Source organism: Flavobacterium frigidum, assembly GCF_048286735.1.
Classification (GTDB): Bacteria; Bacteroidota; Bacteroidia; order Flavobacteriales; family Flavobacteriaceae; genus Flavobacterium.
The window spans coordinates 1-57,671 of sequence record NZ_JBLVPU010000020.1 but is presented as its reverse complement, the minus strand read 5'-3'; the positions used below and the strand labels follow the sequence as shown (position 1 = coordinate 57,671).

42 protein-coding genes and 2 pseudogenes (1 of these 44 running past the window's edge) are annotated in these 57,671 nt (G+C 34.1%); 18 read left to right on the top strand and 26 right to left on the bottom strand.

The window, feature by feature from the left end; genetic code table 11:
- Together ACNQGO_RS12215 and ACNQGO_RS12210 are read right to left on the bottom strand one after the other, a co-directional pair.
- On the bottom strand, window positions 1–1,895 hold the 5' portion of the coding sequence (locus ACNQGO_RS12215) for an ATP-dependent helicase (protein WP_417985416.1). Its footprint begins 442 nt before the window's first position; only the first 1,895 of its 2,337 coding nucleotides appear in the window; it begins with the start codon at window positions 1,893–1,895; its stop codon lies off the left edge, out of view.
- A 125-nt stretch (window positions 1,896–2,020) separates the two neighbouring features.
- Window positions 2,021–2,791, bottom strand: coding sequence for a sulfite exporter TauE/SafE family protein (locus ACNQGO_RS12210; RefSeq protein WP_417985424.1), 771 nt, complete (start codon window positions 2,789–2,791; stop codon window positions 2,021–2,023).
- A 131-nt stretch (window positions 2,792–2,922) separates the two neighbouring features.
- On the opposite strand from ACNQGO_RS12210, the gene ACNQGO_RS12205 reads away from it, so the two are divergent.
- Window positions 2,923–3,444, top strand: coding sequence for a DUF7935 family protein (locus tag ACNQGO_RS12205; protein WP_417985415.1), 522 nt, complete (start codon window positions 2,923–2,925; stop codon window positions 3,442–3,444).
- A 103-nt stretch (window positions 3,445–3,547) separates the two neighbouring features.
- On the opposite strand, the gene ACNQGO_RS12200 is transcribed toward ACNQGO_RS12205, so the two are convergent.
- Complete coding sequence (locus ACNQGO_RS12200) at window positions 3,548–5,611, bottom strand: M1 family metallopeptidase (protein ID WP_417985414.1); 2,064 nt, start codon at window positions 5,609–5,611, stop codon at window positions 3,548–3,550.
- A gap of 103 nt (window positions 5,612–5,714) precedes the next feature.
- On the opposite strand from ACNQGO_RS12200, the gene ACNQGO_RS12195 reads away from it, so the two are divergent.
- Entirely contained in the window at window positions 5,715–6,485 is a 771-nt protein-coding gene (locus ACNQGO_RS12195; RefSeq protein ID WP_417985423.1) for a Dph6-related ATP pyrophosphatase, read from the top strand.
- Window positions 6,486–6,498: 13 nt separating this feature from the next.
- On the opposite strand, the gene ACNQGO_RS12190 is transcribed toward ACNQGO_RS12195, so the two are convergent.
- The 4 genes from ACNQGO_RS12190 to ACNQGO_RS12175 all read right to left on the bottom strand — a co-directional run bounded on the left by ACNQGO_RS12190 (window position 6,499) and on the right by ACNQGO_RS12175 (window position 10,909).
- The gene (locus tag ACNQGO_RS12190) at window positions 6,499–7,701 is read right to left on the bottom strand and encodes a sensor histidine kinase (RefSeq protein ID WP_417969617.1); all 1,203 of its coding nucleotides are present in this window, start codon (window positions 7,699–7,701) and stop codon (window positions 6,499–6,501) included.
- A 292-nt stretch (window positions 7,702–7,993) separates the two neighbouring features.
- Window positions 7,994–9,478: an aminopeptidase P N-terminal domain-containing protein gene (locus ACNQGO_RS12185; RefSeq protein ID WP_417985413.1), complete on the bottom strand. Its 1,485-nt coding sequence runs from the start codon at window positions 9,476–9,478 to the stop codon at window positions 7,994–7,996.
- Between the two features lie 250 nt (window positions 9,479–9,728).
- Window positions 9,729–10,154 (bottom strand): hypothetical protein, encoded by a 426-nt coding sequence (locus ACNQGO_RS12180; RefSeq protein ID WP_417985412.1) that lies wholly within the window; start codon window positions 10,152–10,154, stop codon window positions 9,729–9,731.
- Window positions 10,155–10,363: 209 nt separating this feature from the next.
- Complete coding sequence (locus ACNQGO_RS12175) at window positions 10,364–10,909, bottom strand: DUF1697 domain-containing protein (protein ID WP_417977764.1); 546 nt, start codon at window positions 10,907–10,909, stop codon at window positions 10,364–10,366.
- Between the two features lie 171 nt (window positions 10,910–11,080).
- Here ACNQGO_RS12175 and ACNQGO_RS12170 point away from each other — a divergent pair.
- A pseudogene (locus tag ACNQGO_RS12170) lies at window positions 11,081–11,266 on the top strand (hypothetical protein); the annotation flags it as partial.
- A 351-nt stretch (window positions 11,267–11,617) separates the two neighbouring features.
- On the opposite strand, the gene ACNQGO_RS12165 reads toward ACNQGO_RS12170, so the two are convergent.
- The 3 genes from ACNQGO_RS12165 to ACNQGO_RS12155 are packed head-to-tail and all read right to left on the bottom strand — an operon-like array spanning window position 11,618 to window position 13,130.
- The gene (locus tag ACNQGO_RS12165; RefSeq protein WP_417985411.1) at window positions 11,618–12,253 is read right to left on the bottom strand and encodes a nitroreductase family protein; all 636 of its coding nucleotides are present in this window, start codon (window positions 12,251–12,253) and stop codon (window positions 11,618–11,620) included.
- Window positions 12,254–12,267: 14 nt separating this feature from the next.
- A complete protein-coding gene (locus ACNQGO_RS12160; RefSeq protein WP_417969605.1) occupies window positions 12,268–12,702 on the bottom strand; it encodes an organic hydroperoxide resistance protein in 435 nt (144 codons plus the stop codon).
- A complete protein-coding gene (locus tag ACNQGO_RS12155) occupies window positions 12,699–13,130 on the bottom strand; it encodes a MarR family winged helix-turn-helix transcriptional regulator (protein WP_309756573.1) in 432 nt (143 codons plus the stop codon). Before ACNQGO_RS12155 ends, ACNQGO_RS12160 begins: the two co-directional genes overlap by 4 nt.
- A gap of 516 nt (window positions 13,131–13,646) precedes the next feature.
- Between ACNQGO_RS12155 and recG the strand changes: the two genes are divergently transcribed.
- The 6 genes from recG to pheT all read left to right on the top strand — a co-directional run bounded on the left by recG (window position 13,647) and on the right by pheT (window position 25,103).
- Entirely contained in the window at window positions 13,647–15,779 is a 2,133-nt protein-coding gene (gene recG, locus ACNQGO_RS12150) for an ATP-dependent DNA helicase RecG (protein WP_417985410.1), read from the top strand.
- A 253-nt stretch (window positions 15,780–16,032) separates the two neighbouring features.
- Entirely contained in the window at window positions 16,033–17,091 is a 1,059-nt protein-coding gene (locus ACNQGO_RS12145) for an efflux RND transporter periplasmic adaptor subunit (protein WP_417943896.1), read from the top strand.
- 67 nt (window positions 17,092–17,158) lie between these two features.
- Window positions 17,159–20,254: an efflux RND transporter permease subunit gene (locus ACNQGO_RS12140; RefSeq protein ID WP_417969597.1), complete on the top strand. Its 3,096-nt coding sequence runs from the start codon at window positions 17,159–17,161 to the stop codon at window positions 20,252–20,254.
- A gap of 90 nt (window positions 20,255–20,344) precedes the next feature.
- A complete protein-coding gene (locus tag ACNQGO_RS12135; RefSeq protein ID WP_417985409.1) occupies window positions 20,345–21,658 on the top strand; it encodes a TolC family protein in 1,314 nt (437 codons plus the stop codon).
- A 27-nt stretch (window positions 21,659–21,685) separates the two neighbouring features.
- The gene (locus ACNQGO_RS12130; protein WP_417985408.1) at window positions 21,686–22,549 is read left to right on the top strand and encodes a bestrophin family protein; all 864 of its coding nucleotides are present in this window, start codon (window positions 21,686–21,688) and stop codon (window positions 22,547–22,549) included.
- Between the two features lie 133 nt (window positions 22,550–22,682).
- A complete protein-coding gene (gene pheT / locus ACNQGO_RS12125; RefSeq protein ID WP_417985407.1) occupies window positions 22,683–25,103 on the top strand; it encodes a phenylalanine--tRNA ligase subunit beta in 2,421 nt (806 codons plus the stop codon).
- Window positions 25,104–25,159: 56 nt separating this feature from the next.
- On the opposite strand, the gene ACNQGO_RS12120 is transcribed toward pheT, so the two are convergent.
- The 4 genes from ACNQGO_RS12120 to ACNQGO_RS12105 all read right to left on the bottom strand — a co-directional run bounded on the left by ACNQGO_RS12120 (window position 25,160) and on the right by ACNQGO_RS12105 (window position 31,626).
- The gene (locus tag ACNQGO_RS12120) at window positions 25,160–27,289 is read right to left on the bottom strand and encodes an OmpA family protein (protein WP_417985406.1); all 2,130 of its coding nucleotides are present in this window, start codon (window positions 27,287–27,289) and stop codon (window positions 25,160–25,162) included.
- Window positions 27,290–27,299: 10 nt separating this feature from the next.
- Window positions 27,300–28,235, bottom strand: coding sequence for a PorP/SprF family type IX secretion system membrane protein (locus ACNQGO_RS12115; protein ID WP_417985405.1), 936 nt, complete (start codon window positions 28,233–28,235; stop codon window positions 27,300–27,302).
- A gap of 27 nt (window positions 28,236–28,262) precedes the next feature.
- A complete protein-coding gene (locus tag ACNQGO_RS12110; protein ID WP_417985404.1) occupies window positions 28,263–30,890 on the bottom strand; it encodes a gliding motility-associated C-terminal domain-containing protein in 2,628 nt (875 codons plus the stop codon).
- Between the two features lie 181 nt (window positions 30,891–31,071).
- A complete protein-coding gene (locus ACNQGO_RS12105; RefSeq protein ID WP_417985403.1) occupies window positions 31,072–31,626 on the bottom strand; it encodes a fasciclin domain-containing protein in 555 nt (184 codons plus the stop codon).
- Between the two features lie 198 nt (window positions 31,627–31,824).
- Here ACNQGO_RS12105 and ACNQGO_RS12100 point away from each other — a divergent pair, with 198 nt between their 5' ends.
- On the top strand, window positions 31,825–32,022 hold the full coding sequence (locus ACNQGO_RS12100; protein WP_417985402.1) for an ExbD/TolR family protein: 198 nt from the start codon (window positions 31,825–31,827) through the stop codon (window positions 32,020–32,022).
- A 57-nt stretch (window positions 32,023–32,079) separates the two neighbouring features.
- Window positions 32,080–32,355 (top strand): hypothetical protein, encoded by a 276-nt coding sequence (locus ACNQGO_RS12095; protein WP_417985401.1) that lies wholly within the window; start codon window positions 32,080–32,082, stop codon window positions 32,353–32,355.
- Between the two features lie 244 nt (window positions 32,356–32,599).
- Here the strand turns inward: ACNQGO_RS12095 and rpsA are convergent, their stop codons facing one another.
- From rpsA to lon, 5 genes are all read right to left on the bottom strand, one after another.
- Window positions 32,600–34,378 (bottom strand): 30S ribosomal protein S1, encoded by a 1,779-nt coding sequence (gene rpsA / locus ACNQGO_RS12090; RefSeq protein WP_309755729.1) that lies wholly within the window; start codon window positions 34,376–34,378, stop codon window positions 32,600–32,602.
- 359 nt (window positions 34,379–34,737) lie between these two features.
- Complete coding sequence (locus ACNQGO_RS12085; protein ID WP_417985400.1) at window positions 34,738–36,114, bottom strand: nucleoside permease; 1,377 nt, start codon at window positions 36,112–36,114, stop codon at window positions 34,738–34,740.
- 75 nt (window positions 36,115–36,189) lie between these two features.
- Window positions 36,190–36,882: a (d)CMP kinase gene (cmk, locus tag ACNQGO_RS12080; RefSeq protein WP_417985399.1), complete on the bottom strand. Its 693-nt coding sequence runs from the start codon at window positions 36,880–36,882 to the stop codon at window positions 36,190–36,192.
- A 61-nt stretch (window positions 36,883–36,943) separates the two neighbouring features.
- On the bottom strand, window positions 36,944–37,966 hold the full coding sequence (gene porQ, locus ACNQGO_RS12075) for a type IX secretion system protein PorQ (protein WP_417985398.1): 1,023 nt from the start codon (window positions 37,964–37,966) through the stop codon (window positions 36,944–36,946).
- A 148-nt stretch (window positions 37,967–38,114) separates the two neighbouring features.
- Entirely contained in the window at window positions 38,115–40,565 is a 2,451-nt protein-coding gene (lon, locus tag ACNQGO_RS12070; RefSeq protein WP_417985397.1) for an endopeptidase La, read from the bottom strand.
- A 309-nt stretch (window positions 40,566–40,874) separates the two neighbouring features.
- Here lon and ACNQGO_RS12065 point away from each other — a divergent pair, with 309 nt between their 5' ends.
- The 4 genes from ACNQGO_RS12065 to ACNQGO_RS12050 are packed head-to-tail and all read left to right on the top strand — an operon-like array spanning window position 40,875 to window position 43,761.
- Window positions 40,875–41,429 (top strand): RNA polymerase sigma factor, encoded by a 555-nt coding sequence (locus tag ACNQGO_RS12065; protein ID WP_417985396.1) that lies wholly within the window; start codon window positions 40,875–40,877, stop codon window positions 41,427–41,429.
- A complete protein-coding gene (locus tag ACNQGO_RS12060; RefSeq protein ID WP_417969566.1) occupies window positions 41,426–41,962 on the top strand; it encodes an anti-sigma factor in 537 nt (178 codons plus the stop codon). Before ACNQGO_RS12065 ends, ACNQGO_RS12060 begins: the two co-directional genes overlap by 4 nt.
- Entirely contained in the window at window positions 41,946–43,010 is a 1,065-nt protein-coding gene (locus tag ACNQGO_RS12055; protein WP_417985395.1) for a hypothetical protein, read from the top strand. Before ACNQGO_RS12060 ends, ACNQGO_RS12055 begins: the two co-directional genes overlap by 17 nt.
- Window positions 43,011–43,026: 16 nt before the next feature.
- Window positions 43,027–43,761: a head GIN domain-containing protein gene (locus ACNQGO_RS12050; protein ID WP_417985394.1), complete on the top strand. Its 735-nt coding sequence runs from the start codon at window positions 43,027–43,029 to the stop codon at window positions 43,759–43,761.
- Between the two features lie 33 nt (window positions 43,762–43,794).
- Here ACNQGO_RS12050 and ACNQGO_RS12045 read toward each other — a convergent pair whose 3' ends face one another.
- The 6 genes from ACNQGO_RS12045 to ACNQGO_RS12020 form a co-directional block, all read right to left on the bottom strand.
- Window positions 43,795–45,183, bottom strand: a complete 1,389-nt coding sequence (locus tag ACNQGO_RS12045; protein ID WP_417947672.1) for an MFS transporter — start codon at window positions 45,181–45,183, stop codon at window positions 43,795–43,797.
- Window positions 45,184–45,299: 116 nt separating this feature from the next.
- Window positions 45,300–46,112, bottom strand: coding sequence for a M48 family metallopeptidase (locus tag ACNQGO_RS12040; RefSeq protein WP_417985393.1), 813 nt, complete (start codon window positions 46,110–46,112; stop codon window positions 45,300–45,302).
- A gap of 89 nt (window positions 46,113–46,201) precedes the next feature.
- Window positions 46,202–48,601, bottom strand: a complete 2,400-nt coding sequence (locus ACNQGO_RS12035; RefSeq protein ID WP_417985392.1) for a glycoside hydrolase family 31 protein — start codon at window positions 48,599–48,601, stop codon at window positions 46,202–46,204.
- Between the two features lie 190 nt (window positions 48,602–48,791).
- Window positions 48,792–50,699, bottom strand: coding sequence for a 1,4-alpha-glucan branching protein GlgB (glgB, locus tag ACNQGO_RS12030; RefSeq protein WP_417985391.1), 1,908 nt, complete (start codon window positions 50,697–50,699; stop codon window positions 48,792–48,794).
- Between the two features lie 62 nt (window positions 50,700–50,761).
- Complete coding sequence (locus tag ACNQGO_RS12025; RefSeq protein WP_417985390.1) at window positions 50,762–52,042, bottom strand: glucose-1-phosphate adenylyltransferase; 1,281 nt, start codon at window positions 52,040–52,042, stop codon at window positions 50,762–50,764.
- On the bottom strand, window positions 52,039–53,460 hold the full coding sequence (locus tag ACNQGO_RS12020; protein WP_417985389.1) for a glycogen synthase: 1,422 nt from the start codon (window positions 53,458–53,460) through the stop codon (window positions 52,039–52,041). The genes ACNQGO_RS12025 and ACNQGO_RS12020 overlap by 4 nt, the downstream gene beginning before the upstream one ends.
- Before the next feature lie 163 nt (window positions 53,461–53,623).
- Here ACNQGO_RS12020 and ACNQGO_RS12015 point away from each other — a divergent pair, with 163 nt between their 5' ends.
- The gene (locus ACNQGO_RS12015) at window positions 53,624–54,490 is read left to right on the top strand and encodes an alpha/beta hydrolase (RefSeq protein WP_417985388.1); all 867 of its coding nucleotides are present in this window, start codon (window positions 53,624–53,626) and stop codon (window positions 54,488–54,490) included.
- 23 nt (window positions 54,491–54,513) lie between these two features.
- Window positions 54,514–54,903: a peptide-methionine (R)-S-oxide reductase MsrB gene (gene msrB, locus ACNQGO_RS12010; protein ID WP_417985387.1), complete on the top strand. Its 390-nt coding sequence runs from the start codon at window positions 54,514–54,516 to the stop codon at window positions 54,901–54,903.
- A 280-nt stretch (window positions 54,904–55,183) separates the two neighbouring features.
- On the opposite strand, the gene ACNQGO_RS12005 is transcribed toward msrB, so the two are convergent.
- Window positions 55,184–56,809, bottom strand: a complete 1,626-nt coding sequence (locus ACNQGO_RS12005) for an amidase (RefSeq protein ID WP_417985386.1) — start codon at window positions 56,807–56,809, stop codon at window positions 55,184–55,186.
- A gap of 419 nt (window positions 56,810–57,228) precedes the next feature.
- On the opposite strand from ACNQGO_RS12005, the pseudogene ACNQGO_RS15405 reads away from it, so the two are divergent.
- A pseudogene (locus tag ACNQGO_RS15405) lies at window positions 57,229–57,501 on the top strand (ISAon1 family transposase N-terminal region protein); the annotation flags it as partial.
- Between the last annotated feature and the right edge of the window lie 170 nt (window positions 57,502–57,671).

The window sequence follows — 57,671 nt, the reverse complement described above, 5'->3', positions numbered from 1 at the left end:
TTCCCCCAACGGTAACGCGATTGTGCATACGTCAAATACGCCTGATGCTCCGCACGTGTCAAAGCCACATAGAACAAACGACGCTCTTCTTCGAGTTCACTTCTTGTACTCATACTCATTGCGCTGGGGAACAAATCTTCTTCCATTCCCACCACAAAAACATGAGGGAATTCCAATCCTTTTGCTAAGTGAATCGTCATTAAAGCCACGCGGTCTTCATCACTAGTGTCTTTATCTAAATCTGTTGCCAATGCCACATCTTCCATAAACTCAGACAAGGCGCCTCGAGCGCCATCGATTTCTTTTTGCCCTTCGGTAAAATCTTTGATCCCGTTCAATAATTCTTCTATATTTTGAATTTTAGCCATTCCTTCCGGAGTAGCATCCTTCTTTAATTCTTGAACCAATCCTGTTTTTTTTGCCACATGATCGGTGATAAAAAACGCATCTTGATTTTGATCAATAACCTGAAAACTCTGAATCATCGTTACAAAATCTTGCAATTTTTGTTTGGTTCCCGAATTCAGTTTTAGGTCAATTTTATCAATATTTTGCATTACTTCCCAGATGGAACGCTTGTAGTGATTGGCAGCAATCGTAAGTTTTTCGACTGTTGTATCCCCAATTCCACGAGCCGGATAATTGATGACACGCACCAAAGCTTCTTCATCTTTTGGGTTGATAACCAATCGCAAGTAACACAATACATCCTTGATTTCTTTCCTTTGATAAAAAGACAAACCACCATAAATGCGATACGGAATATCTCTTTTTCTAAGTGCATCTTCCATAGCACGGGATTGCGCATTGGTACGATATAAAATGGCAAAGGAGCCGTTACTAAGCTGGTTCTGCATTTTTTGTTCGAAAATCGTGCTGGCTACAAAACGCCCTTCTTCGGCATCGGTCATGCTACGGTGCACTTTTATTTTTGGGCCAAAATCATTAGCAGTCCAAACTATTTTATCCAGTTTTACCTTATTCTTATCGATAATCGTATTTGCTGCTTCTACTATATTTTTTGTCGAACGGTAATTTTGTTCCAGTCTAAAGGTTTTCACACCATCATAATCTTTCTGAAAATTTAAAATGTTGTTGATATTCGCACCACGAAAAGCGTAAATACTTTGCGCATCATCACCCACCACACAAATATTCTGAAATTTATCAGACAATGCACGAACAATCAAATATTGAGAGTGATTCGTATCTTGGTACTCATCGACCAATATATAACGAAAACGGTTTTGGTATTTAGCTAAAACTTCTGGAAAACGAGTCAATAATTCATTGGTTTTCAACAACAAATCATCAAAATCCATTGCGCCAGATTTGAAGCATTTATCAACATAATTTTGATAAATTTCTCCTAATCTTGGCTTTTTAGCCATTGCATCCGCTTCTTGTAATTCAGGATTATTAAAATAGGCTTTTACGGTAATCAAGCTGTTTTTGTAACTGGAAATTCTGCTTAAAACCTGTTTTGGTTTATAAACATCTCGATCGAGTTGCATTTCTTTGATAATGCCCGAGATACAACGCAAAGAATCTTGGGAGTCATAAATTGTAAAATTAGAAGGATAGCCCAAATGATCGGCTTCGGAACGTAAAATTCTAGCAAAAACCGAGTGAAATGTGCCCATCCAAAGGTTTTTGGCCTCACTTGCTCCTACAATTTGGGAGATTCGGGTTTTCATTTCCCGTGCCGCTTTATTGGTAAACGTAAGCGATAAAATATTGAAGGCATCAACGCCCTGATTCATCAAATAAGCAATTCTAATAGTCAACACACGCGTTTTCCCAGAGCCCGCACCAGCAATGATTATCATTGGCCCGTCTTTTTGAAGAACAGGTTCACGTTGGGCTTCGTTAAGTTGATCGATATATTTATGCATGGAAAAATTTAAAATTTATTATGCAAAAATAAGAATTTAAGATTTAGAAACAGGTTTAAATTACAATCATAATGAGTTCTGATTTAACCAAAAACTAACTTGAAAGAAAGCCATTAGCAAAGTTGCTAATCTTTAAAAAAGACATCGTATGCAAAACGAATTAAAGTCCCCACAACTAAGACCAAAAAGAAAATTCGGATAAAACTATTTCCTTTATTGATGGCCAGTTTAGCGCCAATCCAACCGCCAAGAGCATTACTGGCAGCCATTGGAATAGCAATCGCCCAAATGATTTTACCTTTCAATATAAAAAGGCAGATAGAGCCAAAATTAGTCGATAAGTTTACCATTTTGGCATTTGCGGAAGCATGTAAAAAATCGAATCCCATGATGGCTATAAAAGCAACTACCAAAAAACTTCCCGTTCCTGGACCTATAAACCCATCATACAAACCAACTACAAAACTGATTGCAATCGCATTCCAAATTTGAGTTCTTGGAGAATGATTCTTTTCAATGTGTTGCCCAAAATTTTTCTTGGCGTAGGTATAAATCACTAAAAAAGAAAGAACAACCAGTAATAACGGTTTCATGAAATCATTGCTCACATACGTCAATAAAGTAGAGCCTAAAAATGCCGAAGGAAATGCCAAAAGCATCATAATCGACAATAGTTTCCAGTTCATATCTACCTTTTTCAAATACTGATACGCTGCAAAAGATGTCCCACTAAAAGCAGGAACTTTCAAGGTTCCTATAACTGTTGAAACAGGCAAATTGGGTAATAAGATCAATCCCATGGGGGTTTGTATCAGTCCTCCACCGCCAACAATAGCATCAATAAATCCTGCCGCAAAGGCAGCCAAACAAAGTAAAACTAGAACATAAGTCTCCATTATGGTATTCAATTTTAAATAGTGCTATTACAAGGGACAAAAATACTATTCGGTTTGATTTATTGCTAGTAAATAGAAATTGATTTGTTCCTAAAAAAGTATATTTTTGCTCCAATAATTTTTATAATAAAATGGATTCAACAAAAATCATAGAAATACTCGCTTACACGCTTCCTTCAATAATTACTGGCGGCGTAGCCTACTATTTATTTAACTCTTATTTCAAAGATCAGCAAAATACAAGGCGCTGGTTGTTACAAAAAGAGGTTCAAAAAGAGGCTTTGCCACTGCGTTTACAGGCATATGAACGAATGTCTCTGTATTTGGAACGCATTAATCCCACTAAGTTATTAATTCGGATTTCTCCAATTTCTAACGATAAAAACGATTATGAAAATCTAATAATTGCGCATGTCGAACAAGAATTTGAACATAATTTGACACAACAAATCTATATGTCAGATGAATGTTGGACAATTATTGTTACAGCAAAAAATGCAACAATCCAAATGATTCGAAAAGCGAACATGAGTGATCGTGTTGACAATGCTGATAAATTGCGTGAAGTAGTTTTAAGCGATTTGATGGAAAAACAATCGCCTAGCAACGCTGCTTTAGCTTATATCAAAAATGAAGTGAGTTTGATGTGGTAAAACATTGTACAGCCATAAAAAATACTCAAATTCACTAATTTCTAAAAGAATTATCGATTGAAATTAGTGTATTTGCGTTTTTAAATCCCTCTCAATTTCCGACTTATTCTTTCAATAATCGATTCAATTGAAATTGTTCCGCCTCATTTAAATCAGTAACTATTCTTTCCAAAGAAACTCTCATTACCGGGTTTGTCAATAATTTTCTTAAGTTATCTCTACCAAATTTAGTGAATTGCCACATGTGATGCGTAGTAGCATTTACGAGATTTTTCAAAACAACGTCATTTATTATTTTGAAAGCGATTAATTTCTCTAAAGCATTTTGTCTGGTATTCGCTTCATAATTTATGGATGAATAGTGTATTAATTCGGTTTCCAAAGCTTGTCTTTCATCCGTATAATTTGGTGTCGAAAGTGCTAAAGTTAGCCACAAAGTCCTTAAATTATAATCATTAAAACCTATCCAATTTTTTGATTTATCTAAATATTGAATCCGCTGCTCCGGAAAATTATTCCATAAATTATACAGCGCCAGTTCTTGTGTTTGATATGATTTGTCGTCTAATAAAGTTTCATATTGCGTTCTGAAACTTTCCGGAATTTCATTCAATGTTGCTGCAACTGTTTGGCGCAATTGCACATTTTTAGTTTCTAAAGCTAAAATAAAAAGACTCATTTTATCTTCCCATTTTTCATTTTTCAATTGATTCAGAATCGCTTCTTTTACCGAAAAATAAACGTCAGATTGCATTATTTTTTCAAGAAAATCCTTTTTCTCTAATAACGGCTTGTTTTTTAAATTCTCTACTTCAAACAGTACTTGAGTTGATTTATTTTTAACCAATAACCTATTGGCTTGTTGCGTATTAAAAACACTAGATTCAAGCCATACTTTACTAAAATTATTCAAATCATAGTTCAATTTTTTTTCGATTTCAATAAAGAAATCCTCTGTATTCACATTCTGAAATGCATGTTTTTTCAAATAGTTTGATACCGCTTTTTTAAATGCCTTATCTCCTATTTCTTCGTGTAAAACAAAAAGTGCCCATGCGCCTTTTTGATAGAAAGTCAATGAACTGGCTTTGGCATTCAAAACTGGAATGGTATCCGTTCGAGAAGCAAATTTTAATTGTGAAGCCGACTCATATAATTTTGAATAAAAATGATCTTCACCATAGATTTCCTTTTCGGCCAGCAACGCATAATAGGTAGCGAAACCTTCCTGCAACCAATGGTGTTTTCCGCTTTCGGCAGTGACTAAATTCCCAAACCATTGATGGGCTAATTCATGCGCATTGACATTCGTATAACTTCTGTCTTCAAAACCTGTAGAATCGACCACATAACGGGTATTGAACAGCGTTGCCGATGTGTTTTCCATTCCGGCATACAAGAAATCTCGAACAGGCGCTTGTTTATAAATTCCCCAAGGAAACTTCACTCCTATTTCCTTTTCTAAAAAATCAAACATCCGTTTTGAATTTCTATACGTTGGTTCAAATTTAGTTGCGTCTTTTTTTTCCAAATACATTTCTAAGGAAATTCCTGATTTTGATTTTTGACTGGTTTTTTCAAATTTTCCGATGGCAAGCATCAATAAATACGAACTCATTGGTTTTTGCATTTGGTATTGCCAAACCGAAAGTCCATCAAGTGTTGATTTAAATTTCAAAATTCCATTCGAAATTACCTGATAGTCTTTATAATATACTACATTTAAATTGAAAACCACTTTCTCATTCACATCATCAAAACTCGGAAACCAATGACTGGTATATTTTCCTTGTCCTTGCGTCCAAATTTGAACATTGTCATTTGATTCTGAACCAATGAAATATAGGGTTTGTTTTGGCTTAGCCAAATAGTGAAAAGTCAGGTTATTTTTTCCCTGTTTAAACGGAAATATGATTTGTAATTGTTTTTGTGTATTGCTATAATTAACCGGTTTTCCATTCAGTTTAAAATCAGAAAACTCCATATTCTGTGCATCAATTTTAATAGTGTCAATAGATTTCAAAACATCAAAATCATAATTAACATCTCCAAAAACTATTTTTTCAATTGAATTTACGGTAATTTTTCCCTGAACCGTTTTAAAATCAACAAATTGGGTTTGTTGGGCAAATGTGAACGTGGAAATAAAAAAGAATAGGTATTTCATTATCATGGCATTTAATGCTGCAATTCCCAAAGTTACAAAGGTTTCCCAAACTAATCCGACTAATTTTGTAAGTTTACCTCCAGATAATCAGAAGATAATTACATTGAAAAAGAAAGCCTTATTTAATTGGAGCAGCGGAAAAGATTCGGCACTCGCCTTATACAAAACCCTACAAAATCCAGAAATTGAAATTGCTTGTTTACTGACCAGTGTAAACCAACAATATCAGCGTATTTCGATGCATGGCGTGCGAGTGGAATTATTGCAACAACAGGCCGAAAGCATTGGATTACCACTTGAAATCATGCAAATTCCAGAGATGCCCACGATGGAAGTCTATGAAAATGTAATGCGCGAAACATTGACTACATTAAAAAAACAAGGTGTAACCAATTCTATTTTTGGGGATATCTTCCTCGAAGATCTGCGTAAATACCGTGAAGATAAATTAACCGAAATAGGTTTTGAAGGCATTTTTCCGCTATGGAAAATACCAACTCACGAACTCATTCAAGAATTTATCAGTTTAGAATTTAAAACGATTGTGGTTTGTGTCAACGAACGATTTTTAGATCAAAGCTTCGTTGGTCGCGTTATCGACCAAGATTTCATCAATGATTTACCTGAAAATGTTGATGTTTGTGGCGAAAACGGCGAATTTCATACCTTCACTTTTGATGGTCCCATTTTCTCGAAACCAATTGATTTTGAAATTGGTGAAATTGTGTACCGTAAATATGAAAAACCCGAGAAAGAAGACGCCTCAGATACCGCTTGCGATACTAGTGCAACTGATGCTTTTGATTTTGGATTTTGGTATTGTGATTTACTACCACTTCCTGAACCTGAAATTTATGGAAGTCAACAACACTAATTGCGCATTTTTATTAGTGTGCAAGTGTCATAATAAATTTTGTTCCTAAACCCATTTCCGACTCAACTTTGATAGTGCCATGAAGCGCTTCAACTAACTTTTTAACAGTAGCTAAACCAATGCCAGTTCCGCGATCTCCAAATTTATCTGTTGCCGTTGCTACCTCAAATAGCTCAAAAATAGATTCTTGGTGTTCCTTTAATATCCCAGGTCCATTATCAATTACGGTGATGGTATAGAATTTCTCTTTGTCTAGAATTTCAATTTTTATATTCGTTTTTTCTTTATCGTTGTATTTTATTGCGTTTGAAACTAGATTAATTAACATCTGTTCAAAAGCTGTTTTGTTAATATTTAAAGCAGTACCATTCGAATTGATAACAATAGAAACATCAGTATTAAAAGCAAAAAGTTGTTTCAATTCATGCTCTAAAACTGAAATATTTAGTAGGCTAGTTTTTACTTTTTCAATTGTATTTGATTTACTGAAAGTTAGCAAACTATCGATCATTTCTTTCAACTTGTCTGAAGAACTCTTAATCAAGTTTAAAATTTCGTTTACTTCATGATTCATTGCATCACTATAATCAGAAATTAAAAGGTCACTTAATCCACTTATGTTCGCCAATGGTGATTTGAGATCATGAGCTGCTATGTACGCAAAACGTTCCAACTCTGTATTCGTTTTTTCTAACGATTCTAAAGTTTTTTCTAGATTTAATTTATTCAGTCGCAATTCTAATAACTTCATCGTTTGTTGAGACAATGCTTTTAAGGAAGCTATTTGGACATCTGTCAATGTTTTGGGCTTGTTATCTATTACGCACAAGGTTCCTAGCGGTATTCCCTTATCATTTACGAGTGGTACACCAGCGTAAAAAACCACGTTAGCTTCACCAGTAACTGCCGGATTGTCAAAAAACCGAACATCATTTCTAGTATCTGGTACAACCATAACATTTGAAGGATCATTTATGGCGTGGCCACACATAGATAAATCGCGCTCTAGTTCTGTCATATTTAAACCCATCAAGGATTTAAACCATTGTCTTTCAGTATCGATAAAACTAATAAAAGCAATGGGCGTGTTGCATATTTGTGAGGCAATCAAGGTTAAATTATCATACTCCTCTTCAGGCAAAGTGTCTAAAATTGCATACGATTCAAGTAGACTTAATCTTTCACCTTCATTTAGGGATTTTTCAGGTTTGATCATTTTTGGGGTATTTTTATGCTTTATTTCTGAAAATTTAATTTTAGATATTTTCTGTATTACATCATAAGGAATACTCGATTATAATAATGCGAAAAGAAAATAAGACTACAATAGTACAAATTTTAGTATCCATAAATTTTATACCCTTTTTATTTTATGGAAACTTTAATAATCGATAGGAAGCTGTCATTATTATTTTGTCATTCAACAAACAATATTATGGTGATTCAAATTATTATCAACAACATAAAAAAAATTCATAATTATTCATTGACAAAAACAATTAACACTCTTAGTCTAAAGAAGGTAACGTAAATCCATCCAACATACTTTTTTCTTGCATAAGCTGTTCAATAGCGTCTGATTTTCTGGGTGCTTCTGCCGACAAATTTACGGGGCCATTTGCACTAATCAGAATATCATCTTCGATTCGTACCGCAATTCCCCACCATTTTTTATCACAATCACTAGCAATTGGTATGTAAATTCCAGGCTCAACTGTCACAACCATATCGGCTTCAAAAGCATTATACAAACCTGAATCGTGAACATCTAACCCAATGTGATGCGAAGTTCCGTGCGGAAAATATTTTCTGGATTCTTGTTCCGTTTTAACAATTCCTAATTTCACTAAACCAGAACTGATTATTTTACGAGCCGCTGCATCAGGAGCATTAAAATTATTTCCGATTTTTGCGGCAGCAATTCCCGCTTCTTGAGCTTCGTAAACCAAATCATAAATTAGTTTTTGCTCCATGGAAAATTTTCCGTTAGCAGGAATGGTTCGAGTTACATCAGCAGTATAGCCATGATATTCAGCTCCTAGGTCCATTAGAACCAATTCGTTTTCGACTTTCATTTTGCTGTTTTCAATGTAATGTAACACACAACCGTTGTTCCCTGCGCCTACGATGGAAGGATATCCCTCAAACTCACTGCCGTATTTTTTGTATACAAATTCGTGAATTCCCTGTATCTCTGTTTCGGACATTCCGGGATGCATTGCTTTCATAATTTCACGTTGTCCGATTGCCGAAATTCGAACCGCTTTTGTCAATAAAACCACTTCCTCTTTGGTTTTCTTCTCTCGCAAACTCGCCATATACGTCAAAATCGATTTGGTATTTATTGTTGCTTTTTTTGAAGTAATGCTTTTTTTACCATTAAGTTCTTTTTGCACATTCGAATCCATTTGAGGCTTTACTTTTTCGTTGTAGCCGATTTGGGAATTAAACGCTCCAATTAATTTGTATAAATCCGCTTTTTCATTTTTTAAATTTCGGGTATCCTCTTCAAATTCCTTAAAGAAAACAGTATCAAAACTGGCATAATCAATCCCCGAATTTAAAAACGCTGATCCATTAAATACATTTTCAAAACCCAGCTCTTTTTTTGCTCCTTCCGTTCCTAAACGCACTCCTGTCCATTGCTCCGCTCTAGGATTTTTCTCCTGAACATATAATAATTCGTCGTAAAACTTTCCATCACTTGTTTGTTGATTGTTCGAAAAGACTACTAAAACTGCATTTGGTTCTTTATATCCTGTCAAATAATAAAAATCAGGATCTTGGTGAAAAATAAAGTCTACATCATTGGCTCGATTCCGAATGGGATTGCTAAAAAATAGTGCAACACTATTTTGAGGTAATTTGGTACGCAATGCCTCTCTTCGCTCTTTATGAAACTGAGCCGATAAATAATCGTTTGGATTTCCGTTTTGCGCCATTGAAACACAAACAAAAAACACCGTAAAAACAAAAGAAAGTTTTAAATTCATAGCACTAGATATTTGAGGTTTACATCCTAAACCCGAGGTTGTATTTGCATTAATCAGTAAGTAAATATAATTTTTTTTGTGCTTATCCTCCAACTTTTGTTACTGGAGTACTTATCTTTTAGACTAGAAATAGGAAAAGAGCATCACAAGTTTTTCAACTTCGGACTACTCTTTAGCATAAGTACTTCATCATTCTGTAATTAACCAAAACTAAATTTTATGAAAATGCTTTTCAATAATCACTTATACTTTACTTTTTATATTTTAATACAGGACCATCGCAATAACTCCATGTACTGGACAAGGAAGTATTGGCATCTAAAAACAGTACTTCTTTAGGATTTCCGTAACAGCTGCCTATAATTTCGCTGTCTTTGGAATATGTTAAATCAAAATAAATTCCGTCAGATTGAGTTGTTGTCGTGTAAGTTCCCGAAATGGTAGTTTTAACCGAATTTCTTTCTCTGGATTTTGTAAATGTTCCGTTAGTGTTAAACAAATAAAATTCCTGCCATTCCATTGCTGCGCCTATAGTTTCAGAATTTGGAATAGAACCCGACATTGAGACCAAAGTCCATTTTCCGTAATAACCAGTACTATCTATTTTTACAGCATCACCCTTTGAACAAGAACTTAAAAAAGAAAAAAAAGCAACAAGAATGATTAGTTTTTTCATATACCAGATTTTAAACCTACTTTTTAGGTGCTACTTCTTGCAAAAGGTTGCGTAAAAGTATAATTATTTTTTTCTAAAGTTAAAAATAGATTCTGAAAAATTGTTCTTTTGACTATAAAAAAAAATAACGCTAATTCTCAAATTTAAAATGAGTTAACCCAATTAAAAAAAATACGCAAATTATCGATTAAACCGTACCTAAAGCCTTATTATCTTTCCTCGTACATTTTTAGCAATTGCGTGACTGTATTCCAATTGCGAATTGTTGCTATTACATTCAATTTTTTCTCGATGTATTTCTGATCAAATCGAGTTTTTCCGGCACCAACAGCATATTTTATAAAGATTTTATTGCCGTCGATACTGGCTTCGTCTGGTTTGAATTGGCTAATTTTCAAATCATTCATACTGGTACTTTGAAGGGTAGTAGAAATAAATGCTACATACAATTTTTTAGTGTCAATTTCCTTTTCCTTCAAGAAAGGATTGTTCTTGAAACATGCTTCTAAATCAGCGGAACCAATAACCACAACAGGTACTTCATGACCAAATACCTTAAAAATTTCCTGCTTAATTTTGAATCCAACAGCAGCCGCATTTTCCTCCTCTGAATCTACAAAAACATTTCCGGATTGAATATAGGTTTGCACATTTAGAAAACCAATAGCTTCCAAAGTCGTTTTTAGCGCGTCCATTTTTATCATACTGTGACCGGAAACATTAATACCACGGAGTAATGCGAGATGAGTTGTCATTGTTTAAGCTTTTTATTTTTGCGAAGATATTGTGTTTGATAGTAATTTCACAATTAACTTAAGTTTTAACTTTACATTTTTAATATTGCATTTTAGAATCAACTACAGTTTTATTATTTACCAATAAAAAACTATATTCGCACTATGCAGTAAAACCTCCTACTCACTCCCATCGAATTCCTCAAAGGAGTTGGTTCGAATCGGGGCGATTTGCAGCGTAAAGAACTGGGAATTTATAAGTATGTGGATTTGGTAAATTTTTTTCCCAGCAGATACATTGACTGCATACAGTATTATAAGATTAACGAACTGCAAAATAATAGTTTCGAAGTTCAGATTATTTGTAAAATCATCAATAACTGCTTTGTGACTCGAAACCGAACTATTGTTTACATTGAAAAAAATAAAATAATGACTGCTTCATCTTTTTTATAACTCGAATTGAAATTATTATCCTTTTCGAAGTTTCTTTTAATTTCGACCATTGTAGACGAAGCATTCACCTCTAAAGTCAGTATATAAAGCGCTATTAGCAAGATAATTTATTTCGAATAAAATTCAAAATTAAGGATTCCAAATATACCATTTCTTAACGAATACCGCAGTCGGTATAGCGGGAATACAAAAAAGCCTAAAACAAAATATGATTTTGATTTAGGCTTTTTGTTAGCTGCCATAGTATTGTATAACTGAACTTAATGCATAATTTTACTTGTACGTTACTACAAACTCTTCGGTTGGTACTCTAACTTTTTTCATTGGAGCAATCCAGTCGTTTGGTGTATCAGCATAACCAACATACATTAGAGAAACACTTTTTAGCCCTAATTTATCTAGTTCTAGTATGTCATCTACTACACTGTTTTCAAATCCTTCAACAGGTGTACTATCAACTTTTAACTCTGCGGCTTGCGCCAACGCCAATCCTAATGCAATATAAGTTTGTCTAGCAATGTGCACAAAGTTCTCTTCAGCTGCTTGTCCCAAATAAATTTTCTTTAACATATCGGTATAACTATTAAATCGACCTTGTGGCAATCCTCGCTCAGTGGTAGTAAAATCGTATACTTTATCAATTCGTTCTGCTGTGTAACGATCCCATCCTGCAAAAATAATTACATGAGAACAATTGCGCATGCACTCTGGATTAAGCGCACCTTGTACTAATTTTTCTTTCAACTCTTGATTTTCAACAACCAAAACCTGAAAAGGTTGCAATCCTGATGAAGTTGGTGCCAAACGAGCCGCCTCGATAATCTTATCAATTTTGTCCTTGCTTACTTTTTTTGTAGGATCATATGCTTTTACAGCATGTCTCCAATTTAAATCCTCTATTAAAGCCATTTTTTTATTTTTTTTTAGTATTGAACTTCTTCATTTGATACTGTTAATATCACTTCCATGTTTCCTCTAGTAGCATTAGAATAAGGACAAACCTGATGTGCTTTTTCTATTAAGTTTTGAGCAATCTCTAGTGTCACACCCGGAATATTGGCGTGCAAAGCAGCTTCGAGAGCAAATCCTCCAGTTGTATTTGGACCAATTCCTATCGTGGCGCTTACGCTTGTTTCACCAGTTTCGATTTTTTCTTTTTTGATTACTAAATTTAGAGCACTATCAAAACAAGCGGCATAGCCTGCTGCGAATAACATTTCGGGATTCGCAAAATCATCGTTTGCTCCGCCTAAGGCCTTTGGATATTGAACCGCCAAGTCTAAAATTCCGTTTTCGCTTTTTACTTGTCCATTTCTGCCTCCTAGAGCAGTTGCTTTAGTGTTGTATATTGTTTTCATTTTTTATTATTTTTATTTGAAATTTTTGAAATAATGTTTTTTAACTCCTGTAATTCCTCGACTGTTACATTCATGGCTTCGATTAGTTGTGTGGGGATATTTGATGCTTTTATTTGCAAAGCTTTACCATTTTGCGTCAAGGCAATGTTTACAATACGCTCATCACTGCTACTTCTAGTGCGTGTTAATAATAATTTTGCTTCCATACGTTTTAGCAAAGGTGTGAGTGTACCACTGTCTAGTTTTAATTTTTCGCCTAATTGATTTACGGTTTGCGACTCAAATTCCCACAGGACTAGCATTACTAAATACTGGGGATAGGTCAATTCAATCGCATCTAATAAAGGGCGGTATTGGTTGATAATTTCCTTTGCAAAAGCATAAATAGGAAAGCAAACTTGCTGACTTAAAATTTGTAGCTTTTTCATGTTTTAGTTTTACTGATACAAAGATATAAGTTAAATAAATTGTACACAATTTAATTGTATGCAATTAATATTAATTTAACATTTGAGTCATAATGCACAAGAATCTGCTTTTAAAGAGCATGATTGTAGAAGGTGCTGAAAATAATAAGCAGCGGGATATTCAAAGTATACTTTTACGCAAATATCTTTTAGACTTGACAGCAATGAAAAGCCTTTGTGAGCAAAAACCATTTTTTTAGACTTGTGATAACGCTATCAAAAAAAGCTACTGAGACAAGCTCGTAAAAGGTTTTGCCGTAAAACTTGTTATGCATAGCTGGAACGGCTCCTAAAAAGATAGGAAAGCACCACGTTGCGAATCCAGCTGCGAATGAAGCTTCATAGAGTATTTTTGCCCGTCCTATTTTGTCAATTTTCCAAACAAAAAACTATCTTCGCTTCATAAAATTAAAAATCCGTTTTAATCCGCGTTTCTGCTTTAGCAAATCGGTTTTATACGTGTCCAACAATATCTAAATGCAAAACCTCCTACTCACTCCCATCGAATACTTGAAAGGCGTTGGTCCCAATCGGGGCGATTTGCTGCGGAAAGAACTGGGGATTTATAAGTATGTGGATTTGGTTAATTTTTTTCCAAACAGATACATTGACCGCACACGGTATTACAAGATTAATGAACTGCAGAACAACATTGCCGAAGTTCAGATTATTGGTAAAATTATCAACATTAAAACAGTCGAATTTGGCAGAAACCAAAAACGATTGGTGGCGACTTTTGTAGATGATACGGGACAAATGGAACTCGTTTGGTTTCAAGGCCATAAATGGATTCGGGAGAGTTTAAAGCTGAATGAAATGTGTGTAGTTTTCGGGAAATGCACGTCTTTTGGAAGTACTTTCAACATGGCACATCCTGAAATTGAACTGATGAGCGAACACGAACAAAGTTTGCGTTCAGCTATGCAACCCGTTTATCCTTCGACCGAAACCTTAACGAATCGCGGGATTTCAAACCGAGTTATTAATAAATTGATGCAACAATTGTTTCTAGAAACGCAAACGTTGTTCACCGAAACTCTGCCAGATTATCTACTTCAAGAATTAAAGTTGATTCCAAAGAAAGTAGCTTTATTTAACATTCATTTTCCTATGAGCGCTGAAGTTTTGGCAAAAGCCAAATTCCGTCTAATATTCGAAGAATTGTTCTTTATTCAGTTGCAATTAATCACGAAAAACAGGATTCGGAAACACAAAATAAAGGGATATCCATTTGCAACTGTGGGCGAAAATTTCAATGATTTTTATCAGCATCATTTGCCTTTTCAATTGACCAATGCTCAAAAAAGAGTGATCAAAGAAATACGAACTGATATGGGCAGCAACGCCCAAATGAACCGATTACTTCAGGGCGATGTAGGTTCTGGGAAAACTATTGTGGCTTTCATGAGCATGCTTTTGGCACTTGATAATGGCTTCCAAGCCTGTTTGATGGCACCAACAGAAATCCTGGCCAATCAACATTTTATTGGATTGTCTGAATTGGCTCAAACTTTAAATATAAATATCAGAATCCTAACGGGTTCTACCAAAATAGCACAACGTAGAATTATTCATGAAGAATTGGAAAACGGTACGTTACACATTCTCATCGGAACCCATGCTTTACTGGAAGACAAAGTAAAATTCAAGAATTTAGGACTAGCAGTGATTGATGAACAACATCGTTTTGGCGTAGAACAACGGTCAAAATTATGGAAGAAATCCACCCCTGACCCCTCCAAGGGAGGGGAAATAATTCCGCCACACGTTTTGGTAATGACCGCCACACCTATTCCGCGAACATTGGCGATGAGTTTATATGGCGATCTAGACATTTCAGTAATTGATGAATTGCCTCCGGGACGAAAACCAATTCAGACCGTTCATCGTTTTGACAGCAACAGATTGAAAGTTTGGAAATTCTTACGAGATGAAATCGCTTTGGGACGCCAAATTTATATTGTTTATCCGTTGATTCAAGAATCAGAAAAAATGGATTTTAAGGATTTAATGGACGGTTACGAAAGCATTTCAAGAGATTTTCCGCTGCCTCAGTATTCTATTTCGATACTGCACGGAAAGATGAAACCTGCTGATAAAGATGCCGAAATGAAACGCTTTTCTGAAGGAAAAACCAATATTATGGTCGCTACAACCGTTATTGAAGTAGGTGTGAATGTTCCAAATGCCAGTGTGATGATTATAGAAAGTGCGGAGCGTTTTGGTTTGTCTCAGTTGCATCAGCTTCGCGGTCGCGTAGGACGTGGTGCGGAGCAAAGTTATTGCATCTTGATGACGAGTCATAAATTGAGCGCTGATAGCAAAACCCGAATGGAAACCATGGTTCAAACAAATGATGGTTTCGAAATTGCCGAAGTAGATTTAAAACTGCGTGGTCCTGGTGATCTTATGGGAACCCAACAAAGTGGTGTGCTTAATCTTCAAATTGCCGATTTGGTTCGGGACAGAGATACATTGGCATTAGCCAGAAACTATGCCTTGAAATTACTCAAAGAAGACTCAGGCATGCAAAAACCAGAACATGCAACGTTGCGTTCTATTTTTATAGAAATGACTAAAAAGAAAAACATCTGGAATTACATTAGTTAGAATTTACTATTTGATACATCTGCAAAATATACTGTAATACCACTTGGCTATTTGAGTTTTTAATCTGTTTTCTATATTTTTTTTAATACTCGGTTAAACCTTTTGTCCTCGAAATGGTCTAATGAAAAATGCGTATTGATATTTGTATGTACAAACGTTAAATATAGATTAACAAAATCTCAAATTTCGTTTGTATCAACTAAATTTGCTTTAACCATAATTTTTAAACCTTAACCTACTTTACTTTTTACTTATGAAAATTAAACATATAGTTTACGCCTTGTTAACCATAGCAATTATTGGATTTATTGGCTATAGAATCACCGAAAACAAGAGTGCAAATACTGATTCAAAAGATCCAAAAGCAAAAGGGAAATCGATTAATGTGACAGGAATTGTGGCAACTCCACAAACATTTGATAACAATTTATCACTTTCTGGCTCTATTGAAGCCAATGAACAAGTAGAAATTCGCAGCGAGGTTTCTGGGATTGTCGAAGCAATTTATTTTCAAGAAGGAAGTACTGTGAGTAAAGGACAGGTGCTTTTTAAAGTAAATGATTTAGAATTAAGAGCACAATTGCGACAAACTTCCACCAGAGAAGGATTGGCATCGGAAAACGAAAGAAGAGCCAAATTATTATTACAAAAAGAAGCCATCAGTCAGGAAGAATATGATTTGGCACGAGCTGATTTAAAATCGGCGCAAGCCCAAAGCCAGTTGATTAGAGCACAAATTGCCAAAACAGCTGTCAGAGCTCCATTTTCAGGAAGAATAGGTTTGCGTTCTATTTCACCGGGTACCTACATTACACCAGCCATATTAGTAGCAAAACTAGTAAATACTGGAAAATTGAAAATCACTTTTTCAATTCCAGAAAAATATGCCACTCAGGTAAAAACAAATACCAATATCACGTTTACCATTTCTGGATCTACTGAAAAATTTACTGCAAAAGTGTATGCTATTGAGCCTGAAGTGGCTGTAGCTACCAGAACATTACAAGTTCGTGCCATTACTGATAACAAAAACGGAAAACTGTTGCCAGGTACATTTGCTGATGTAGAATTACCGTTGGACATTATAAAAGATGCCATTGTAGTTCCTACAGAAGCTATAATTCCAGTACAAAATGGTAAAAAAGTTTTTATTTCTAGTAACGGTCAAGCCAAAGAAGTGATGATAGAAACTGCAACCCGAACAGATGCTTCTATTTTAGTGCTTTCTGGTTTAAAAGCTGGAGATACTATCATTACTAGTGGTGTAATGTCTTTAAAAAATGAAACTCCCGTTACCGTTAAAATTAAATAGTTGAAAGATTAGATTTCTTCAAAAACATCAAAAATCTAAAAGCAGCAATCAAAAATCTAAAATCTAAATGAGTTTATCCACAACAAGTATTAGAAGACCTGTATTTACCATTGTAATCAATTTATCGATTGTATTATTTGGATTAATTGGGTACAGTTTTCTGGGTGTACGAGAATTTCCATCTATTGATCCTGCTCAAGTGTCTATTAGCACACGATATGCTGGTGCAAATTCAGATATCATTGAATCCCAAATCACCGAACCATTAGAAAAAGCAATCAACTCTATCGATGGTATTCGAAACGTTACTTCATCGAGTGCACAAGGAAGCAGTAATATCACTATCGAATTTAATCTGGATAAAGATTTAGAGGAAGCTGCTAATGATGTGCGGGATAAGGTCTCACAAGCCGTTCGAAACCTTCCACAAGATATTGATTCCCCACCTGTTGTGTCTAAGGCAGATGCCAATGGTGAAGCCATCATTTCTATGACGGTTCAAAGTGATACTAGAAACGCATTAGAATTAAGTGATTATGCCGAAAATGTAATTTCACAACGATTAGAAACTATTCCGGGAGTAAGTGGAGTCCAAATTTGGGGACAAAAACGATATGCCATGCGTTTGTGGATCGATCCTGTGAAACTGGCCTCCTACGGTTGCACTGTTTCTGAAGTGAGAGCTGCTTTAAACAAGCAAAATGTAGAATTACCATCAGGTAAACTAACAGGAAATAATACGGAGTTAACGGTGAAAACAGTGGGAAACCTTTCTACTCCCGAAGAATTCAATAACATCATTATTCGTACCGAAGGAGAAAAAGTAGTACGTTTTAGCGATGTTGGAAACGCAAGTCTTGGTCCAGAAAACACCGAAACCAAAATGACACAATCTGGAACGCCATTAGTTGGAGTTGCAATTGTACCGCTTCCTGGAGCTAATTATTTAGATATTTCTACCGCTTTTTACAAAGAGTTTGCACGTTTAAAAAAGGATTTACCCAAGGATATCAAACTGAATATAGCCATTGACAATACCGTTTTTGTTAAAAAATCGGTAATTGAAGTTGCAGAAACACTGGGAATTTCAATTATTTTGGTAATTTTAATTATCTATTTATTCTTTAGAGATTGGGCCATTGCGTTTAGACCTTTAATTGATATTCCTGTTTCGTTGATTGCTACTTTCTTTATTATGTGGCTTTTTGGTTTCTCCATCAATGTATTGACTTTATTAGCAATCGTTCTGGCAACAGGCTTGGTTGTTGATGATGGAATTGTAGTCACCGAGAATATTTTCAAAAAAGTAGAAGAAGGGATGTCGCCTATTGAGGCAGCTATAAAAGGATCTAATGAAATATTTTTTGCGGTAATTTCGATTTCTATCACATTAGCAGCGGTGTTTTTGCCCGTGATTTTCCTCGAAGGATTTGTCGGGCGATTGTTTAGGGAATTTGGCGTCGTCATTGGCGCTGCAGTATTAATTTCGGCTTTTGTATCGTTGACATTAACACCTATGTTGAACGCTTATTTGATGAAAGGCGGCGAACAAAAAAAATCTAAATTCTATATTCGTACAGAACCTTATTTTCAAAAATTAAATAGTGGATACGCTAGTTCATTAAGTCGTTTTATGAAAAAGAAATGGTTGAGTTTCCCTATTTTGATTGCATGTTTTGGTTTAATATATTTATTTTTCAATCTTTTACAAAAAGAAACGGCACCCTATGATGATCGTAGTGGTTTTGTATTGCGAATGTCTACTCCCGAAGGTTCTTCTTATGAATACACCGATCGATTCATGCAAGAAATTTCACAGTTGGTAGATGACTCCATTCCGGGTAAGAAAGTTGCTTTAGTTATTACCTCTCCTGGTTTTGGATCTTCCTCTGTAAACAGCGGATTCATTCGAGTTTCTTTGGTACAACCCAATGAGAGAAAAGAATCTCAAAAAGAAATTGCGGAGAAATTGACCAAATGGACCAAACAATACCCCGATGCCAAAACCTCTGTAATTGAGCAACCTACTATCGCTGTGAACAGACGAGGTGGATTGCCAATTCAATATATTATTCAGGCACCTAACTTTAAAAAACTAGAAGAAAAAATTCCAGTTTTTATGGATGAAGTTTCAAAAAATGAAACATTTGCCATCAGTGATGTGAATTTAAAATTCAATAAACCAGAGGTAAATGTTACTATCGACAGGGAAAAAGCCGAAAGTTTAGGAATTTCAGTTATTGACATTGCGCAAACCTTACAACTGTCATTAAGCGGACAACGTTTTGGTTATTTTATGCAAAATGGTAAGCAATATCAGGTTATTGGGCAATTTGATCAAAAAGACCGCTCGAAACCATTGGATTTAACCTCGATGTATGTCAAGAATAGTATGGGACAACTCATTCAAATGGATAACGTAGTGACTATTGAAGAGAAAAGTAACCCGCCACAGTTGTACCATAATAATCGTTACATGGCCGCAACTATTTCTGCAGGTCTTGCTCCAGGCAAAAGTATAAGCGACGGAATTGACGCAATGAACGAAATTAAGGCTAAAGTTTTAGACGATACTTTCACCACAGATTTAGGGGGCGAATCTCGAGATTTTGTTGAAAGTAGTTCAAACACCGCTTTTGCATTTGGATTGGCTTTGGTATTAATATTTTTAATTCTTGCAGCACAATTTGAAAGCTTCATCGATCCTTTTATCATCATTTTGACAGTTCCTATGGCAGTAGCTGGTGCTTTATTCTCCCTATGGTTGTTCGACCAAACTTGGAATATCTTTAGTCAGATTGGTACCGTAATGCTTATTGGTTTGGTAACCAAAAACGGAATCTTAATCGTTGAATTTGCGAATCAATTACGCGAACAAGGCAAACCTAAACTAGAAGCTATTTTAGAAGCTTCGGAAGCGCGATTGCGACCAATTTTAATGACAAGTTTGGCCATTTCATTGGGAGCCTTACCTATTGCAATGTCTCTTGGGGCTGCTTCAACGAGTAGAATCGGAATGGGAGTAGTAATTGTAGGAGGAACTATTTTCTCTTTAGTTTTAACATTATTTGTAATTCCAGCCATGTATTTGATGTGGTCTAAAGCCAGAAAACACTATCCAGAATTTGATCATATCGAAGAATACGAAAGAGAAGTTAAATAATTTTGAATAAAACGTTGATGCCATAAATACCAAAAATGAAGCTTAATTTTAAAAATTCACTTTGATATTTCTAGGCAAATAAATACAATTATGAAACATACTAAACGAATATTGTTGCCTTTTGCTTTTCTCTTATTTGGAGTTGTAACATCGAATGCTCAAGAAATTTTAACATTAGAAAATGCAGTAAAAATTGCGTTAGAAAACAATTACGAAATAAAAATTGCTACCAATACGCTATCGATTGAAAAAACAAATGTGGCAATTGGAAATGCCGGAATGTTACCTACAGTTACTGCAACCGTTCTGGATAATAACAGCATTCAAAACAGTTCACAAACGCGTCAGGACGGAACAAAAACTGAATTAGACAATGCCAAAAACAATAGTTTAACCTACGGTGTAGGATTGGATTGGACCGTTTTTGACGGAATGCGCATGTTTGCCAGATTGGATCAATTAAAGGAATTACAAAAACTGGGTGAAGCGCAATTAAAATTAACCGTAATCACGCGAATCAGTGATGTGAATGCGGCCTATTACGATTTAGTACAACAGCAACAACAATTAGCGGCTTTGGATACAACAATTGTGATTTCAAACCAGCGACTGACCTTGGCACAAAACCGATTTACCATTGGAAAAGCCTCCAAACTTGAAGTTTTGAATGCCCAAGTCGATTTGAATACGGATCAAGTGGCATTGTTGCGACAAAAAGAATTGTATGCTAACAGTAAAATTTTATTAAATCAGCTAATGGCCAGAGATGTTGCTACAGATTTTAAAGTAATTGATGAACTTGAAGTAGATGCATTATTACTACTTCCTGAACTAAAAGCTCTGGCCGAGAAACAAAATCCCCAATTAGAAGCACAGATTATTAATAAAAGAGTAGCTGAACTAGAACTCAAGCAAATTAAAGCGGCACGCTACCCTACTGTTCGAGTAAATACTGCTTATAATTTTTCCGAAAGTCAATCCAGTCTTGGTTTTGTGGCACAATCCCAATCTAGAGGTTTGAACTATGGCTTTAGTGCTTCATTAAATCTATTTGATGGTTTTGCACAAAATAGAAATGAAAAAATTGCTAAAATTCAAATTGAAAACTCTAAACTTAATATAGACCAGCAAAGTTTAGCATTAAATGCGCAGTTGGCAACTTCTTATCAAACGTATGTGACCAATTTAGAGTTGATTGCCTTAGAGGAAAAAAACGAAGCTATAGCCAAACAAAATTTGAATATTACTTTAGATAAATTCAGAATTGGGACTATAACAACTTTAGAATTCAGGACAGCACAATTGAATTATGTGAATGCCAAAGTGCGTTACAGTAATGCACAATTTCAAGGAAAATTATCTGAAATTGCGCTTCGCGAGTTGGCAGGAAATCTTAATTTTTAATTTACTTTTGCTAAAAAAAGTATTTAAATGGTTTCATACAATACAAAAGATTGGTTTACATTTATTTTTCGTTTTCACAAAGCAGATACCTTCCGAACCTTGCTGCCAATAATGCTTGCTATTGGCATTTACTCGGGAATTATTGGTTATTTAGAAGTTGAATATTGGAAGTTAGCCGATACTAGTTATGTGAAAAATATTACCATCATGCACGGAATGCTTGGTTTCGTGATCTCGCTTCTACTCGTTTTTAGAACTAATACCGCTTATGATAGATGGTGGGAAGGACGAAAAATGTGGGGTGCACTAGTTAATAATAGCCGTAATTTTGCCATTAAATTATCTGCGATTTTACATGACGAAAAAGATCGCAAATACTTTCGAAAAATGATTCCTGGTTATGCTTCCATTTTACATAATCATTTAAAGGATGAAGAGACAAGCCAGCAGTTGTTTGATGGTGTTGATTTAGAGATTGATCATCACAAACACAAACCCAATCAAGTCGCAAAAATGTTATTTCAAAAAATTAATGATTTGTATGATTCCAAAAAAATAACTGGCGATCAACTGATTATTTTAAACGAAGAAGTAAAATCATTTACTGATATTTGCGGTGCTTGCGAACGAATAAAAAACACGCCTATCCCCTACTCTTACAGCGCTTTTCTTAAAAAATTCATTTTCTTTTATGTGATGACATTGCCTTTTGGATATTCTTTTAATTTGGGTTATTATGTAGTGCCGGTTGTGGTGTTTATTTTTTATGTATTAGCAAGTTTAGAGTTAATTGCTGAGGAAATTGAAGATCCTTTTGGAAGCGATGAAAATGATTTACCAACTCATAAAATTGCTGAGAACATCAAAAAACATGTGGAAGAATTGCTGTAAAATTGCCTAATTCTGCTTTAAAAAGGTTTTAAAACTTTGTTCTCTACTCACTTTGAACCTCAAGAAACATTAATTATATTTGCATCCGAGACTTAAGGTCGAACTGACGATGTACTCTCATTAAAATTGACAGATGAAAATATCTTATAACTGGTTAAAACAATTCATTAAAATAGACTGTAAATCGGAAGAAACAGCAGCTTTACTAACTGATTTAGGTCTGGAAGTAGAAATTGTTGACAAATACCAATCGGTAAAAGGCGGCTTAGAAGGAATTGTTGTAGGACATGTACTTACTTGCATACAGCATCCAGATGCCGACCGACTAAAAATAACTACCGTAGATATAGGAAATGGTGTTCCTGTACAAATTGTTTGCGGTGCTACTAATGTGGCTGCAGGACAAAAAGTACCTGTTGCAACAATAGGAACTATTTTATACGATGCAATTGGTGCTGCTTTTACAATAAAAAAAGGAAAAATTCGTGGACAAGAAAGTCATGGAATGATCTGTGCCGAAGATGAGTTAGGCCTTGGTGAAAGCCATGACGGAATTATGATTTTGGACGAAACATTAGCTCCGGGAACTCCTGCGGCAACGGTTTTTAAAATAGAAAATGACGAAGTTTTTGAAATTGGATTAACACCCAATCGCGCCGATGCGATGAGTCATTTAGGAACTGCTAGAGATTTAAGAGCGGGTATGCTACAAAATGGTGTAAATGTAGAGCTAATCACACCTTCTGTTAGTAATTTTAGAGTAGACAAAAGAACGCTCAAAATTGATATTGACTTAAAAGAACCTAAACTTGCACCGAGATATTGCGGGGTTACCATCTCAGGAATTGAAGTAAAACCTTCTCCAGCTTGGTTGCAAAACAGGCTTAAAGCCATTGGATTAAATCCAAAAAATAATATTGTCGATGTAACAAATTATGTTTTACATGAATTGGGACAACCGCTACATGCGTTTGATGCTTCGAAAATTAATGGTAAAATAGTAGTGCAAACACTACCTTCAGGCACAAAATTTACTACGCTTGATGATATTGAAAGAACACTTCACGAGGAAGATTTAATGATTTGTGACGAAAAAGGACCTTTGTGCATTGCTGGTGTTTTTGGTGGTAAAAAATCGGGAGTTTCAGAAAACACCAATGCTATATTTTTAGAAAGCGCCTACTTTAACCCGGTAAGTATTCGTAAAACTGCAAAGAGACATCAATTAAATACCGATGCTTCGTTCCGTTTTGAAAGAGGAATTGATCCTAACATTACGGAATATGCGTTGAAACGCGCTGCTCTTTTAATACAAGAAGTAGCTGGCGGAGAAATAACATCCGATGTAGTCAATGTATACCCAAAGAAAATAGAAGACTTTTCTGTGTTTTTGAACTTTAGTAAAGTAGCCAAAATCATTGGTCAAGAATTACCAAAAGATACCATTAAAAAAATATTAGTTTCACTTGATATTAAAGTCAACAGCGTTTCTGATGCAGGATTAGGATTGACTATTCCATCGTATCGCGTTGACGTTCAAAGAGAAATTGATGTGATTGAAGAATTATTACGAGTGTATGGATACAACAACATTGATTTTTCTAAAAAATTGAATGCTACAGTTTCTAAGTCACCTCGAAATGAAGATTATAAAATACAGAATGTGATTGCCTCACAATTGAATTCTCAAGGTTTCAATGAAATGATGGCAAACTCATTAACATCGGCTTCTTATGTAGTGCTTTCGGAGGCTTTAAATCCAGCTAACAATGTGACCATGTTAAATCCTTTAAGTGCTGATTTAGCTACGATGCGTCAATCTTTGTTATTCTCTGGGCTTGAAGCTATCTCGTATAATATCAATCGTAAAAACTCCGATTTGAAGTTATTTGAATTTGGAAAAACATACCACAATTATCTTGCAGGTTATGAAGAGAAAAAACATTTGACTTTATTTCTATCTGGTAATAGAACACAGGAAAATTGGACTAATGCACAAAAGCCATCTGATTTTTTTATGTTTAAAGGATATGTAAATGGAATTCTATCTAGACTTGGCATCCAAAAAACACAAAACATGCCCGTAACTTCAGATGTTTTTTCAGAGGGAATTGCGATTAGTGTAGGGACGGAAATAGTGGTTGAATTAGGAGTAGTAAAAAAATCGATTAATAAACATTTTGGAATCAAACAAGAAGTATTTTTTGCAGATTTTAACTGGAATTTAATTTTAAAATTAATTGCTACCAAAATAAAATATACTGAGATTCCAAAATATCCAGAAGTTCGAAGAGATTTAGCATTACTAATTGATCAAGCCGTAACGTACGATAGTATTTATACAATTGCGCGTCAAACAGAAAAAACGCTTTTAAAAGACATCAATTTATTTGATGTGTACGAAGGGAACAATCTTCCAGAAGGAAAAAAATCATACGCATTGAGTTTCACTATTCAAGACAGTGCCAAAACACTGACTGATGTGCAAATTGATAAAATTATGAACAAATTACAAACGAATTTTGAAACAGAACTTGGTGCTGTTTTGAGGTAGTTATTTCACTAAATGTAAAATCCCGATACTCTAAATTAAAGTATCGGGATTTTTATTTACAAACTCTTAATCACAAATTCACTTCTTCGGTTGAGCTCATGCTCCTCCTCGGTGCAGCTTTCTTCGGGTATACATTTTACAATTTGAACTGATTCTCCGTAGCCTTTTGCAAAAATTTGTTTTGGTGAAATTCCTTGTTCTAAAAAGTAATCTCTAGTAGCCTGTGCTCTTTTTTGGGATAAATCTTTATTAAAATTTCCATTACCTCTGTTGTCTGTGTGGGAACCTATTTCCACTATCATTTCTGGATATTTTTTCATCAAAGCAACAACTTTATTCAATATAGTTTTAGAGTCTTTTCTGATGTACCACAAATTATAATCAAAATAAATAGGATCGGTCTTGATAATTAAGCGGTCTTTATCTTTTACAACATCTTTTTCATTTGCTAAAATAGTAGCAACTTTTTCAATTTTTTTAGCTTCAACTAATTCTTGATTTCTTTTTACAGTTAGTGCAATGCTTTTTATTTTCTCAGACTGAGCTACTTTTTCTTTTTCTTGTTGCAAAGCCAAAGCAGTAAGTCTATTTCTTTCTTCTTCCTCTAAAACAAGTTGCTGCTCTCGTTTAATGGCCTCATTTGATTTAATTTGCATGGAAGCATCATTGTTTTTTTTGCGCTCAGCATTAATTACTATTTTTTTGGATGCGGAAGTATAATTGTCTTTTTCTACTGTAATTTTATAAGTGACTTTACATAAAACTTCAAAACTTAATTTACCTTCGGTAGTTGTTATGCTACGTTGTACTATTTCACCATCAACGTTTTGCAATTGTACCATTACATTTTCTAACGGTAATTTAGTATCCACATCAGTAATGATTCCGGTTATATACTGCTTACAATCTTCAATAATCAATGGTTTCTCTTCTGTTAACGAATAAATATCGTCGCTTCCTTGACCACCTAAGCGGTTAGAGGAGAAAAAACCCTCCTTTGTATCGGAATTTATAAAAAAAGCAAAATCATCATATCCTGAATTTATGGGTAACCCAACATTTTCAGCTTGTGTAGGAACTCCATTTTGTAAAGCCGAAACAAATACATCTAATGCACCATACCCTTCATGTCCATTTGACGAAAAATACAATTTGTTGTCTTTTGAAACAAATGGAAATTGCTCTTTTCGAGCAGTATTAACCAAATTGCCAAGATTAACAGGTACTCCAAAAGTATCTCCGTAAATTTCTACAGAAAAAATATCAAATGAACCGAGTGTTCCCGGCATGTCTGAAGCAAAATACAATGTTTTTTCATCAATGCTTAATGCTGGATGTTCTGTTGAATAATTATCATTATTAAAAGGCAACGAAATGATATTTGTCCATTTTCCGTTATTCCAGGAAGCTCTAAACAACTGTAAATTGGAAACTTTATCTTTATTTTTTCCGCGTCTGCCTTTTTTATAGTTATTTCTGGTGAAAAACATGGTTTTCCCATCTTTTGTAAATACAGCATTAGATTCATGCATAGCTGTGTTTATTTTACTGTCAAAACCAATGGCTAATGAGTCCACTGCTTTTACATTGCGCAACGGAATTGCCATCAAATCAAGATAGGATTCTCCATTCCATTTAAAACGTTTATCAAACATACCCATTTTAGATTTGACACCAGCAAAAACAAATGTATCGTTAGTTACAAAACCTCCAAACTCGGTGTTGGGTGTGTTTATCTTTAAATTTTTAATTTGGAATCTATCCCCAATAGCAGTAACGTTTTTAAGAACTTGAAGCCCTTTTTGGTATCGAATCAAAATGTCTTTATCCGATAAGGAAGCATAATATTTTTGCAATACAGCACTAGCATCATTATACTTCCCAGATGCTTTTAAAGTTTGTGAATATTTAAAATAATATTCATCTCCAATTTCACTTCCAAAATTTGTGATTAAAAGTTTGTAATAGTTCTGAGCAGTGTTAAAATCATTGGTATAATAATAGCAGTCAGCAAGGTTTTTAAGTACAATTTGCGAAGTATTATCTTGAATAATTGATTTGTACAATGGAATTGCTTCATTGTAAAAAGTGCGTTCAAAAAGTCGGTTAGCTCTTTTTAGATTGTCGTCTTGAGCCTGTAATAATTGGATGGAAAGTACCAATAGTAGCAAGTATATTTTTTTCATAATTTATGTCTTAGAAAAATCGTGGAGATTTATCGTATCCTCTACTGGATAAATCTAAATTAAACAATACAAAAATCTCATGGGTTCCCGAATTAAATGCTCCTAGGCTAGAGGTATTGTAATCGTAAGCGTACCCAACACGAATACTGGGTGTAGCTTTTACATTCATCATAGCACTTACAGAATCTCCAAGTCGATATGCTGCTCCAAACTCAAATTTTTCATTGTACAAAACATTTGCAGTGACATCAAGAGATATTGGCGCACCTGAAACGTATTTTGACATAAGAGCTGGCTTAAATTTGAATTGTTCTGATACTTTAAATACATATCCAGCTGATAGGAAAACATGGGTGTTTTCTCTGTTAAAGGAATTGGTACCTGACCTATTTTCAAATTGTTTTGTTGCTAATAAATTTGGGGCAGATAAACCGACATAATAATTATTTGTAAAATAAAAGGCTCCGACACCTACATTTGGCATGATATCATTTCTATTTTCTGAAAAAGCATCATCTGTTCCTAGATTACCACTTTCAAAAACAAAGCCATCAAAATTAGTTTGCAAATTGGTAAACCCTGCTTTTACTCCAACGGATACTTTGTGATTGTTATTAAACTCTAGCAAATAAGCAAAATCTGCAAAAAAATTATTCTCTTTTTTCACTCCTCCACCAATATCATCAGATATTAATGAAAACCCTACTTCTACTTTTTTATTGACTGGCATGTGAGCAAATAATGTCAAAGTTTTTGGCGCACCCACAGCGCCCACCCACTGCGATCTATACAAGGCACCCAAATTTAAATCAGACTCTATGCCTGTAGCATAAGCAGGATTTAAAACACTCATATTATACATGTATTGGGTATATTGAGGGTCTTGTTGTGCTGTTAATTTTGTAATTATCAAGAAAAGACTTGAAAGTAGTATGAACTTTTTCATGTACTATTTTTTAAAAAATAATGATTGTTATCTATTCAAATAAAAACGTCCTTGCTTAGGGGAAATGCTTCCTTTATTGAAGTGTATAACATAAAAATAAACTCCTTCAGGCGCTTTTTTGGAGTCTGATGAAGTACCATCCCATCTTGGCTTGTTTTTATTAGCCGTATACATGAGACTTCCGTATCTGTTGAATATTTCTAATACATAATTGGGATAAATAAAATCAATATCTGGAATAGAAAAAGTATCGTTTACGCCATCTCCATTGGGCGAAAATCCATCAGGTATAAAAAATTCTGGAGTTGCATCACAACTGGTCAGTGAAACTGTTACTTGTAAAGAAGTTGTTGACAAACAACTGTTTGCATTTGTTGAATCAAAACCATAATAAATTCCATTATCTCGCAGTAATGCTGTGTTAGATAACAAATTTCCTCCCGTAGCAGCATCATACCATTTTAAAGTTCCATTTGAAGTTACATTATTTGATAAACTTTGAATAGTAGGCAAATCTAACCCACAAAATTTCTCTCCATTTTGAAGTAGTATAGGAGTTTGCAGTTCATTTATAACAACTTGAGCTAGAGCCAAACCAGATTCACACCCTGTAGTTGCATGTACCTCTTTTACATAATAATTTCCTGATTGTAATACCGTTGTGGCAGGCAGTGCAGTAGTACTCGTTATAGAATTATACCACCTGTACTGAGAGCCATTAGGTACTAGATTAGCTATGGTTGCATTTTGCACTTTACAAAATTCTTGATTACTAGTCAATGGTACATTTGGCAAGGCATTAATTACGATATTTTTAGTATTGGTATTCATCGAAGCAGAACAGCCTGTACTAGAATCTGAAAAACTTATTAAGTTAAATGATGAAAGCCCGGAATTTGGAATAAATGAACTAGGAATGGTATAACTTGTCCTCCCAGCATTTACCATTAAAGGAACCATTTGAACCCCCATATTATTTGCACCAGATAAAGAATAATTAATTGTAATTGCAGTTAAAGCTCCTAATCCCGAGAGCTCCACTACAACTGGCTGACCTGCACAAACTTCCTTTATACTTACAATTAAATTACTACTATCAGGCAGGGCTTTAACCAAGAAAGATTTAGACAAAGTAGCTGAATTGGTACAATTTGTGGCCAAATTAGTAATTCTGCTAATTGTAAAGTTGGTCGTTCCTGCGTTAGGAATTTGAGAGGAAGGAATTTGGAATGATGCAACTCCTGCACGTACTGAAATTGTCATAGTTTGATTAACTAGACTATTACTTCCAGATAGAGTATACACAATACTATAATCCCCATCTGTTAGATTCCATGGTCCCGATAATACTACATTTACATTTGTTAATTGACATACAGGGTCAATTTGTATGGTAGCAATATTAATTTGCGGAATAGGATTAATTCTCACTACCCCAGAAATAGTAGGAACTATATTAGTACAAATTCCTAATGAAGATGCACTTACTATATTTGAAATGGAAACAGTATAATTACCAGATGTGCTAAAACTACTTGATGCTAAAGGAAAAGTAAATACGTTATTGGTAAAGTTTTGAGTTGTTGAAAAAACATTGGTATTACCAGAAATGGTATAAGTTACGGTATAGGCTCCATTAGGAATATTAATTACATCTCTAATTGATGCTGTAAATGAGGTTGAAGCTAATTCGTTTTCACAAATTGGAGCATTTACTTGCAAAGTGGCGCCTGTATAATCCAGTTGCTTTTCTAAAGTAATAAATAAAACAGACGTTTGATCGTCGCAAACATTATTATCTGAAAAAACAGTATAGGTAAATCGATACAAACCGGGACCACGTGTATTGTAAATGTTTTGAATATCAATAATAGAATCGGTATCATCATTATTGTCTAGTTCATCCGTACTGTTCTCTTTCCATAAACCACCTGCATCCTCGCCTATAAGACCATCAAAAAGATTATAACTCCTATAAGAATTCAACTTGTTTGAACACAATTTTACTTCATTGGGAATACCAGCAATAGGAGAACGATAAATAGTTACAAATATTTTTACATCAGGTGGAGCTGGACAAGAGCCTATTGCAGGAATTGAATAGGTATATTCATACGTGCTACCTGGAATTAAATTTGTGGTATTAAGTGTATTATTTGTTAAACCAAGATTAGTGGTATTTCCTACCCAGGTACCTCCTATTTGCGGCGGAAGAAAATCACCATTAAACGCTTCAAATAAATTATAAGCGGATTCTGTATTGCAAATAGAGGAATTGGCACCAGGAACTCCCGTATATCCCCCTATGTTAACCGTTACAATAGCAGTATCACTGCAACCCGATGTAGTTGTAACTGTGTAGGAATACCTATATGTTCCGCTACGGCGAATTAATTGAGCATTTAAAATCCCAGTGGTTCGATTTAGTCCTCCAGATCTATCCTCATCTTTCCAAATTCCGCCAGATGTATGCAAACCTAGTTGCGCATTAAGATCTATGCTTTTACTAGATACATTTGTAATATCACAAATATCTAATGCTACATTGTCAGTACCAGCTATTCCATTACATTGACTATAAGAAATATGTGTAGCTGCAAAAAAAAAAAAGAAATAAAAAATTTTATAAATATCGAAAGGTAATTTTTTATTCATGTTTAAAATGTTTAAACAAAATTACACTTTTTTTTAACATTTTTTTACAAAATGTTTATTTATAAGAAAATAATGCTAAATTTCATTAAACTATATTAAAAACTTATACTTATAAAAAAATAGCCCAACACAAAAGTGCAGGGCTTTTCAAACTAACCAAACATCAACTTTAAACCAACTTTTATTGTTTTGGCAATACAACTGTATCAACCACATGAATCACTCCGTTAGATTGGTTTACGTCTGCAATTGTAACTTTAGACTTTCCACCACTCTCATCTGTAATAATTAAATCTTTTCCTTGCATCATTGCTACCAAGGTTCCGCCACTTACTGTATTTAATGTTGCTTTTCCTTTTCCAGCTTTAATTGCTTTTGCAATATCTGAAGCATTCATTTTTCCTGCAACAACATGGTACGTCAAGATAGTTTGCAATGTTTTTAAGTTTTCTGGTTTTAATACTGTTTCTACAGTACCAGCTGGTAATTTATCAAACGCTGCATTTGTTGGGGCAAAAACGGTGAATGGTCCTTTACTTTGCAATGTTTCTACTAAACCAGCTGCAGTTACTGCAGCAACAAGCGTAGTATGATCTTTAGAATTTACAGCATTTTCAACAATATTTTTAGAAGGATACATTGCTGCTCCGCCTACCATTACTGTTTTTTGAGCGTATGATGTTGCTCCAAATACTAAAGCCATAAATGCAATTGATAAAAATTTTCTAGTTTTCATAAAATTTGTTTTTTTAAGTTATATAAAGTCATTTACGCTCCTTTTATGATTATGGTTTTAATAAAAAATACAATAAAAACCTATATAGAATTCAAAACGCTAAAAATCAGTATTTTAAAAATTAAATGCGAAATAAATTAGGACTTTATTAACAACCGTTACCTATTTTTAATACCTTAGAATATCAATTTTAAAGCTATGAAAAACCGGCCTGAAAAAATTAGAAGTAAAAAATTGGAGTCTAGAGTAGATTTAACCGCTATGGTTAGTGTGTCATTTCTTTTGATAGTGTTTTTTATGGTCACTATTGATTTGGCAAAGCCGAAAATGATCGAATATTATTCTGGAGAAAGAGGTGGTTGTGGTCCTGAACCAATATGCAATATGCCAGATTAAATTCGAACTTATACAATTTTACTCGATGATAATGATAAACTCATAACATATCATGGTTTGTTATTTGCACCACTGCAAGGTCCAAAAGAATCGCTCTATGGTAAAGAAGGTATTCGAAGCGAACTTTCCGTAATAAATTCTAAAGTGCATGCGTACACATCGGCAATAGGTAAACCTAACAGAGGACCAATTGTTATCATAAAACCGAGTGAAAAATGTAATTATAAAAATTTAATTGACATTCTGGATGAAATGGCCATTGCTAAAATTGATACCTACAGCATCATTAACGACTTTACTCCGGAAGAATCTCAATTATTGGTAGCTAATTAGACCCATACTTTTTGAGTCGTTGCAATAAATACCAATGTTAAAACGTAATTGACAACTATAAACAAACTCCCTAGCCCTGATAGCAGCGTAAATCCTTTCTCTTCCTGAACTTGTTTCAGGCTCCTGAAACAAGTTCAGGAAGAGAAAGATTGCAGCGAATAGCAGGATTAGCTCCTGGAAAAATACAACCATAAAAAAAGTCCCACATTGCTGTGGGACTTTCTATATTCAAAAAATCAGGAAATTATTTTTTCTCTGATTTTTCCATTTTAGCTTTCAATGCAGCTAACATATCATTGTTATCTCCTAAAGTTGCAGCTGGTGCATTTGTAGAAGAGTTAGATGATGTGTTTTCTGAAGCAGATTTCACATTTTTCTCTTCTTCTTCACGGAAGATAGCAGTGTGAGATGCAACTACTCTTTTGAATTCTTTGTTGAATTCGATTACTTTAAAATCAGCAGTATCGCCTTTTTTCAATTTCTTTCCGTCTTCTTTTTCAAGGTGACGAGTTGGAATGAAAGCAACGATATCATCTCCGAATTCTACAGTAGCTCCTTTGTCAACAATTTCAGAAATTTCACCATTGTGGATAGTTCCTACAGCGAAAGAGTCTTCATATTGATCCCAAGGATTAGCAGTAGTTTGTTTGTGACCTAAAGATAATTTACGTCCGTCAACATCTAACTCTAATACTACAACGTCAAGTTTTTCACCAACGTTTACAAATTCAGATGGGTGTTTGATTTTCTTAGTCCAAGATAAGTCAGAGATGTAGATTAATCCATCAATTCCTTCTTCTAATTCTACGAAAATTCCAAAGTTTGTAAAGTTTCTAACGATTCCTGTATGTTTAGAACCTACTGGGTATTTAGCAGTGATATCAGTCCAAGGATCTTGAGACAATTGTTTGATACCTAATGACATTTTACGGTCATCTCTGTCTAAAGTTAAGATAACAGCTTCAACAACATCACCAACTTTTACGAAATCTTGAGCAGAACGCAAGTGCGTAGACCAAGACATTTCAGAAACGTGGATTAAACCTTCAACACCTTCAGCAACTTCGATGAAAGCACCGTAATCAGCGATTACAACTACTTTACCTTTTACTTTGTCTCCAATAGCTAATTTAGCATCTAGAGCATCCCAAGGGTGAGCGTTTAATTGTTTCAATCCTAATTGTATTCTTGTTTTTTCGTCATCGAAATCAAGGATTACAACGTTTAATTTTTGATCTAATTCAAGAACTTCAGATGGGTGGTTGATTCTAGACCAAGAAAGGTCAGTAATGTGAATCAATCCATCAACTCCACCTAAGTCAATAAAGACACCATAAGAAGTAATGTTTTTAACAACACCTTCTAATACTTGTCCTTTTTGTAATTGACCGATGATTTCTTTTTTCTGGATTTCGATATCCGCTTCAATAAGCGCTTTGTGAGATACAACTACGTTTTTAAATTCGTGGTTAATTTTCACAACTTTAAATTCCATCATTTTGTTTACGTATACATCGTAATCTCTAATTGGCTTAACATCAATTTGAGATCCTGGTAAGAACGCTTCAATTCCGAAAACGTCAACGATCATACCACCTTTAGTTCTGCATTTTACAAAACCATTAACGATTTCTCCTGTTTCGTTAGCCGAAATAACTCTATCCCATGATTTGATAGTACGTGCTTTTCTGTGAGATAAAACTAATTGACCAGTTTTGTCCTCACGGATGTCAATTAATACTTCAACAGTATCACCTACTTTTAATGCTGGGTTGTAACGGAATTCGTTTAATGAAATAACACCTTCCGATTTTGCGTTGATATCAACAATTACGTCTCTATCTGTAATTCTAACAACTACACCATCTACCACTTCTTCTTGATCAGTAGCGATAAATGTTTTTGAAACTAGTGCTTCGAATTCTAATAAGTTTTTCTCATCAACAGCATCAATACCTTCTTCGAAATTGTGCCAGTTAAAATTTGCTAAAAACTCTTCTTGTGATTTTACTTGTTCAGACATGCTGATTAAAAATTTGTATTCTGTATTCTCTCGAGTTTCTTAATGTGCTAGAAAACAACAGAAGTTGTTTGTATAATTAGTTGAACCCTAAAGGAAACTCTTATTCACCAAAAGGACTGCAAAAGTAACAAATTTATATCAAATTGCAAAATAATTATGCAGCGATAATTGTTTGAAAATCAGGAGCCAGCATTTTTGATGTTTTTATGACGATTACTCCCGCTTTTCGTTGCAATCTCCCGATAAAATCGGGAGGATTTCCACTTCACTCGGTGCTATATAACTTCAATTGGTTTTTGAGCATAAAAAAACCCGATATCTCATAAAAAATATCGAGTTCAATTTATTTAAATCCAGTCTTAATGACTTACATTTTCAACATCTTCAGGATTGTGTTTGTGTTTGAATAAAACTGCAAATGCAACCGCAATTATCAAGGCGTAAATAGCAAAAGCCAACCAAATCGTATGCCAATCTTTCATTAAAATCACTTTACTGAACAATCCATCTGCTCCAATTGCATTCCCTTGACCAGTTACAAACTCTACCATTTTTGAATTTGTCGTTTCTGTTTCCAGAAAACCAGCTAACTCAGTAGTATTATTAAATGATTTCGTAAAATATTTATCAATAGCCCATCCCGAAGTAAAACTTCCTAAAACCGCACCAAAACCATTGGTCATCATCATAAACAACCCTTGCGCTGAGGAACGATTTTTTGGATCGGTATTCGTTTCAACAAATAAGGATCCTGAAATATTAAAGAAATCAAATGCCATTCCATAAACTACACATGACATGATAATCATCCATAAACCACTAGTTGGATTTCCGTAAGCAAACAATCCAAAACGCAATACCCAAGCCAACATACTAATCAACATTACTTGTTTGATTCCAAAACGCTTTAAGAAAAATGGAATCGCAAGAATAAATAAAGTCTCTGAAATTTGAGAAATTGACATAATAATCGTCGAATATTCTACAACAAAGGAATCAGCATATTTGGGGAAATTCTTGAATTCATCCAAAAAAACATCTCCATAAGCATTCGTTAATTGTAGCGCTCCTCCTAAAAACATAGAAAAAATAAAGAACAAAGCCATTTTATAATCAGCAAATAATTTAAAAGACTCAAGTCCTAATGTTTCCATAATGGAAGCATTTTCTTTAGACAATCGTTGTGGTTTACATTTGGGTAATGTGAAAGAATAAATCCCCAGTACAACTGCGGCTAAACCTGCAATGTAAAACTGATATTCAGTTGCCTTATTCCCAGTTAGATTTGTGATCCACATCGCTACAATAAAACCGATTGTTCCCCAAACCCTAATTGGTGGAAAATTCTTGATTACATCCTTATTATTTAATTTCAATGCATTGTAGGAGATAGAATTGCTTAAAGCTATAGTAGGCATATAAAAACACATCGCCAAAAGCATAATATAAATAAAGGTTTCAGGAGTAGCTACTTGCGGAATATAGAATAAAACCCCAGCATATAAAATGTGTAGTACTCCGTATAATTTTTCAGCATTTATCCATCGATCTGCAATTATTCCAGTTAATGTTGGCATGAATAAAGATGCAATTCCCATAGTTCCAAAAACCAATCCAAATTGAGTTCCGTCCCAACTTTTCGTACCAAACCAATAATTTGCAATGGTAATCAACCAAGCTCCCCAAACAAAAAACTGGAGAAAACTCATTATGATCAATCTATTTTTAATTCCCATGAGATGAATTGTTTTTTTTACTTTAAAAAATTTACAAGGCGTAAATCTACCATTAAAAATGATATCTGCAAATAATTATATCGTTTTAGTGATTTCATTGACCAATTCTAAAACTTGTACAAATTGTTCCTCACGGCTCAAATATGAATTGTCAATTTCAATTGCATCTGCCGCCATCACCAATGGTGAATCTTCACGGTTCGTATCTATGTAATCGCGCTCTTCTACATTTTTGAGCACTTCATCATACGTTACGGCGTCACCTTTGGCTACCAACTCATCATATCGTCTTTGTGCTCTGGTACTAGCGCTTGCAGTCATAAATATTTTAAGTTCCGCATCTGGAAAAACTACAGTACCAATATCTCTTCCGTCCATTACAATTCCTTTGTCTTTTCCCATTTCTTTCTGTTGTTCCACTAGTTTAGCACGAACTTCAGAAACTTCAGCTACTTTACTCACAAAACTTGAAACTTCAATAGTTCTAATTTCTGTTTCAACACTTACCTCATTCAAATACATTTCAGCAAAACCCATATCAGGATTAAATTTAAAATGCAGTTTTATACTTGATAAACTATTGATTAAGGTTTCTTTGTCAAAAAAATCGGTAGTTATGTATCCGTTTTGCATCGCAAAAAAAGTTACTGCACGGTACATTGCTCCAGTATCAACGTAAATATATCCTAGTTGATTTGCGAGCTGTTTGGCTAACGTGCTTTTTCCTGTGGAGGAAAAACCGTCAATTGCAATGGTAATATTTTTCAAAATAATGTATTTAATTTTTAATAATTAATCAGCTTGACTTGTCATTGATTGATTTAAGCCCTCATTCTTGAAAGTTAATGGTTAAGCCAAAAAGACTTGTGTTTCCCGCTAATGTGTACCTAGAGTAGGAATAATTAAATTTCAACTTATTCAATTTAAGTCCGAAACCTAGCGAAATCCCCGAAAAATTACGCTGCTCTTCTAACCGTAATTCTTCTGCTCTCCGAAAATTATATCCCAATCGCAAATTAAATGCTTTTTTGGGAAAAAGCTCCACACCTACGATGACATGTCGCAACGCATTATTCACAAATGAAACCTTTTCTTCGGTTGATTCTCCATTAAATGAAGAAGTAGTTCTAGCTGGATTTGAAAATGCAATATTCCATTGCTGTACGTTTTCTAGTGTAAGATGCCAACGAATAGGTACATTTTCTAGTTCTTGCGAAACTCCAGCAATTATCTCGAGTGGTAATTTTTCACGAACACCATTGTAAGTAGAAAATTGAGTTCCGATATTTCGAATTGCCAAACCCCAATTGACATCATTTTTTTCATCAATAAAAAGCGCTCCAATATCTACAGCACCTCCTAATGAATTATAACTTTCTAAAGTTGATGAAATTAATTTGGCACTTGCTCCTACATGAATGTCGGTATTCGGAATATTGTAAGCATACCCAAAAGACAACGCTATTTCACTACCTGTAAAGCCTGATGTCTCCTGACCATTTTCATCGTAGCCTTCAAAATTACCATAATTTACATAATTTACTCCAGCTTGAAATGTTTGCAAATGCCGGTCGTATGTGTAGGCATACGAAGCCGTTCCATAAGTTACTTCCTTATAATAACTTCCGTAATTTAACGCCAAATGGTTGTCCATTTCAGGATTTATTGTCGCTGGATTAAAATGAGCTTGATTGACATCATTATCATAAATTGTAATTACTTTTCCGCCTAGTGCGGCTTGTCTTGGAGAAGTTACTAGGTTTAAAAACTGATACGTATACCTACCTCCTATTTGACTGTAAGACACAGAGCAAATGAAGATTATAAGGTATAATAAAAGTTTTTTCAACATGCTTTAAGGTGCAACTTGTGTGAGGTAAAACGCAATTGCGAAGATAAAATTATAAATTTAAAAAAATCAAAAAAAGAAATTCCAAATTCCAAAACTTGAAAATCAGTATTGGAATTTGGAATTTAAGAAGTTGGAATTTAGTTTTCTCCTAAAGCGTTTTTGCATTTTTAACCTTTTGATCGGTTAAAGCAAATTGCAATACTTCGCTCATTTCTTTTACATAATGAAACGTAAGCCCATCAAGATACTCCGATTTTATTTCATCGATATCACTTTTATTTTCGTGACACAAGATAATTTCTTTGATGTTGGCTCTCTTCGCCGCAAGAATTTTCTCTTTAATTCCGCCTACTGGCAACACTTTTCCACGTAACGTAATTTCACCTGTCATGGCTAAGTTTTTCTTCACCCGTTTTTGTGTAAACAAAGAAACTAATGAAGTTAACATGGCAATTCCAGCACTTGGACCGTCTTTTGGTGTAGCGCCTTCTGGAACGTGCAAGTGAATGTTGTATTTAGAAAGAATCTCGGAATCTAATCCTAAAAGCTTCGCATTCGCTTTAATATATTCTAAAGCTATTGTTGCTGATTCTTTCATTACTGTTCCTAAATTCCCAGTAATAGTCATAGTTCCTTTTCCCGGAGATAGCAACGATTCTATGAATAGAATATCACCACCAACAGAAGTCCAAGCCAAACCTGTAACTACTCCAGCAACATCATTGTTCTCGTATTTATCTCTTTCTAATCTAGGAACACCAAGTGTTTTTACAATATCCTCGTCTGTTACTTTCTTATTGTACTCCTCTTCCATCGCAACTGATTTAGCTGCATTACGGATGACTTGAGCAATTTTAGCTTCAAGACCTCGAACACCAGATTCTCTAGTATATCCTTCAACAATTTTTTCTAATTGTTTTTTTCCAATAGTCAAATCTTTGGTCGTTAAACCATGTTCTTTTAATTGTCTTGGAAACAAATGCTGACGTGCAATTTCTACCTTTTCTTCAATTGTATAGCCTGACATTTTGATGATTTCCATTCTGTCTCGCAAAGCAGGTTGAATGGCCGCCATATTATTAGACGTTGCAATAAACATTACTTTAGACAAATCATACCCCATTTCTAGGAAATTATCATAAAAAGAATTGTTTTGTTCCGGATCTAAAACCTCTAGCAAAGCCGAAGAGGGATCGCCTTGATTGCTGTTGGATAGTTTATCAATTTCATCCAAAACAAAAACTGGATTTGACGTTCCTGCTTTTTTCAAGCTTTGAATAATTCGTCCGGGCATTGCACCAATGTAGGTTTTTCTGTGTCCACGAATCTCTGATTCATCTCGCAAACCACCCAATGAAATGCGCACATATTCTCTACCTAAAGCTTCTGCTATAGAACGCCCAATAGAAGTTTTACCAACTCCTGGAGGTCCTGTCAAGCAAATAATTGGCGATTTCATATCATTTCGCAATTTTAAAACTGCAAGATGTTCTATCATTCTTTTCTTTACTTCTTCTAGTCCGAAATGGTCTCTGTCTAAAATTTTCTGCGCACGTTTTAAGTCGAAAATATCTTTAGAATATTCGTTCCAAGGCAACTCTAGAAACAGCTCTAAATAATTTCTTTGTATACCAAAATCAGGAGCCTGCGGATTCATGCGACGCATTTTTGACAATTCTTTATCAAAATGCTTTTTAGTTTTATCATCCCATTTTTTGGTCAAAGACTTTTGTAGCATTTCGTCCATTTCTTCCTCTTGGGAAACACCACCTAGCTCCTCCTGAATGGTTTTCATTTGCTGATGCAAGAAATATTCACGTTGTTGCTGGTCTAAATCAAAACGAACTTTTGACTGAATATCATTTTTTAATTCAAGTTTTTGCAACTCGATATTCATATATCTTAGCGTCTCTAAAGCGCGTCCTTTCAACTCATTAATAGCCAACAAATCTTGCTTCTCTTTAACAAGCAAATTCATGTTAGAAGTAACAAAATTGATCAAGAAGGATTGGCTCTCGATATTCTTGATAGCAAAGGTCGCCTCACTAGGAATGTTTGGACTTTCTTTGATAATTTGAATGGCTAACTCTTTAACTGAATCCAGAATAGCCAAAAACTCGGTATCATTTTTTTTGGGTCTTTTCTCAGGAACCTCTTTAATTTTTGCTGTTAGATACGGTAGTTCCTCAATAACAGTATCAATCTCGAATCGCTTTTTACCCTGAAGAATAACCGTAATATTTCCATCAGGCATTTTTAAAACTCGCAAAATTCGAGCAACAGTACCTATGCGGTGAATGTCATTTTTAGTTGGATCTTCGTCTTCTTCGTTAATTTGTGCAACGACACCAATTGTTTTTCCAGCGGCATTGGCGTCATTAATTAATTTGATTGATTTATCGCGTCCTGCAGTAATTGGAATAACAACACCAGGAAATAAAACCATATTTCGCAACGGTAAAATAGCCAATAATTCGGGTAAAGCCTCGTTGTTCATTTCCTCCTCATCTTCAGGAGTTAATAGTGGAATTAAATCTGCTTCCGAATCAAATTCTTGAAGTGACAGATTGTCAATAGTAAGTATTTTATGATTTGACATAGTATTATTTAAGTCTTTTTGTCATTAAAAATTGCAACTTTTAAGCAAATATAAGGTTTCAGAATATTCTTTTTAAATAAAATCATTGTTTACTTCTTATAATTTGCAAAACTCTAAAAGATTCAATCACTGTGCCAAAACACAATCACTTTGTACTAATTCCCATTCAAAACAACTTTTTTTGATTGTAGCAACAGCAACCAAATAAAACAATTTAAAACAGGTTAAAAGAAAAAATGTACATTAGTTTTATAAAACTGTAACAAACGAGAAAATAACAAGTCCTTACAATAAACTAAAATAAACTGTTTGAGTTTCACCAACTACACCATCGAAAAATTAATTGTGCTTTGCCAGCAAAAAAATCAAAAAGCACAATGCGAGGTTTACAATCGCTATGCAAAAGCGATGTACAATGTTTCGTACCGAATTGTAAAAGATGTACATTTTGCAGAAGATGTTATGCAGGAAGGTTTCTTAAAAGCTTTTACGAAAATAAATGATTACAAGAAAGAAGTGGTCTTTGGGGCTTGGTTAAAAAGAATCATCGTGAACTGTAGTATTGATTTTTATAAAAAAAACAATCAATTTAAACCAGAAGATTTTGATACTACGCTTTATAAAATTGAAGAGAATGATGCCGATTCAATAGAAAGTTCAAATTTTAATGAACTCAAAGTAAAACAAATTTTAGAGACTATTAATAAACTAAAATACAATTACAGAATGGTTTTGACCTTGTTTTATATTGAAGGATATGATCAAGAAGAAATAAGCGAAATTCTGAATATTAGTTATGCCAATTGCAGAACTACACTAAGTAGAGCCAAAGATTGTTTACGTAAAAAACTAGAGGAAATATGAAAAAGGATTTTAAAAAACTGGATCAATTATTTACAAAATATGAAAATGAATGGGACATCGAGACTCTTGAAACCAGTCATGAAGAACGATTTATTAAAAAATTGAAACCTGAAAAATCAAATTGGAAACGCTTTGTTTCTTTTGGCATCGCGGCTTCTATAATCATCATGCTGGGACTTTCCATTTTTAATACAACACCTAAAAAAACGGAAGACTTGCGGTTTGCATCACAAGAAACAAAACAAACCGATTCTATTTTTACAATTTTAATAGAAAAAGAATTAGAAAAAATTAAGGAAAAAAAGTCTCCAGAAAATAAAAGAATAATTGCAGATGCACTCCAGCAAATGAGAACTTTAGATAGTGATTATACCAAAATAATTAAGGAATTAGAAACCAATGGCGAGAGCAAACAAATTATTTATGCGATGATCAGCAATCTGCAAACGCGAATTTCTTTTTTACAAAATGTTCTGCTACATATTGAAAACACTGAAAAATTAAAAACCATATCAGATGAAAAAACAATTTAAAATAGTCCTATTATTGGCTTTAATACCCTTTTTAGGATTTTCAAATGAGCCAGATTACATTCATTCTAAACAAAAAATAATCAAGAAAACGTATTTCGTAAATTCGGATGCGGGTCTTTACATCGATAATTCATACGGTACTATTTCTGTAAGCACTTGGGACGAAGATAAAACCGAATTGGATATTGTAATAAAAGTGAGTGGTGACAACGAAAATTGGGTGAACCAACGCTTGACCGATATTAATATTGATATCATTGCGCTGAAAGGATTGATTACTGCAAAAACAATTTTGGGAAACTCCAGCTATAAAAGCAATGGTAAAAACAATAGTTTTCAGATTAATTATACCCTAAAAATTCCAAGAAATGGAAGTGTAAAATTGCATAATAAATACGGGAACATAAATACGGCTGATTTATTTACTGAGGCAGAAATTAAATGTAAATATGGTAAAATTGCATTAGGTAGATTATCCGGAAACTCTAATAATGTACTTGTAGAATATTGCTCTAATTCGACTATTTCATATCTGAAAAATGCCAACATCGTTGCAAAATATTCGAACCTAAAAATTGGAGAAGTCATAAAACTTGACTTGACTTCTGATTATACTGATATCGAAATTCAAGAAAGCGATGCTATCAAATACAGCAGTCAATATGGAACTATCAAAATTCAAAATGTAAAATCCTTAGATGCAAGCGGCAATTACTTAACGCTCAAAATTGGTGAACTGTCCAATACTTTAAAACTGTCGACCAAATACAGCAATGTAACTATTGGAACTATTAGTGCAAAAGCCAATAGTATAGCTATTGCAGCGGGTTACACAGGATTAAACATTGGTTTTGATGCTAATTTTGCTTTTGATTTTAATGTATCTGTAAAATATGCTAGTTTTAAACATGACAATGAATTAGAAATAGATTCAAAAGAGGACTCAAATAACTTGAAAAAATACAGTGGTTTCTATAAGAAAAAAGGAGTAAACAACATCACTATAATGTCAGATTACGGAAATGTAACACTCCTAAAAAAACAATAACTCTAAAACTTTAATCATGAAAAAATCAATTAAATTATTTGTTAGTTGCTTGCTATTACTAACTACTATGACTTATGCACAATGGTCATCCAATCAAAAAATAAAAGGAAACGGGAAATTTATTACTGAAAATAGAAGTACCGCTTCTTATGATGAAATCGCAATTACGGGATTTTTTGATGTAGAATTAGTTGCAGGAAAAGAAGGAAATATAACTGTAAAAGGAGAAGAAAATTTAGTACCATTCATAAAAGTTGAAGTAGTCAATCAGGTATTGAAAATTTCAACTGAAAAGAACAAATATTTTACGTCTAGCAAAGGAAAGCAAATTGTAATTGTTGTTCCCTTTGAAAGCATAACTCAGGTTTCCTTGACTGGTTCAGGCGATGTGATTACTAAAAACAGTATTAAATCCAAAACATTTGCAGTCAAACTAATTGGTTCGGGTGATATGAAGTTAGGAATAGAATCAAATGATATTGAAATTAATTTGAGTGGTTCAGGCGACATAAAACTTAGTGGGAACACAGTAAATTTAGATACAAATCTAAATGGATCTGGAGATATAGACGCAGCCAACCTTAAAGCAACAAATGCCAAAGCAACTGTATCTGGCTCAGGCAACACCATTATTTATTGTAGCGATAGCCTTTACGCCAGAGTTTCAGGCTCAGGAGATATTGATTACAAGGGAAACCCAACAAAAAAAGATGTTAAGGTGAGCGGCTCAGGAGCTATTTCAAAAATGTAAATTAGCTAGTACTTGTATTGTTTTAAAGGTGTTTTATTCATTTAAAACACCTTTTTTTGGCACCCTTTTTAACAGAAAAACAGCAGTCACAAAGAATACACCAAGAAATACAATGGCTAATCTAGGACTACCAGTAATCTGATCAATAACGCCATATACCACCATTCCTATTACGATTCCTATTTTCTCTGCGACGTCATAAAAACTAAAAAACGAAGCGGTATCTTGCGTTTCTGGAAGTAATTTTGAATAAGTAGAACGTGATAAAGATTGAATTCCTCCCATTACCAAACCTGCAATTGAAGCCATTACATAAAAATGTATGGGTAAAGTAATAAAAAATGCAAGTGCACAAAAAGCTGCCCAAATACAATTAATACCAATCAATGTAGGAATGTTACCAAATTTAGCTGAAGCTCTTGAAGTTAAAAACGCGCCTAACACCGCTACTAATTGAATGATTAAAATACAAATTATCAAACCGATGGTTCCCTCCTCTTTTGAAGACCAAGCAATTTCTTGTGCTCCAAAATATGTAGCAACTAACATTACCGTTTGTACTGCCATACTAGACACAAAAAAACTCTCTAAGTAGCGCTTTAATGCACTGTTTTCTTGCAATAAAACCCATACTTTCTTTAATTCTTTAAATCCATTAAATACGACATGACGAGTAACTTTACGATCGTTATTTTTGTTACCTTTTGGCAAGAAATAATAGGAATACTGACTGAAAAGTACCCACCACACACCAACCATTACGAAGGAATAGCGCATGGCTTTCATAGCGGCTTCCCCATCTGTTCCTGTGATTCCAAAAAGTTTTGGCTTCATAATCATGCCCAAATTAATCACTAATAAAATGACACTCCCAATATATCCTAATGAATATCCTTTGGCGCTAATACTATCTTGCTGTTCTGGATAAGCAATATCAGGTAAGTAGGAATTATAAAAAACGAGGCTTCCCCAATACCCAATCAGTCCAAAAAAGTAAAACATCAATCCGATGTAAATGTTCTCTAAATTAAACCAATACAAACCCATACATGACAGTGCTCCCAAATAACAAAAAAATTTCATAAATGATTTTTTATCTCCAACATAATCTGCAATTCCAGATAATAATGGCGAAAGAAAAGACACAACTAGGAATGCAAAAGCCGTAACAAAACTTATTAAAGCGGAGTTCTTGAGGTGCAGCCCAAAAACATCAATATAATGACTTCGATCTGTAAATAAAGCATCGTAAAAAATAGGAAATACTGCAGAAGCAATTGTTAAGGTGTATACAGAATTTGCCCAGTCATAAAAAGCCCACGCATTTAATAATTTTTTACTTCCTTTTTCTAATTCAGCCATATCATTTATTTTTTGATTACGAATGTATTTATTTTTAATTAAGAACCATAAAAAATACAAATATTTTACACATTAAGAAATCATTACGATAAGAAACTGTGCACTATAAAAAGAACAAAAAAATAAGGCTATCCTTTTAGGGATAGCCTTATTTTTTTCTCTTCCAGAATTCTGGATTATCTAATTACTCCAACTTTTGCAGCTAATGCTCTTGCTTCAGGTATCAATACTTTTAAGTTAGCGATTCTTGTTGCATCAGATGGGTGTGTACTCATAAATTCTGGTGGCGCTTGTCCTGCTGATTGGGCTGCCATTCTGGACCAGAACGTAATTGATTCCTCTGGATTGTATCCAGCGATTGCCATCAAAGTTAATCCAATTTTATCTGCTTCGGTTTCATGATTTCTACTAAAAGGAAGCATTACACCAAACTGAGACCCTAATCCATAGGCTTGACCCCATATCTGTTGTGTTTGTTCACTTTTACCTCCAGTGGCAACTGCTACTCCTACTGCTCCTAATTGTTGCAATTGAGAAGCGCTCATACGTTGCGCACCGTGATTTGCTAGGGCATGAGATACTTCATGTCCCATTACAGTAGCTAAACCAGAATCATTCAACGTTACAGGTAAAATTCCAGAATACACAACGATTTTTCCTCCAGGCATACACCATGCATTAACCTCTTTATTGTCAATCAATTTATATTCCCAACGGTAATCTGCTAAATATTGATTTTGTCCTAAATAAGTTAAATATTTTTCTGCAGCAGCTTTGATTCGCATTCCCACCGCTTCAACTTTTCTGGCATCAGCAGTTCCTGTAATAACTTTGTTCTCCTTTAAAAAAGTACCATATTGTTGAAAGGAAGTTGGAAATAAAGCTGTATTAGAAACAATGTTAAAATTTTTTTTACCTGTTACAGGATTAGTAGCACATGAATACACTAAACCTAATGCTATAATCCCTACTATTAAATGCTTTCTCATAATTTTATATTTTAATTGTTTAACAAAAATACAATGATTACAAATATTTATATTTATATAATTAAAAGTAAAAGTATCAACTTTATTTGTTATTCTCCAGAAATGTGCAAAGCCGTAAACTCCTTATCAACAATTAAATAACCTGAAATTTCTAAAGTATTTATATCAAATGATACTTCTACATTATCAATTTCGATCATTTTGACTTTAAAGGGTAAACCAATTAAATTGATCTTATACTTCGAATAATTGGTATCGTACTTCCCTTCTTTATGCAACTGAATGTTCAATTCCTTTTCTTTACCTGTCGCTTGAAATGACAAAAAGCTATACCTTCCTTTTTTGTAGTCATATCCATCTTGTGCATCTTCATAAACCACAGATTTTTCTTTTCCTTCTTTGTAATAAACATCTAATGTAAGCTCTTCAAACTGTAATTCTCCAACGTATTGCTGAACAGGATATTTAGGAATAACAGCTCCAGCTTTCACAAAAATCGGAATCTGGTCAAATTTTGTATCCACCCAAATTTCCTTACCACCTCTTACCTGTTCATTAGTCCAGTAATTATACCAAATACCACGAGGAAGATACATTCTTCTGCCTACCGCATTGGGTTCTAAAATAGGACATACCAAGATTTGATTCCCAAAAATAAATTCATCATTTCTATAATGTGTTTGAGTATCTTCTTGATCGAAATATACTAACGGTTTTAGCATTGGAATTCCTTCCTCGATATATTGCCAAAACATGGTATACAGGTAAGGTAACAATTGATATCGTAAGTTGACAAACTTTCTTGTAATGTCAATCACTTCCTCGTCAAAAGCCCATGGTTCTTGGTCTCCATGATCGCCTGAAGAGTGTGTTCTACAAAAAGGATGAAAAACACCCAATTGAATCCAGCGCGCATACAATTCCCCAGATGGTTGTTCTGCAAAACCTCCAATATCAGAACCCGTAAAGCCCATTCCTGAAATTGACATACGTTGCATTTGAATATTGGCTATCCATAAATGTTCCCAAGTAGCTATATTATCTCCAGTCCAAGATGATGAGTAGCGTTGCGCTCCTGCATAGGCTGATCGCGTAATGACAAAAGGTCTTTTAGGATAGGCAAAACGTTTTACACCATGGTATGTTGCTCTGGCCATTTGCGTACCGTAAATATTATGTGCTTTCCTATGGCTACAAGGATTACCATCATAATCATGGCGCACATCCATAGGGAATGTTTTGTTGGGAACCTCCATTACTGCGGGTTCATTCATATCATTCCACACACCTTTTACTCCAATATCTGAAATAAGTTCTTTGAATAATCCTGCCCACCATTCTCGTACTGCTGGATTGGTGTAGTCTGGAAAGTTACATTCTCCTGGCCAAACTTTTCCTTTCATGTAAGGCCCATCAGCTCTTTTGCAAAAATAATCTTTTTCTAAAGCTTCTTTGTAAACGGAATATTCTTTGTCGATTTTTATTCCAGGATCGATAATAACAACCGTTTTAAAACCATCTTCAGCTAGTTCAGCCACCATTTTTTTCGGGTCTGGAAAATAGTCTTTATTCCAAGTAAAACATCGAAAACCATCCATATAATCAATGTCTAAATACAAGGCGTCACATGGAATTTTGAGTGCTCTAAATTTAGCCGCAATAGCCTTAAAATTACTTTCAGGATAATAACTCCACTTGCATTGATGATAGCCAAGTGCCCATAGTGGAGGCAATTCTGGTTTACCAGTTAAATCAGTATAGGTTGTTACTACATCTTGCATTTGGGGGCCATAAATAAAATAATAATTCATTTCGCCACCTTCTGCCCAATAACTCGTTACGTTTCTTCGTTCGTGACAAAAATCAAAATAGGTCCTAAAAGTGTTATCAAAGAAAATACCGTAAGACTGTTTATTTTGTAATCCTATATAAAAGGGAACCACTTTGTATAAGGGCTCTTGATCTTTTTGAAACGCATATTGATCGGTAGCAAAATTTTCCAGTCGCTTCCCTTTCAAATTCATTTGTGTGGCTTTATCGCCAAGACCATAAAAGCATTCTCCATCTTTTGATGCTTTACTCATTTTAACGATATTTCCACCGTACTCGTAGCTTTCTTCCCAATGAAAACCCAATTCATCCTCTAAAATAATTGCATCTTCTAAATCAAAAATAGACAACCTCATGTCTAATTTTTGAATGCAACATTTTACTTTACTAGTTTTAATTTGGTAATATTCTTGATGCTCAGTAACCTCTAGAAAATTGTAGCCATGAGAATGACTTTTATCAATTGCATAGGAAAAATCAGTACTAAAATACCCTTTTGTTGTAAACCTAAATCGGATTAAACTGTCTCTCAGTACAGTTACCTTCAAAATAACACTATTATCAGTATGGAAATATATAGAATCTACATCATGTTCAAAAGAAACAATTTTTGTGGGGTATAAATCGCCTTTGTATTCTAATTCTGTATTCGTAATCATATTTTAAGGTATTAATTTTAATCTTTTTTAAAAAACCAAACATACAAAATTACTTTGTAAACAGTTATATATGTGTGTTTTATTAGCGAAAACGTTGTAGCAAAATTTCTCGTAGAATCAATGATACAACAATGGTTTTCATTTGTGATGAAAACCATTGTTTTGTTAAGGTAAAAACAGTCGTCTTGATTTATGCAATTTTAAAAACTACTACACTTAATGGAGGCAAAACTAATGCAACAGAATAATCTCTTCCATCATAAGGCATGGCTTCTATGACTATTTTATCTGAGTTTAAAACTCCACTACCACCATAATTTGTAAGATCACTATTAAAAATTTCCATTAACTGCCCTTTTTTAGGCAAGCCAATTCGGTACTCTAAACGAATTACTGGAGTGAAATTACAAACAACAATTAGATGCTCGTTTGGATCGTTTCCTTTTCTAATAAATGACACGACAGCATTTTGATGATCCGAATAATTAATCCATTCAAAACCTTCAGGACTAAATTGTTTTTCATGCAAAGCAGGTTGTGTTTTGTACAAATTATTTAAATCTGTAATCAATTTTTTTATACCTGCATGATGCGGAAACTGCAACAAATGCCAATCTAGACTTCCTTCAAAGTTCCATTCATTGCTTTGTCCAAATTCACTACCCATAAACAGTAATTTTGTTCCAGGATGCACAAACATATAGCCATAAAGTAGCCTTAGATTAGCAAATTTCTGCCATTCATCACCTGGCATTCTGCCGGCAATAGATTTCTTTCCGTAGACCACTTCATCGTGTGATAGTGGCAACATAAAATTTTCAGAAAAAGTATAGGTCATGGAGAACGTCAAGTCATTTTGGTGGTGTTTTCTGTAGACGGTCTCTTTTTTAAAATATTCTAGAGTGTCATGCATCCAGCCCATCATCCATTTCATTCCAAAACCCAAACCACCCATTGAGGTTGGTCTTGAAACCATTGGAAACGAAGTACTTTCCTCCGCAATTGTTTGTACACCTTCATAATTTGAATAAACCGCTTCATTGAATTCTTTCAGGAAACTGATGGTATCTAAATTTTCTCTGCCACCATAAATATTAGGTTCCCATTCTCCTTCTTTTCTTGAATAATCTAAATATAGCATCGAAGCCACAGCATCAACTCGCAAACCATCTACATGATAATGATGCAACCAAAACAGCGCATTACTAATCAAGAAGGAGCGTACCTCATTGCGCCCATAATTAAAAATCAAACTTTTCCAGTCTGGATGATAGCCTTTTTTGCGATCAGGATGTTCAAATAGATTAGATCCGTCAAAAAATCCTAATCCATGCGCATCATCAGGAAAATGAGAGGGTACCCAATCCAGAATTACCCCAATTCCAGCTTCATGTAATGTATCAATTAAGTACATAAATTCCTGCGGATTCCCAAAACGGGAAGTTGGAGCAAAATAGCCCACGAGTTGATAACCCCAAGACGGATCATACGGATATTCCATAATAGGCATAAATTCAACATGCGTAAAACCCGTTTCTTTGACATAATTAACTAAATCGTTAGCAAATTCTAAATAAGTAAGAAAACGATTTTCTTCCACATGCCTCTTCCATGAACCTAAGTGCACTTCATAAACGGAATAGGGCTTGTTTAAACCATTGTGATGCTGACGCGTTTCCATCCAATTATCGTCTTTCCATTTATAGTTTAAATCCCAAACTACAGAGGCCGTATGCGGAGATTTTTCGCAATAAAAAGCAAAAGGATCTGCTTTTTCTGTAACGATGCCATTATTAGTCGACTCTATTTTATATTTATAAATCGTTTCTTGTTCGATATTTGGAATAAATCCCTCCCAAATTCCAGATGAATCCCAGCGCACTTCCAATTGATGTTCACCTTGTGTCCAAAAATTAAAATCGCCTACCACAGAAACAGATGATGCCGTAGGAGCCCAAACTGCAAAATAAACGCCATCTACTCCTTCAACTGTCACGAGATGAGCGCCCAATTTTTCGTAAAGTCGGAAATGTTTTCCAGACTTAAATAAGTCGATATCAAAATCTGTAAAAAGAGAATGCGAAATAACTTTGCTCATAAAAAAAGGTGTCTGTCTACTTGATTAAAAATAGAGTATTATTAAAAAAATTTGTCTGTCAATTATTTTATAACATAGTTATCTGGTATTACTGCACCTTTTTTAATAACCACAATTCCATCTTTTATGGCATATATTTCATTAGAAAAATCTTCAAGGTGTGGACCACCGTTTATATAAACATCATTGCCAATCCTACAATTTTTATCGACTAGTGCATTTTTAATAAAACATCTTTCGCCAATGCCAACTAATTGATTACCGTTGTTAACATCTTCATTCATGTCATCAATATTTTGATAGAAATCATTACCCATAACATAGCAATTTTGAATGACCGTGCCTTCACCTATTCTGGATCGAATTCCTATTACTGAGTTGGTAATTTCTTTCGCATTTAAAATACAGCCCTCAGAAATTAAAGATCGCTCAACCATTGTTTTTTTAAATTTTGATGGCGGTAGTAATCGAGGTCTGGTAAAAATCTTGTTATCGTTATCAAATAAATTAAATTTTGGCAAATCTTCGGTTAAACCAATATTAGCCTCAAAAAATGAATCAATATTACCGATGTCTGTCCAATACCCTTCATATTGATAACTCAATATTTTTTTATGCCCTACAGCTTGCGGTATAATCTCTTTACCGAAATCTTTAGTCTCTTTGTTAGACATGATGTCAATCAACAGTTTTTTGTTGAAGATGTATATTCCCATAGAAGCTAAGTAATTTTTACCTTCACTTTTCATTTGGTCGCTCACATTCGATTCCCAATCTGGAAGTAATTCCTTGGCTGGTTTTTCAATAAAAGACTCAATGCAACTTTGAGAATTTGTTTTTAAAATTCCAAATTCAGGTGCATCTTTAGCGTTTACGGGCAAAGTAGCAATAGAAATATCGGCTTCATTTTTAATATGCTCTTCTAGCATATCGTTAAAATCCATTTGATACAACTGATCCCCAGACAGAATTAAAGCATAATCAAAATCATGGTTCAAAAAATGTGGCATACATTGTCTCACGGCATCAGCTGTACCTTGAAACCATGTTGGATTATCAGGAGTTTGCTCAGCTGCAAGAATATCTACAAAAGCATGACTAAAAATACTAAAATTATAAGTGTTTTTTATGTGCGCATTTAAAGAGGCTGAATTGAATTGCGTTAAAACAAACATTCTATAAATGTCTGAATTCATACAATTTGAAATAGGAATATCAACTAATCTATACTTACCACCTATGGGCACAGCAGGTTTGGATCTCGATTCAGTCAACGGATACAATCTTGAACCTTGTCCACCTCCTAAAATTATTGCAATTACATTTTTCTTTTTAGCTTTCATTTTTTGTTGATTAATAGTTGGTACATTTCTATATATTCTTGGCAAACCCGCTCCCACGAGTGGTCGGCGTTCATACCTCGTTTTATAATTTTGTTTAATTGTTGTTTGTCATCATATAAATGTATCGCTCTTTGAATAGAGTAACAAATGTCGCCAACCGTTCCCTGATCGTGACAAATTCCATTTCCATCATCCCCAAAATCAATAACGGTATCGCGTAACCCTCCCGTTCTTCTCACAATAGGAATTGTTCCATAACGCTGCGAATACATTTGGTTCAAACCACAAGGTTCCACTCTTGATGGCATTAACAAAAAATCAGAACCAGCATAAATTAGGTGCGCTAATTCTTCATTGTACCCAATAAATGCGTTGTAATTTCCTTTATGATCTGATAATAAGCCATTCAACTGATTTTCGATTACTTCATTTCCGGAACCTAAAATTAGAATATTAATCTGTTGAAAATTTTCTGACAAAGCTAACTCCGAAGCTTGTGGCAATAAATCGCCACCTTTTTCTTCTAATAACCGACCTATAAAACTAAAAAGAGGCTTGGTGGGATCTAAATTAAAAAGATCACATAGTTTTGCTTTGTTCTCTTGTTTTCCTTTTTCAAAATTATTTATTGAATAATTGGTTGAAAGCATAGCATCATTAGCGGGATCCCATACTTCAAAATCAATTCCGTTCAAAATACCTTTGGATTTGTAGCGCACTAAATTAAACAGTGATTCCAATCCGTTGGCCGAATTATTAATTTCATTCAGATAACTTGGTGAAACTGTAGTCACACTTTGTGCGCACTTTACGGCAGTAGCCAATGAATTTATACAATTGTCCCATTCTAAAATTTTTACATGAGCCAAATCAAATTCAGGTAAATAAAACAATTTATCAAAACCAAATTGTCCTTGGTATAAGCCATTGTGAATAGTAATAATTGAGAGAGTGTCTTTTAATTTTGCATATTTATAACTATAAAGTATCATAAAAGGAATTAATCCAGTGTGGTGATCGTGGCAATTAATTACATCCGGAACGTCGGGTCGAGTTAAAATCCAATCCAGAGTAGCAATTTGAAAAGATAAAAATCGCTCAATATCATCTTGGTATCCATATACATCTTTCCTATCAAATAACTCAGGGATTTCTACCAAATACAATTCAAATCCTAAAATATCTCTTTTTTCTTTTAAAATATGGAATGGAAAATTAAAACTTCCCAATTTTACATGTCCTAAATGAACACTTTCAAAATCATTTTCTCTTTTAAACTTGGTGTCATAACTTGGTACTACTACTCGAACTTTATGTCCCGCATTATTTTGATATTTTGGTAATGCACCTACAACATCAGCTAAACCGCCTACTTTTGCAACAGGATAACACTCTGCACTGATATGAAATATTTCCATTTATGAAATTTTGATAGTTTTTATTTACTTCTTTATTTGATCTTAAAATTTAATTCAATTGTGTTAATACTTTTAAAACAATCTGTAAAAAATACTACTTTTATGTTTTTTTAAATTTACTAAAAAAATTACAAAATAATCACACGCTTGAAAATTTATTGAAATGACAAAAAACAGTTCTAATACTATACAAACTTTAAAAATTCCTAAAATTATAGTACTAACCAGTAAAGTAATCGCTTTAATATCAACAAAACTGATTATTTTATTTACCGCTAAACTCTTTACAACGCCTATTAGACATAAAATTCCAAAAAGAGAATTAAGCATGGATCAAAACACGATTCAAAAATTAATTAAGATTCCAGCAATTAACAAGGAAGTTGTTATTTATAAATATGGCGCAAGTGAAAAAAGAGTTTTATTAGTGCATGGATGGTCCGGTCGTGGTACTCAGTTGTTTAAAATTGCAGATGAAATCCTAAAACAGGGATACTCAACAATAAGTTTTGATGCACCTGCTCATGGCAAATCGCCAGGTAAAACAACAATCATGGTCGATTTTATAACTACTATTTTAGAAATTAATAAGCAATTTGGACCTTTCGATGCTGCCATTGGACATTCATTGGGTGGAATGTCAGTATTGAATGCAATAAAAAAAGGTTTGCAAGTAAATCATGCTGTAATCATTGGAAGTGGAGATATTGTACAAGATATTATAGATGATTTTATAGCTAAATTAGAATTAAAACCAACAATAGGTACACTTTTAAGTTTACACTTTGAGAAGAAATACAAAGAAAAAATGAATGATTATTCTGCGTTTTTAGCAGCCAAAGTAACCACCATTCCCGTTTTAGTAATTCACGACAACAACGACGTAGAAGTTCCTGTAAAAGCTGGAATTCATATTCATAACTATTTAAAAAACGGAACATTATTTTTAACAGATGGTTTAGGACACAGAAAAATTTTAGGAAATCAAAAAGTTATAGAAAAAACAGTACAATTCATTCAAAACCTATAAACAGAATTTTAAATTAGAAAATTATGACATATCCTATCGAAAAAACAGAACAAGAATGGAAAGAGCAATTAGGTGAGGAACGCTACAAAATTCTTCGTCAAAAAGAAACCGAATACCCGCATACAGGAACCTATAATTTGCATTTCGAAAAAGGAAGCTATTGCTGTGGTGCTTGTGGAGAGGCACTATTTGAAAGTAATTCAAAATTTGATGCTCATTGTGGTTGGCCGTCATTTGATGAATCCATACCGGGCACAGTACAATACATTTCTGATGTATCGCACGGAATGAAACGTACAGAAATTTTATGTGCCAATTGTGGAAGCCATCTGGGACATGTGTTTGATGATGGACCTACAAAAACAGGACAAAGGTACTGTGTAAACTCTTTATCTGTAGATTTTAAAGATTAGTACTATTTGATTTTATAACTCTTAATATTAGTTTGAAAATTTGATTAATCGCTATCTACAAATGTAAATATACATTAACAAATAAAGATTAGTATTTACAAACGTTTTCAAAAGCTGTAATAATTTGAGTTTACTTTATCGAGTATTTAGCTATAAATCAAATATTTAGTATATAATTGTATTTGAATTCACTTTTTACAAAAATACTCCTAAATAGGTTTAACGATTTAGGAGTATTCGATTTTATAAAAAACGCAGTACTTAATTATGGGTATTGAACTTACAATAAAAAGGATGGTTTTAATGCAGGGATCGATCTTTTTTTTGATACTTGCTCATAGGCAAATCCTAATCCAATCAATTCACCTTCCGTGTAAGGCAGTCCAAAAAAAGATAAGCCTACAGGTAAATCATATACTTGACCACAAGGAATTGTAATATGAGGATAACCGCTTGTCGCAGCTGGTGAAGTCAAAGAATATCCTCCCCAACGATCACCGTAAATAACATCAATACTGCACGCTGGGCCCATGGTAATTCCGCAAATAGCGTCAAGTTTATTATCCTTAAATACAGTATTTAAAACGCTTTTGCTTCCCTCAAAACTTGCGTTCAGTGCTGTGATATATTCTTTACTGTCTAAACCTTTTTTGGCTTCAGAACTCTCCAGAGTTTCCTGTTTAAAATATGGCATTGCCTTATCTGCGTTAGCGGTATTAAAGGCAATAACCTCATTTAAATTTTTTACTTTTGCATTGGCCGAAGCTAAATAGCTATTAAGACCCTCTTTAAATTCATATTGCAAAACTTCAAATTCGGCTTGACCTGAAGAGTTAATTTTCTCCAAATAGTCAATTTCTACAATAGTAGCACCTTGTTTTTTAAGCAGGTTGATTGCCTCTTCTAAAAGTGCATTGATATATTTATTGTTCCCTTGTGGCTTTTTTTCAATTCCGATACGTTTCCCTTTTAAAGCATTAACTTCTAAAAACGAAGTATAGTCCTTTTGAGCTTTTCCTTTGCTTTCTAGTGTCACAGGATCAGATTCATCAATTGCTGCAATTACACCCAATAATATTGCAGCATCTGTAACAGTTCGCGCCATTGGTCCTGCTGTATCTTGAGTTTTTGAAATAGGAATAATGCCAGATCGACTAACCAAACCAACAGTAGGTTTAATTCCAACAATTCCATTTACCGAAGCTGGACACACAATAGAGCCATCTGTTTCTGTTCCAATAGCAACTACGCAAAGATTGGCAGAAACTGCCGTACCAGAACCAGCACTAGACCCACATGGATTGTGATCCAAAATATAGGGATTTTTAGTCTGACCACCTCTGCTACTCCACCCAGAACACGATTGCGTTGATCGAAAATTAGCCCATTCACTCAAATTAGTTTTCCCAATGATTATTGCACCAGATTCTCTCAGTTTTTTTACTAAAAAGGCATCTTTTAAAGCAATATTTCCTGACATTGCTAATGAACCAGCAGTAGTGTGCATTTTATCAGCAGTATCTATATTATCTTTTATTAAAATTGGAATTCCATGTAAAGGTCCTCTACTTTTACCTGCTTTTAGCTCTTTATCCATTGCAACAGCAATAGCAATTGCATCTGGATTTACCTCGATAACTGAATTTAGTTTAGCGCCATTTTTATCTATGTTTTCAATACGTTTTAGATATAGGTTCACCAATTGCTCGGAAGTATATTCGCCTGAGATTAATTTTTTGCGCAGTCCCTCAATAGTTTCCTCTTCTAGTTCAAATGTTGAGTTCGAATCTTTATCAGAATTTGAATTTTCATCTTTTTTTACACCTAAGGTGCAACTAGCAATAGATAATGTTGCGAGACCTGCGGAAGCTATAGTTGCAGTAGTTAAAAATGATCTTCTTTTCATATAAAACATTTGATTTTAAATAATTATACTAAAATACTTTTTTTAAATGAAAAATCAATAAACTTCAATGTGAATAAGTGTTAAATTTTAATCTAACACCGCTAAGCATTAGTGATATAAACTGCAAAATTAAATTTTAAAAAAATTGCTTTTAGCTAGATTCAAAGAGATCAAAACTTATTTTTGTTAAAAATATTAAAATCTAATATTAGTAGTTCTAAATTCTACACAATATTAAATTCTTATATCGACCTACTGAAATTAGATCAAGTCTAAAACCTGTGGGGAAATATTAAATTTCGATATTTGTATTTTAAAAATAGATACAAATGCAAGATTCCTATAGCGAACTAATCAAATTATTATTACCTGAAATTGTTGTGGATTATTTTAAATTGACTTCTTAAGAAAAAGAAGAAGAGATACTTCATTTATATTTAAAAGAAATTAATTCAGTCCCCAAAGAGTACCGACAGAATAAATTAAGCTCAAAAGGATTCTTTGAAGAGATAACAGTTCAAGATTTTCCAATTCGAGGTCATCAAGTATATCTGCATATCACACGCAGAAGATGGCTCGACGAAGATACTGGGCAAGTAGTTTTTAGAGATTGGAATTTAGTAGCAGACGGAACTCGTTTAACACAGGAGTTTGCGTCTTTTTTAAAAGAGATCAATAGATTCCAAGCCTAATGATTGTAATGCGATTGCTTCTTTTTATGGCGTTAGCGGCAAAAACCTACAAAATCAATACAAAGATTTCTTAAGTAATTTCAAAGCGTGGGATCAACTATCACACGCCAAACAATGGCTTATTTTTCCAAAAAACTTAGGCAAACGTTTATCGATTGATGAAACTTCAT

Bases quoted from the DNA above. Each gene is read 5' to 3' on its own strand.
- ACNQGO_RS12085 (WP_417985400.1), bottom strand. From the start codon at position 36,114: ATGGGAATTAAAAATAGATTGATCATAATGAGTTTTCTCCAGTTTTTT.
- rpsA (WP_309755729.1), bottom strand. From the start codon at position 34,378: ATGTCTGAACAAGTAAAATCACAAGAAGAGTTTTTAGCAAATTTTAAC.
- ACNQGO_RS12050 (WP_417985394.1), top strand. From the start codon at position 43,027: ATGAAAAAATCAATTAAATTATTTGTTAGTTGCTTGCTATTACTAACT.
- ACNQGO_RS12140 (WP_417969597.1), top strand. From the start codon at position 17,159: ATGAGTTTATCCACAACAAGTATTAGAAGACCTGTATTTACCATTGTA.
- ACNQGO_RS12130 (WP_417985408.1), top strand. From the start codon at position 21,686: ATGGTTTCATACAATACAAAAGATTGGTTTACATTTATTTTTCGTTTT.
- ACNQGO_RS12180 (WP_417985412.1), bottom strand. From the start codon at position 10,154: ATGAAAAAACTAATCATTCTTGTTGCTTTTTTTTCTTTTTTAAGTTCT.
- ACNQGO_RS12210 (WP_417985424.1), bottom strand. From the start codon at position 2,791: ATGGAGACTTATGTTCTAGTTTTACTTTGTTTGGCTGCCTTTGCGGCA.
- msrB (WP_417985387.1), top strand. From the start codon at position 54,514: ATGACATATCCTATCGAAAAAACAGAACAAGAATGGAAAGAGCAATTA.
- ACNQGO_RS12175 (WP_417977764.1), bottom strand. From the start codon at position 10,909: ATGACAACTCATCTCGCATTACTCCGTGGTATTAATGTTTCCGGTCAC.
- ACNQGO_RS12105 (WP_417985403.1), bottom strand. From the start codon at position 31,626: ATGAAAACTAGAAAATTTTTATCAATTGCATTTATGGCTTTAGTATTT.
- ACNQGO_RS12110 (WP_417985404.1), bottom strand. From the start codon at position 30,890: ATGAATAAAAAATTACCTTTCGATATTTATAAAATTTTTTATTTCTTT.
- ACNQGO_RS12025 (WP_417985390.1), bottom strand. From the start codon at position 52,042: ATGAAAGCTAAAAAGAAAAATGTAATTGCAATAATTTTAGGAGGTGGA.
- porQ (WP_417985398.1), bottom strand. From the start codon at position 37,966: ATGTTGAAAAAACTTTTATTATACCTTATAATCTTCATTTGCTCTGTG.
- ACNQGO_RS12165 (WP_417985411.1), bottom strand. From the start codon at position 12,253: ATGGCTTTAATAGAGGATTTAAATTGGAGACATGCTGTAAAAGCATAT.
- ACNQGO_RS12015 (WP_417985388.1), top strand. From the start codon at position 53,624: ATGACAAAAAACAGTTCTAATACTATACAAACTTTAAAAATTCCTAAA.
- glgB (WP_417985391.1), bottom strand. From the start codon at position 50,699: ATGAGCAAAGTTATTTCGCATTCTCTTTTTACAGATTTTGATATCGAC.
- ACNQGO_RS12100 (WP_417985402.1), top strand. From the start codon at position 31,825: ATGAAAAACCGGCCTGAAAAAATTAGAAGTAAAAAATTGGAGTCTAGA.
- ACNQGO_RS12055 (WP_417985395.1), top strand. From the start codon at position 41,946: ATGAAAAAACAATTTAAAATAGTCCTATTATTGGCTTTAATACCCTTT.
- ACNQGO_RS12020 (WP_417985389.1), bottom strand. From the start codon at position 53,460: ATGGAAATATTTCATATCAGTGCAGAGTGTTATCCTGTTGCAAAAGTA.
- ACNQGO_RS12155 (WP_309756573.1), bottom strand. From the start codon at position 13,130: ATGAAAAAGCTACAAATTTTAAGTCAGCAAGTTTGCTTTCCTATTTAT.
- ACNQGO_RS12005 (WP_417985386.1), bottom strand. From the start codon at position 56,809: ATGAAAAGAAGATCATTTTTAACTACTGCAACTATAGCTTCCGCAGGT.
- ACNQGO_RS12060 (WP_417969566.1), top strand. From the start codon at position 41,426: ATGAAAAAGGATTTTAAAAAACTGGATCAATTATTTACAAAATATGAA.
- ACNQGO_RS12200 (WP_417985414.1), bottom strand. From the start codon at position 5,611: ATGAAATACCTATTCTTTTTTATTTCCACGTTCACATTTGCCCAACAA.
- ACNQGO_RS12135 (WP_417985409.1), top strand. From the start codon at position 20,345: ATGAAACATACTAAACGAATATTGTTGCCTTTTGCTTTTCTCTTATTT.
- ACNQGO_RS12185 (WP_417985413.1), bottom strand. From the start codon at position 9,478: ATGAATTTAAAACTTTCTTTTGTTTTTACGGTGTTTTTTGTTTGTGTT.
- ACNQGO_RS12205 (WP_417985415.1), top strand. From the start codon at position 2,923: ATGGATTCAACAAAAATCATAGAAATACTCGCTTACACGCTTCCTTCA.
- ACNQGO_RS12190 (WP_417969617.1), bottom strand. From the start codon at position 7,701: ATGATCAAACCTGAAAAATCCCTAAATGAAGGTGAAAGATTAAGTCTA.
- ACNQGO_RS12145 (WP_417943896.1), top strand. From the start codon at position 16,033: ATGAAAATTAAACATATAGTTTACGCCTTGTTAACCATAGCAATTATT.
- recG (WP_417985410.1), top strand. From the start codon at position 13,647: ATGCAAAACCTCCTACTCACTCCCATCGAATACTTGAAAGGCGTTGGT.
- ACNQGO_RS12160 (WP_417969605.1), bottom strand. From the start codon at position 12,702: ATGAAAACAATATACAACACTAAAGCAACTGCTCTAGGAGGCAGAAAT.
- ACNQGO_RS12035 (WP_417985392.1), bottom strand. From the start codon at position 48,601: ATGATTACGAATACAGAATTAGAATACAAAGGCGATTTATACCCCACA.
- ACNQGO_RS12120 (WP_417985406.1), bottom strand. From the start codon at position 27,289: ATGAAAAAAATATACTTGCTACTATTGGTACTTTCCATCCAATTATTA.
- ACNQGO_RS12115 (WP_417985405.1), bottom strand. From the start codon at position 28,235: ATGAAAAAGTTCATACTACTTTCAAGTCTTTTCTTGATAATTACAAAA.
- ACNQGO_RS12040 (WP_417985393.1), bottom strand. From the start codon at position 46,112: ATGAGAAAGCATTTAATAGTAGGGATTATAGCATTAGGTTTAGTGTAT.
- lon (WP_417985397.1), bottom strand. From the start codon at position 40,565: ATGTCAAATCATAAAATACTTACTATTGACAATCTGTCACTTCAAGAA.
- pheT (WP_417985407.1), top strand. From the start codon at position 22,683: ATGAAAATATCTTATAACTGGTTAAAACAATTCATTAAAATAGACTGT.